General features: G+C 45.9%; 62 protein-coding genes, 1 pseudogene, 2 riboswitches and 1 other annotated feature (1 of these 66 cut by a window edge). Of the genes and pseudogenes, 42 read left to right on the top strand and 21 right to left on the bottom strand.

From position 1 onward, the window contains the following. A protein-coding gene (menC, locus tag MST20_RS19850) for an o-succinylbenzoate synthase (protein ID WP_243944382.1) crosses the window boundary here: on the top strand, positions 1–410 show its final stretch. It extends 700 nt beyond the left edge of the window; only the last 410 of its 1,110 coding nucleotides appear in the window; the start codon falls outside the window, past its left edge; the stop codon is at positions 408–410. A 161-nt stretch (positions 411–571) separates the two neighbouring features. Here menC and MST20_RS19845 read toward each other — a convergent pair whose 3' ends face one another. From MST20_RS19845 to MST20_RS19830, 4 genes are read right to left on the bottom strand one after another with little or no spacing between them, the layout of a single operon-like run. Continuing rightward, positions 572–763, bottom strand: a complete 192-nt coding sequence (locus tag MST20_RS19845; RefSeq protein ID WP_243944380.1) for a hypothetical protein — start codon at positions 761–763, stop codon at positions 572–574. A gap of 26 nt (positions 764–789) precedes the next feature. Next, positions 790–951: a DUF1540 domain-containing protein gene (locus tag MST20_RS19840; protein WP_020452689.1), complete on the bottom strand. Its 162-nt coding sequence runs from the start codon at positions 949–951 to the stop codon at positions 790–792. 44 nt (positions 952–995) lie between these two features. Beyond that, positions 996–2,039 (bottom strand): cytochrome d ubiquinol oxidase subunit II, encoded by a 1,044-nt coding sequence (locus MST20_RS19835; protein WP_178388306.1) that lies wholly within the window; start codon positions 2,037–2,039, stop codon positions 996–998. A 37-nt stretch (positions 2,040–2,076) separates the two neighbouring features. Then, positions 2,077–3,402 (bottom strand): cytochrome ubiquinol oxidase subunit I, encoded by a 1,326-nt coding sequence (locus MST20_RS19830; protein ID WP_023855818.1) that lies wholly within the window; start codon positions 3,400–3,402, stop codon positions 2,077–2,079. Positions 3,403–3,594: 192 nt separating this feature from the next. On the opposite strand from MST20_RS19830, the gene MST20_RS19825 reads away from it, so the two are divergent. Then, on the top strand, positions 3,595–3,840 hold the full coding sequence (locus tag MST20_RS19825) for a type B 50S ribosomal protein L31 (RefSeq protein WP_003184624.1): 246 nt from the start codon (positions 3,595–3,597) through the stop codon (positions 3,838–3,840). Between the two features lie 286 nt (positions 3,841–4,126). Here the strand turns inward: MST20_RS19825 and MST20_RS19820 are convergent, their stop codons facing one another. Beyond that, complete coding sequence (locus MST20_RS19820) at positions 4,127–5,119, bottom strand: metal ABC transporter solute-binding protein, Zn/Mn family (RefSeq protein ID WP_243944379.1); 993 nt, start codon at positions 5,117–5,119, stop codon at positions 4,127–4,129. A 98-nt stretch (positions 5,120–5,217) separates the two neighbouring features. Further along, entirely contained in the window at positions 5,218–6,399 is a 1,182-nt protein-coding gene (locus MST20_RS19815; protein ID WP_243944378.1) for a GTP-binding protein, read from the bottom strand. Positions 6,400–6,525: 126 nt separating this feature from the next. On the opposite strand from MST20_RS19815, the gene MST20_RS19810 reads away from it, so the two are divergent. Continuing rightward, positions 6,526–7,095: a beta-class carbonic anhydrase gene (locus MST20_RS19810; RefSeq protein WP_243944377.1), complete on the top strand. Its 570-nt coding sequence runs from the start codon at positions 6,526–6,528 to the stop codon at positions 7,093–7,095. On the opposite strand, the gene yidD is transcribed toward MST20_RS19810, so the two are convergent. Continuing rightward, a complete protein-coding gene (gene yidD, locus MST20_RS19805; RefSeq protein WP_075751863.1) occupies positions 7,092–7,319 on the bottom strand; it encodes a membrane protein insertion efficiency factor YidD in 228 nt (75 codons plus the stop codon). The two genes, MST20_RS19810 and yidD, sit on opposite strands and share 4 nt — an antisense overlap. A 137-nt stretch (positions 7,320–7,456) precedes the next feature. Here yidD and MST20_RS19800 point away from each other — a divergent pair, with 137 nt between their 5' ends. Both MST20_RS19800 and MST20_RS19795 read left to right on the top strand, forming a co-directional pair. After that, the gene (locus MST20_RS19800) at positions 7,457–7,930 is read left to right on the top strand and encodes an S-ribosylhomocysteine lyase (RefSeq protein WP_020452682.1); all 474 of its coding nucleotides are present in this window, start codon (positions 7,457–7,459) and stop codon (positions 7,928–7,930) included. Positions 7,931–8,061: 131 nt separating this feature from the next. Then, the gene (locus MST20_RS19795) at positions 8,062–8,505 is read left to right on the top strand and encodes a FixH family protein (protein WP_243944376.1); all 444 of its coding nucleotides are present in this window, start codon (positions 8,062–8,064) and stop codon (positions 8,503–8,505) included. On the opposite strand, the gene ytzI is transcribed toward MST20_RS19795, so the two are convergent. After that, the gene (ytzI, locus tag MST20_RS19790; RefSeq protein ID WP_020452680.1) at positions 8,499–8,642 is read right to left on the bottom strand and encodes a YtzI protein; all 144 of its coding nucleotides are present in this window, start codon (positions 8,640–8,642) and stop codon (positions 8,499–8,501) included. The two genes, MST20_RS19795 and ytzI, sit on opposite strands and share 7 nt — an antisense overlap. Positions 8,643–8,775: 133 nt before the next feature. Between ytzI and MST20_RS19785 the strand changes: the two genes are divergently transcribed. From MST20_RS19785 to ytkD, 4 genes are all read left to right on the top strand, one after another. Further along, positions 8,776–9,213, top strand: a complete 438-nt coding sequence (locus tag MST20_RS19785; protein WP_043926293.1) for a Dps family protein — start codon at positions 8,776–8,778, stop codon at positions 9,211–9,213. A 152-nt stretch (positions 9,214–9,365) separates the two neighbouring features. Beyond that, positions 9,366–9,770: a phage holin family protein gene (locus tag MST20_RS19780; RefSeq protein WP_020452679.1), complete on the top strand. Its 405-nt coding sequence runs from the start codon at positions 9,366–9,368 to the stop codon at positions 9,768–9,770. A gap of 47 nt (positions 9,771–9,817) precedes the next feature. Continuing rightward, positions 9,818–10,141, top strand: coding sequence for a hypothetical protein (locus MST20_RS19775; RefSeq protein ID WP_020452678.1), 324 nt, complete (start codon positions 9,818–9,820; stop codon positions 10,139–10,141). 180 nt (positions 10,142–10,321) lie between these two features. After that, a complete protein-coding gene (gene ytkD, locus MST20_RS19770) occupies positions 10,322–10,798 on the top strand; it encodes an RNA deprotection pyrophosphohydrolase (RefSeq protein WP_020452677.1) in 477 nt (158 codons plus the stop codon). A gap of 30 nt (positions 10,799–10,828) precedes the next feature. Here ytkD and MST20_RS19765 read toward each other — a convergent pair whose 3' ends face one another. The 3 genes from MST20_RS19765 to MST20_RS19755 are packed head-to-tail and all read right to left on the bottom strand — an operon-like array spanning position 10,829 to position 13,373. Beyond that, the gene (locus tag MST20_RS19765; RefSeq protein ID WP_065643608.1) at positions 10,829–11,653 is read right to left on the bottom strand and encodes an ABC transporter permease; all 825 of its coding nucleotides are present in this window, start codon (positions 11,651–11,653) and stop codon (positions 10,829–10,831) included. After that, complete coding sequence (locus MST20_RS19760) at positions 11,640–12,404, bottom strand: ABC transporter ATP-binding protein (RefSeq protein ID WP_065643609.1); 765 nt, start codon at positions 12,402–12,404, stop codon at positions 11,640–11,642. Before MST20_RS19760 ends, MST20_RS19765 begins: the two co-directional genes overlap by 14 nt. Before the next feature lie 12 nt (positions 12,405–12,416). Then, on the bottom strand, positions 12,417–13,373 hold the full coding sequence (locus MST20_RS19755; RefSeq protein ID WP_243944400.1) for an ABC transporter substrate-binding protein: 957 nt from the start codon (positions 13,371–13,373) through the stop codon (positions 12,417–12,419). 143 nt (positions 13,374–13,516) lie between these two features. On the opposite strand from MST20_RS19755, the gene MST20_RS19750 reads away from it, so the two are divergent. Further along, complete coding sequence (locus MST20_RS19750) at positions 13,517–14,341, top strand: alpha/beta hydrolase family protein (protein WP_065643611.1); 825 nt, start codon at positions 13,517–13,519, stop codon at positions 14,339–14,341. After that, positions 14,342–14,584 carry a DUF2584 domain-containing protein gene (locus MST20_RS19745; protein WP_009329422.1) on the top strand — a complete coding sequence of 81 codons (243 nt, stop codon included), beginning with the start codon at positions 14,342–14,344 and terminating at the stop codon, positions 14,582–14,584. It begins immediately after the preceding gene. A gap of 40 nt (positions 14,585–14,624) precedes the next feature. Here MST20_RS19745 and MST20_RS19740 read toward each other — a convergent pair whose 3' ends face one another. Further along, complete coding sequence (locus MST20_RS19740; protein ID WP_065643613.1) at positions 14,625–15,809, bottom strand: dicarboxylate/amino acid:cation symporter; 1,185 nt, start codon at positions 15,807–15,809, stop codon at positions 14,625–14,627. Positions 15,810–16,059: 250 nt separating this feature from the next. Continuing rightward, entirely contained in the window at positions 16,060–17,643 is a 1,584-nt protein-coding gene (gene pckA, locus MST20_RS19735; RefSeq protein WP_243944375.1) for a phosphoenolpyruvate carboxykinase (ATP), read from the bottom strand. Positions 17,644–17,837: 194 nt separating this feature from the next. After that, positions 17,838–17,975: riboswitch (SAM riboswitch) on the top strand. Between the two features lie 331 nt (positions 17,976–18,306). On the opposite strand from pckA, the gene metK reads away from it, so the two are divergent. Both metK and asnB read left to right on the top strand, forming a co-directional pair. Then, positions 18,307–19,509: a methionine adenosyltransferase gene (gene metK, locus MST20_RS19730; protein WP_145608101.1), complete on the top strand. Its 1,203-nt coding sequence runs from the start codon at positions 18,307–18,309 to the stop codon at positions 19,507–19,509. 144 nt (positions 19,510–19,653) lie between these two features. Then, positions 19,654–21,552: an asparagine synthase (glutamine-hydrolyzing) gene (asnB, locus tag MST20_RS19725; RefSeq protein ID WP_243944374.1), complete on the top strand. Its 1,899-nt coding sequence runs from the start codon at positions 19,654–19,656 to the stop codon at positions 21,550–21,552. Positions 21,553–21,593: 41 nt separating this feature from the next. Here the strand turns inward: asnB and MST20_RS19720 are convergent, their stop codons facing one another. From MST20_RS19720 to MST20_RS19710, 3 genes are all read right to left on the bottom strand, one after another. Further along, complete coding sequence (locus MST20_RS19720; protein ID WP_243944373.1) at positions 21,594–22,730, bottom strand: glycosyltransferase family 4 protein; 1,137 nt, start codon at positions 22,728–22,730, stop codon at positions 21,594–21,596. A 59-nt stretch (positions 22,731–22,789) separates the two neighbouring features. Continuing rightward, positions 22,790–23,314: a phosphatase PAP2 family protein gene (locus tag MST20_RS19715; RefSeq protein ID WP_243944371.1), complete on the bottom strand. Its 525-nt coding sequence runs from the start codon at positions 23,312–23,314 to the stop codon at positions 22,790–22,792. A 173-nt stretch (positions 23,315–23,487) separates the two neighbouring features. Further along, positions 23,488–24,006, bottom strand: a complete 519-nt coding sequence (locus MST20_RS19710; protein WP_243944369.1) for a gamma carbonic anhydrase — start codon at positions 24,004–24,006, stop codon at positions 23,488–23,490. 43 nt (positions 24,007–24,049) lie between these two features. On the opposite strand from MST20_RS19710, the gene MST20_RS19705 reads away from it, so the two are divergent. Beyond that, a complete protein-coding gene (locus tag MST20_RS19705) occupies positions 24,050–24,829 on the top strand; it encodes an alpha/beta hydrolase (protein WP_243944367.1) in 780 nt (259 codons plus the stop codon). A 14-nt stretch (positions 24,830–24,843) separates the two neighbouring features. Then, positions 24,844–25,946: pseudogene (locus MST20_RS19700) on the top strand (tetraprenyl-beta-curcumene synthase family protein). Here MST20_RS19700 and mnmM read toward each other — a convergent pair. Together mnmM and mnmL are read right to left on the bottom strand one after the other, a co-directional pair. Beyond that, positions 25,936–26,520 carry a tRNA 5-(aminomethyl)-2-thiouridylate-methyltransferase MnmM gene (gene mnmM / locus MST20_RS19695; RefSeq protein WP_165427849.1) on the bottom strand — a complete coding sequence of 195 codons (585 nt, stop codon included), beginning with the start codon at positions 26,518–26,520 and terminating at the stop codon, positions 25,936–25,938. The pseudogene MST20_RS19700 and the gene mnmM overlap by 11 nt on opposite strands. Beyond that, a complete protein-coding gene (mnmL, locus tag MST20_RS19690) occupies positions 26,517–27,485 on the bottom strand; it encodes a tRNA modification radical SAM protein MnmL/YtqA (RefSeq protein ID WP_243944365.1) in 969 nt (322 codons plus the stop codon). Before mnmL ends, mnmM begins: the two co-directional genes overlap by 4 nt. 153 nt (positions 27,486–27,638) lie before the next feature. Between mnmL and MST20_RS19685 the strand changes: the two genes are divergently transcribed. The 7 genes from MST20_RS19685 to MST20_RS19660 all read left to right on the top strand — a co-directional run bounded on the left by MST20_RS19685 (position 27,639) and on the right by MST20_RS19660 (position 32,489). Then, complete coding sequence (locus MST20_RS19685) at positions 27,639–27,911, top strand: YtzC family protein (protein WP_003184568.1); 273 nt, start codon at positions 27,639–27,641, stop codon at positions 27,909–27,911. 125 nt (positions 27,912–28,036) lie between these two features. Then, positions 28,037–28,165 (top strand): hypothetical protein, encoded by a 129-nt coding sequence (locus tag MST20_RS21225; RefSeq protein ID WP_256164402.1) that lies wholly within the window; start codon positions 28,037–28,039, stop codon positions 28,163–28,165. A 41-nt stretch (positions 28,166–28,206) separates the two neighbouring features. Then, positions 28,207–28,599: a GntR family transcriptional regulator gene (locus tag MST20_RS19680; protein ID WP_003184565.1), complete on the top strand. Its 393-nt coding sequence runs from the start codon at positions 28,207–28,209 to the stop codon at positions 28,597–28,599. Beyond that, on the top strand, positions 28,592–29,470 hold the full coding sequence (locus MST20_RS19675) for an ATP-binding cassette domain-containing protein (RefSeq protein WP_243944363.1): 879 nt from the start codon (positions 28,592–28,594) through the stop codon (positions 29,468–29,470). Before MST20_RS19680 ends, MST20_RS19675 begins: the two co-directional genes overlap by 8 nt. Further along, positions 29,464–30,444 (top strand): ABC transporter permease subunit, encoded by a 981-nt coding sequence (locus MST20_RS19670; RefSeq protein ID WP_243944361.1) that lies wholly within the window; start codon positions 29,464–29,466, stop codon positions 30,442–30,444. The genes MST20_RS19675 and MST20_RS19670 overlap by 7 nt, the downstream gene beginning before the upstream one ends. Positions 30,445–30,469: 25 nt before the next feature. Continuing rightward, the gene (locus tag MST20_RS19665) at positions 30,470–31,168 is read left to right on the top strand and encodes an ABC transporter ATP-binding protein (RefSeq protein ID WP_243944359.1); all 699 of its coding nucleotides are present in this window, start codon (positions 30,470–30,472) and stop codon (positions 31,166–31,168) included. Further along, positions 31,158–32,489 (top strand): ABC transporter permease, encoded by a 1,332-nt coding sequence (locus tag MST20_RS19660; RefSeq protein WP_243944357.1) that lies wholly within the window; start codon positions 31,158–31,160, stop codon positions 32,487–32,489. The genes MST20_RS19665 and MST20_RS19660 overlap by 11 nt, the downstream gene beginning before the upstream one ends. Before the next feature lie 28 nt (positions 32,490–32,517). On the opposite strand, the gene MST20_RS19655 is transcribed toward MST20_RS19660, so the two are convergent. Further along, entirely contained in the window at positions 32,518–33,198 is a 681-nt protein-coding gene (locus tag MST20_RS19655; RefSeq protein WP_243944355.1) for a sunset domain-containing protein, read from the bottom strand. A 130-nt stretch (positions 33,199–33,328) separates the two neighbouring features. Further along, positions 33,329–33,436, top strand: a riboswitch (SAM riboswitch). A 56-nt stretch (positions 33,437–33,492) separates the two neighbouring features. On the opposite strand from MST20_RS19655, the gene MST20_RS19650 reads away from it, so the two are divergent. From MST20_RS19650 to MST20_RS19630, 5 genes are all read left to right on the top strand, one after another. Beyond that, positions 33,493–34,317 carry a MetQ/NlpA family ABC transporter substrate-binding protein gene (locus MST20_RS19650; protein ID WP_243944353.1) on the top strand — a complete coding sequence of 275 codons (825 nt, stop codon included), beginning with the start codon at positions 33,493–33,495 and terminating at the stop codon, positions 34,315–34,317. 119 nt (positions 34,318–34,436) lie between these two features. Then, on the top strand, positions 34,437–35,618 hold the full coding sequence (locus tag MST20_RS19645) for an MDR family MFS transporter (protein ID WP_243944351.1): 1,182 nt from the start codon (positions 34,437–34,439) through the stop codon (positions 35,616–35,618). A 221-nt stretch (positions 35,619–35,839) separates the two neighbouring features. Continuing rightward, entirely contained in the window at positions 35,840–36,169 is a 330-nt protein-coding gene (locus MST20_RS19640; protein WP_016885609.1) for a DUF4257 domain-containing protein, read from the top strand. Positions 36,170–36,271: 102 nt separating this feature from the next. Continuing rightward, positions 36,272–36,478, top strand: a binding site (T-box leader). Positions 36,479–36,590: 112 nt separating this feature from the next. Next, entirely contained in the window at positions 36,591–39,005 is a 2,415-nt protein-coding gene (gene leuS, locus MST20_RS19635) for a leucine--tRNA ligase (protein ID WP_243944349.1), read from the top strand. A gap of 125 nt (positions 39,006–39,130) precedes the next feature. Next, a complete protein-coding gene (locus MST20_RS19630; RefSeq protein ID WP_243944347.1) occupies positions 39,131–39,538 on the top strand; it encodes a VOC family protein in 408 nt (135 codons plus the stop codon). Here MST20_RS19630 and MST20_RS19625 read toward each other — a convergent pair. Then, complete coding sequence (locus MST20_RS19625) at positions 39,535–40,443, bottom strand: LysR family transcriptional regulator (protein WP_243944345.1); 909 nt, start codon at positions 40,441–40,443, stop codon at positions 39,535–39,537. The two genes, MST20_RS19630 and MST20_RS19625, sit on opposite strands and share 4 nt — an antisense overlap. Positions 40,444–40,570: 127 nt before the next feature. Between MST20_RS19625 and MST20_RS19620 the strand changes: the two genes are divergently transcribed. From MST20_RS19620 to MST20_RS19600, 5 genes are all read left to right on the top strand, one after another. Continuing rightward, positions 40,571–41,821, top strand: coding sequence for an APC family permease (locus tag MST20_RS19620; protein WP_243944343.1), 1,251 nt, complete (start codon positions 40,571–40,573; stop codon positions 41,819–41,821). Between the two features lie 31 nt (positions 41,822–41,852). Further along, complete coding sequence (locus MST20_RS19615; RefSeq protein ID WP_243944341.1) at positions 41,853–42,740, top strand: dienelactone hydrolase family protein; 888 nt, start codon at positions 41,853–41,855, stop codon at positions 42,738–42,740. Between the two features lie 18 nt (positions 42,741–42,758). Beyond that, positions 42,759–43,523, top strand: coding sequence for an NAD-dependent epimerase/dehydratase family protein (locus tag MST20_RS19610; protein WP_243944339.1), 765 nt, complete (start codon positions 42,759–42,761; stop codon positions 43,521–43,523). Between the two features lie 141 nt (positions 43,524–43,664). Next, positions 43,665–44,543 carry a carbohydrate ABC transporter permease gene (locus tag MST20_RS19605; protein WP_243944337.1) on the top strand — a complete coding sequence of 293 codons (879 nt, stop codon included), beginning with the start codon at positions 43,665–43,667 and terminating at the stop codon, positions 44,541–44,543. A 16-nt stretch (positions 44,544–44,559) separates the two neighbouring features. Further along, positions 44,560–46,065: an extracellular solute-binding protein gene (locus MST20_RS19600; protein WP_243944335.1), complete on the top strand. Its 1,506-nt coding sequence runs from the start codon at positions 44,560–44,562 to the stop codon at positions 46,063–46,065. Between the two features lie 31 nt (positions 46,066–46,096). Here MST20_RS19600 and MST20_RS19595 read toward each other — a convergent pair whose 3' ends face one another. Then, positions 46,097–48,406, bottom strand: a complete 2,310-nt coding sequence (locus MST20_RS19595) for a helix-turn-helix domain-containing protein (protein ID WP_243944334.1) — start codon at positions 48,404–48,406, stop codon at positions 46,097–46,099. 215 nt (positions 48,407–48,621) lie between these two features. On the opposite strand from MST20_RS19595, the gene MST20_RS19590 reads away from it, so the two are divergent. From MST20_RS19590 to MST20_RS19550, 10 genes are all read left to right on the top strand, one after another. Beyond that, a complete protein-coding gene (locus MST20_RS19590; protein ID WP_020452644.1) occupies positions 48,622–49,587 on the top strand; it encodes an ABC transporter permease in 966 nt (321 codons plus the stop codon). 28 nt (positions 49,588–49,615) lie between these two features. Continuing rightward, positions 49,616–50,737, top strand: coding sequence for a glycoside hydrolase family 88/105 protein (locus tag MST20_RS19585; RefSeq protein WP_075751893.1), 1,122 nt, complete (start codon positions 49,616–49,618; stop codon positions 50,735–50,737). After that, complete coding sequence (locus tag MST20_RS19580) at positions 50,734–51,222, top strand: lipoprotein YteS (RefSeq protein WP_243944332.1); 489 nt, start codon at positions 50,734–50,736, stop codon at positions 51,220–51,222. Before MST20_RS19585 ends, MST20_RS19580 begins: the two co-directional genes overlap by 4 nt. 21 nt (positions 51,223–51,243) lie before the next feature. Continuing rightward, complete coding sequence (locus tag MST20_RS19575) at positions 51,244–52,521, top strand: Gfo/Idh/MocA family oxidoreductase (protein ID WP_165427831.1); 1,278 nt, start codon at positions 51,244–51,246, stop codon at positions 52,519–52,521. A gap of 13 nt (positions 52,522–52,534) precedes the next feature. Beyond that, entirely contained in the window at positions 52,535–53,182 is a 648-nt protein-coding gene (locus MST20_RS19570) for a YesL family protein (RefSeq protein WP_243944330.1), read from the top strand. A gap of 37 nt (positions 53,183–53,219) precedes the next feature. Then, positions 53,220–53,579 carry a DnaJ family domain-containing protein gene (locus MST20_RS19565; RefSeq protein WP_243944328.1) on the top strand — a complete coding sequence of 120 codons (360 nt, stop codon included), beginning with the start codon at positions 53,220–53,222 and terminating at the stop codon, positions 53,577–53,579. A 104-nt stretch (positions 53,580–53,683) separates the two neighbouring features. Beyond that, on the top strand, positions 53,684–54,802 hold the full coding sequence (locus tag MST20_RS19560; protein ID WP_205689324.1) for a response regulator aspartate phosphatase: 1,119 nt from the start codon (positions 53,684–53,686) through the stop codon (positions 54,800–54,802). Continuing rightward, complete coding sequence (locus tag MST20_RS21220; protein WP_256700609.1) at positions 54,799–54,933, top strand: hypothetical protein; 135 nt, start codon at positions 54,799–54,801, stop codon at positions 54,931–54,933. The genes MST20_RS19560 and MST20_RS21220 overlap by 4 nt, the downstream gene beginning before the upstream one ends. 82 nt (positions 54,934–55,015) lie before the next feature. After that, entirely contained in the window at positions 55,016–55,330 is a 315-nt protein-coding gene (locus MST20_RS19555) for a rhodanese-like domain-containing protein (RefSeq protein ID WP_165427829.1), read from the top strand. A 173-nt stretch (positions 55,331–55,503) separates the two neighbouring features. Continuing rightward, positions 55,504–55,686: a sporulation protein Cse60 gene (locus MST20_RS19550; protein ID WP_003184510.1), complete on the top strand. Its 183-nt coding sequence runs from the start codon at positions 55,504–55,506 to the stop codon at positions 55,684–55,686. Positions 55,687–55,834: the final 148 nt, after the last annotated feature.

The raw sequence follows: 55,834 nt of genomic DNA, 5'->3' as shown, positions 1-55,834 counted from the left end.
CATCAATTTGTCTTGACGAAAGCATCCGTTCTGCCGATGATGCGCGAAAGGCAATCGAGCTCGGCAGCTGCAAAATTATCAATATTAAGCCGTCCCGAGTCGGCGGTTTGACAGAAGCTCTGAAAATCCACGACATCTGCAAAGAACATCAAATGCCTGTCTGGTGCGGCGGCATGTTTGAAACCGGTATTTCAAGAGCACACAATCTTGCGCTGAGTTCTCTTCCGCAGTTTTTGATTCCCGGGGATCTTTCTTCATCCTCAAGGTATTGGGAAGAGGATATCGTAAAACCGGAAATCCGCATCGAAGGCGGCTATATTCAGGTTCCAAGCCGACCGGGAATGGGCTTTGAAGTGGATACTCACGTTTTAAGAAAGAATTCATCTAAAATAGACGTTTTCAAACAGTAAAGGCTGTTTTAAACGCTGATTTCCAGATTTTCAAGCTTTGTTAAATGGACGGCCGCTCATGTATATTAAAGCTGTACATTATTCCCTTCTCGTTTGGACCGGCTTTCAAGCCGGTTTTTTTAAAAATATGAAAAGAGCTGCCTTTATGACAGCCCTTTCCTTTAATCGCCCAAAAGCAAATCTTCGTGTACGATCTGTCCGATCAGCCGGTCCGCTTGATCAGGCAGCCCGTCAAGACAGCCGTATTCATAATCCCATAAGTTCATGAAGGAGCAGGCGGCTTTTTGAAATGCGGTTTCGTCCGCCTCGTGGATTTCCAGATAAAAAGCCTGTAGCAGCGACTCTTTATTCATGACTGTCCCTCCTTCATTCATCCGCTTTAATGATGTTCAGGTTTAAATGTTTTACAATCCGTTTCTTCACTATTAGAAGCTTTTTCACCTTCAGCATGACTGACGACATAAATGGCGTCGGCTGTGCACTTGTTTCCCTGTCCCCAATAAGTGCAGTTGCTGACTTCACACAGTATTTTTTGTTCCATATCATTTTGGCCCCCTTTAAAAGTTGTACACATTTAGCTTAACCTTATTCATGCTGTTTGATGTACCGCTTGTCCTTCATGAACAATTTCCAGAAATAATAAAAGCCGGGGAATAAAATAATAAAACCGACAATATAGGAGATGAACAGCGCCCTGAATGTCTCCGGCGCGGTGAAGCCTGATTGAATCGTGACATCAGGATAGACCATGTAAGGAAGGTGCGCTCTCCCGTACACATAGCTCGCCGTAAAATACTGCAGCGTAATGGCGATGACAGCGAGGCGAGGCTTTCCCTGCCGGTCGCTGTTATGTCTGTTTGGCAGAAATAGAGCCGCAAATGCGACGAGAAACAGCAAAAACGATAAAATCAGCCATGGAAGCCCGTCCATCATTTTCGTATAAAGCCAGCGGGCTTCCGTCCTCATGGTCATCATGATGCTGAATGACATAAGCAAAGCGAGCGGGCCGGTGATTAAAGCGTTTCGGCGGTAGACCTGGTACGCGTCTTTTTCTCCGGCTACATTTGAAAAATCAGCCAGCAGCAATGAAGACAGAAACAGCGTGCTGAAAATGGCAAAGCCCATAAAAGAATAGGCATGAGGGCTTAAAAACAAATTAACAAAATCCAATTGGTGGCTTCCGTCTACCTGATATACGAAGTTGCCGTGTGTCACGGGCAAGACGAGGATTAAAACAGCCGGAATGATAAAGCCGCTGATCCCTGAAACGTAAGTCAAAGCCCTTTCATAATCTTTTGCAGCGTGCGAAAAGACCAAAAATCCGCTTCGAATCGCCAAAAGCAATAAAATAATGCTGCCGGGAAGCAAAAGCACCGTTCCCAGCACAAAAGTGCCGCCCGGGAAAAAGCTGAAAAGGGCCACGACGATTCCGACGATGAAAACATTGGTCACTTCCCAAGTCGGAGAAAGGTAGCGGTTTGCAATATTGGTGGCTTTCAGCTGTTTTTTGTTCATATAGATCATCGACCAAAATCCCGCTCCAAAATCCATTGACGCCATCACGGCGTAGATAAAAATAAATCCCCAGACGATCGAAATAGCCAGCAGGGCATCTGTTGTTCCATCCAGTTGCATCATATGACTTCCCTTCTGTTTTTTTGTGCATTCAGCTGCTTTTTAAATCTTCTTCGACAGGGTGGCGTTTAAAGTAATATTGCAATACGAACACCACCGCTGCTCCTAAAATGATGTAGACGATAAAGAACAAAAGAAACAATATGCCGATCGAGCCGGAGGATGTCACTACTTCAGACGTTTTTTGCATATGGTAAATGACCCAAGGCTGCCTTCCGGTGCAAGCGAACACCCAGCCCAATTCGATTGCGAGCAAAGCGAGCGGGCCGCCGGTTATAAACACGGCCAGCATCCAGCGGGGAAAGCGGTCTTTTTTCATGACTTTTCTCCAAATAAAACCGACAGCGGCATAAACAATCAAAAGGCTGCCGATAAAAACCATGCCGTTAAACAAAGTATGAATGAACAGAGGAGGCCACTCATCCCTTGGAAAGTCATTCAGTCCTTTTACGACGGTGTCAAAGCGGTTGTCGGCTAAAAAGCTTAAAGCCCAAGGAATCTCAATCGCCCATTTGACCGATTGTGTCTTTTCATCAGTAAATCCGCCGATCGCAAGTGGGGCGTGGGACTGAGTTTCAAACAGCCCTTCTGCGCCCGCCAGTTTTTCAGGCTGGTAGCGATGAAGAAGCTGTGCGGATTCGTGTCCGCTCAGAGCCGTGACAAGAGAAAATGCTCCTCCGACAATCAGCCCGAGCAGCAGCGCTTTTCTATGAAGGGCGTAGACTTTTTCATCACCGCGGTTTCGAAGCATTTTGTAGGCGGCTATCGTCGCAATAATAAACGCGCCCGTCATAAAAGCGGAGACGACAACGTGTCCTGCTGTGGCCACAAAGCTTTTGTTGAAGAACGCCGTCCACGGCTGAACATCTGTAATCTCGCCGTTCACGATTTTGAAGCCTTCAGGCGTTCCCTGGAAAGCGTGCACATTTGTAATTAAGATGGCTGATGCGGCTGCTCCGATAACGATAAAAATGACAGCTGTAATTCTCATAAGGGGAGTCAGCCGATCGGCTGCGTACACATAAATGGACATAAATAAAGCCTCAATAAAAAAAGCGTAGATTTCAATTTGAAATGGGAGGGACATGACTTTTCCGATCACTTCCATGAATCCCGGCCAAAGCAAGGCGAGCTGCGTTCCGGCAATGGTTCCGGTCGGTATGGCGACCCCGAGCAACACGGCTTGTGCCTTCGTCCATCTTTTGGCCATAATGGCGTAATGGGGATCTTTCGTTCTTTGATAGATCAGCTCGGCCAGCAAAATCATTAAAGGAATTCCGACACCGAGCGAGGCAAAAATAATATGGAACCCCATCGTTGTTCCGAAAAGGCTTCTTGCAAAAATCAAGTCATTCATCCGGAAAACCACCTTTCATTTACACCATTTTGCTTTTTATTGTTTACCGCCTTTTTTAGATTATTCTTCCTTTGAGCGGTTAAAATGGATAAGGTGATCAAAACATGCCAAATGAACATTCATTTTTGACACAAGCATATGAAAGGTATATAATAAAACGTAATAATTACGTTTTGGTAGGAGGAATGGCATATGAAACCAAATATTCACCCGAAAACTTATCAAGTGATCTTTCAGGATGTAAACAGCGGGTACCGTTTTTTAAGCCGCTCAACTAAAACTTCCGATGAAACGGCCGAGTGGGAAGACGGCAAGACGTATCCCGTTATAAAAGTTGAGGTGAGCTCAGACACCCATCCGTTTTATACCGGAAGACAGAAATTCAATGAAAGAGGCGGAAGGGTCGAACAGTTCAAGAAAAGATTTAATATGGATTAAATGAAAAAGACCGGATGTTTCCGGTCTTTTCAGCGTGTCGACAAACCCTCGCATTCGTTGTCAGGCCTGCGCGTCGGTGCTCACGAATTACAACATTCGCTCCGCTCCGATGCTCGGCCTTCCTAGACTGCAAGGGTTTTCAATCACGCTGAAAGGATGACAAAATCCCAAAACAAAAAGTCGTTTTGGAATTCTGTCAACAATCTGAAAAGACCGGATGTTTCCGGTCTTTTTTTCGTCCATATAAAAAACAAGCGCATGAGGTCTCTCATGCGCTTGATCTTTGTTATTTATTTGATAAAGCTTTTTTCAAGACGGCCAGGTTTTCTTTCATGATGGTGGTATAATCTTTGCCGCTTTCAATGTCTTCTTTTGTTACAGATTCAAGGTTTTTCATTGTCAGGCTTTCGGCTCCGATTTCTTTTTTGATGATCTCGGAGATTTTGCTGCTGACATTGCTTTCAAAAATGACGTATTTAATATTATGTTCTTTCGCTGTTTTAACAATGTTTTCAAGCTGCTTTTGTGAAGGTTCCTCAGTAGGCGAAAGGCCGAGAACGCTTATTTGTTTAATGCCGTAGCGTTTTTCCCAGTAGCCGTAGGCGGCATGTGAGACGAGAATTTCTTTTTTATCCGCTTTATTGACGGTCTGTTTAAAGTCTTTGTCAAGCTGCTCCAAATCTTTTTTTAGAGATTCATAGTTTTTCGTAAACGTTTTTTCGTGTTCCGGTTCTAATTTTACGAGTTCGTCTTTAATGTTTTCGGCCATTTTTGCAGAAAGGACAGGATCGAGCCATACGTGCGGGTCATGATCTCCGTGGTCGTGATGATCGTGGCCTTCGGCTTCTCCGTGTTCATGTTCTTCTTCATGAGCATGCTCATCGTGTTCGCCTTCCTCTTCACGTGACAGAAGGTCAATGCCCTCTCCGGCTTTGACGATTTTGACGTCGCTGTTTTTTAATGTGTTTACAGCTTTGTCTGCGAATCCTTCTACACCGACTCCAGAGTAAATAAAGGCATCCGAGTCGGAAATTTCCGCCATCGTTTTTGAGCTAGGCTCGTAAGTGTGCGCTTCAACGTTTGGCGGGTAAACACTTTTGACGTTCACATATTCTCCGCCGATTTTTTTGGTGAAGTCTTCAAGCGGATAAATGGTTGTATAGATATCCAGCGTGTCTTTATTTTCTTTTTGTTCACCGGAAGTGCTGTTGCTTGAACAACCGGCTGCTAATCCGGCAGCAAGAATGAATGCAGATGCTAATCCGAATGTTTTTTTCATGGTATTTCTCCTCTCAATGTAAAACTGTAATGGTTCCGATTTAATGGTCCTGTATCATTGTATCGTAATAATTACGATTTGAAAAGAGGAAATGATAGTTAAATATATTCAGGGAGTGAATCATGGAAAGCCGACCAGTCTGAATTCATTTCTTCATCTGTAAGAAGGGTCTGATCCAGGGAGTGGATCACGTCTTCCTGATTCATGTCGATGCCGATAAAAACGATTTCCGTTTTCCGGTCTCCGTATGTTTCATCCCAGTTCGTCTTTAAATGGGGATCCTCTTCAAACGCGAGCTTTTGTTCTTCCTCGGGAGACGCTGCAATCCAGGGGCCTGCGCTTTGGATCATCAGAGAAGTGCCCGCCTGGGACAGAAGGCCTGCTGTGTCATTTCGAGAAGCAAGCCAGAAGAAGCCTTTTGCTCTGATAATATGAGGCGGCCAGTTTTCAAGCCAGCGCTTCAGTCTTTCAGGATGGAAAGGTCTTTGTTTTTGATAGACGAAGGAAGAAATTCCGAATTCCTCTGTTTCAGGTGTGTGCTCTTCATTCAGCTCTTTGATCCACCCCGCTGACTGACTTGCTTTTTCAAAATCGAACGATTTCGTATTCATGATGGCCGAAAGCGGCACTTTTGCGAATGTCGTAGAAATGATTCTGCAGTCCGGATTCAGTTTTCTAAGGGACCAGAAAAGCTTTTCTTGCTCTTCTTTATTGAGTAAATCAGTTTTATTCAAAATGAGGACATCGGCAAATTCGATTTGCTCAATTAAAAGGTCGGCCACTTCCCGGCTGTCTGTTTCATCTGCCGCCTGTTTCCGTTCCAAAAGGCTCTCGCCCGAAGCGAAGTCCTCAAAAAAACGGCTCCCGTCGACGACGGTGACCATTGTATCAAGTCTGCAATATTTGCCTAAATCAATATCCAGCTCCTCGTCTTTGTAAGTAAAGGTTTGGGCAACGGGAATCGGCTCGCTGATACCGGAAGATTCGATGAGAATATAATCGATTCCGCCGTTCTCCGCCAGCTTTTGGACTTCGATGAGCAGATCGTCTCTCAGCGTACAGCAAATGCAGCCGTTCTGCATTTCGACAAGCTTTTCATCCGTGCGGATAAGATCCCCTTTTTTCACCAGGGAGCCGTCGATATTTATTTCACTCATGTCATTGACGATCACGGCGATTTTCATGCCGTGCGCTTCATGGAGGGCATGCTGCAGCAGCGTCGTTTTCCCGGAACCGAGATAGCCGCTTAAAACAGTGACTGGAATCAGGTGTTGCGTCATGTTTTTCACTTCCTTTAAAACGTAATTATTTCGATTTATGCAAAGGGAATCTTACTTGACTTATGAAAAAAATACAAGAAATATGTTATATTTAGATATAAAAAGCGTTGAGAAAGGAAATGAGCCATGAAACTTTTGGACAACATTCTACAGTTCAATCACCAGTTTGTTGAGCGGCAGGACTATCAAAAATACCAAACAAGCAAGTTTCCCGATAAGAGAATGGTGATTCTGTCTTGCATGGACACAAGGCTTGTCGAGCTGCTTCCTCATGCCATGAATATGCGAAACGGGGACGTGAAGATCGTTAAGAGCGCGGGTGCACTCGTGGCTCATCCTTTCGGGAGTATTATGCGGAGCATTCTCGTTGCGGTATACGAACTGAACGCTGATGAAGTATGCGTGATCGGCCACCATGACTGCGGAATGAGCAAGCTGAGCTGCGACAGCTTTTTGGATAAAGTCGTTAAGCGAGGCATTCCAAAAGAACGGATTGAGACGCTTGAGTACTCCGGCGTCGATTTTGAACAATGGCTGAAAAGCTTTGATTCTGTAGAGGAGAGCGTCAGGGACAGTGTAAGCGTGATTCGAAACCATCCGTTGATGCCGGAGGAAGTACCTGTTCACGGACTTGTCATCGATCCGGAAACAGGCAGACTGGATCTTATTGTCAACGGATATCCGGAAGAGCGTTAATCCTTTTGCTTTTTTTCCGGAACGGGATCTATTCCGCCGGGATGGAACGGATGGCATTTCAGAATCCGCTTAATGGTGAGCCATCCGCCTTTAAATGCCCCGTGCTTTTCGATCGCTTCACGGCCGTAATTGGAGCATGTCGGATAAAAACGGCAGGTCGGCGGAAGAGCCGGTGATATCCATTTTTGATAAAAGCGGATGAGCAGCAGGAATAAGGTTTTCATGTTTTTCGCACCTTTTTTGTTTTGACCTTATTATAATATAAGCAAAAAACGCATAAAAAGGAAAAGCATTGACCTGAAAACTTATCGGTAAAGTATGATATAATACAAAAAGACCGATTAGAGGGGAGAGAGGAACCATGCCTTCAGTTGAAAGTTTTGAACTTGACCATAATGCAGTAAAAGCGCCTTACGTCAGACACTGCGGTGTCCATAAAGTGGGATCGGACGGCGTCGTCAACAAGTTTGACATCCGTTTTTGCCAGCCGAATAAACAGGCGATGAAACCTGATACGATTCATACTTTGGAGCATCTTCTTGCATTTACAATCCGCACGTATGCGGAAAAATATGACCACTTTGATATTATCGACATTTCGCCCATGGGCTGCCAAACAGGTTATTACCTAGTGGTGAGCGGTGAACCGAAAGTGGAAGAAATCGTTGATTTGCTTGAGGATACGTTCAAAGAAGCCGTTGAAGTGACTGAAATTCCGGCGGCTAACGAAAAACAGTGCGGCCAGGCAAAGCTTCACGATCTAGAGGGCGCAAAGCGCATGATGCGTTTTTGGCTTTCGCAAAATAAAGAAGATCTGCTCAAAGTGTTTGGATAAAACGTTTGAAATAAACCGGCTCAGAAGAGAGCCGGTTTTCATTTTTTGTTCACAAAGAAAATAATGCCATATATCCCTGAACTTTGCTACACTTTATATTGTAATACATATCATAGAAGAAGGGTGATAGGATGCGTTTGGGAAAATGGTTCATTCTTTTATGTTTAGCAGTCGGCCTTTCCGCCTGCAGCCAGGGGGACAAGCAGACGGCATCAGATGAGGAGCCCAAAGTGCTGACGGCCAAACTGGCGGCTCCTGAAGCGGCGGCCAAAAATGAAAAGGCTGTCATAAAAGCGACCGTGCGCTATGGGGACGAGCCTGTTGCAGATGCCGATGAGGTGGAGTTTGAATGCTGGAAGGCCGGGAGCAAGGAAAATAGCGAGCTCATCAAAGCGAAGAATGAAGGAAAAGGCGTATACAGCATTGAAAAAGCGTTTCCTGAAGACGGCCATTACAAAGTTCAAGTCCATGTCACGGCGAAAAAACAGCACACAATGCCGGTTGCAGACATTAAAGTAGGAAAAGCAACGGATGTGACTGATGAAAATGAAAAAGAAGAAGCCCATCATCACTGATGAGGCTGTTCTTCTTCCCGCGACGGAAGGGGATCGACTTCATGCTTGTAGTCATAAGCTTTTGATGTTGTGACAAGCGATACGGCCAGAACGGCGCCGGTAATCAGAATTCCTACAATAATCCAAAAGAGGATCATCACTTACCTCCGAATAGCTTTTTCCAACAGTTTACCATATCAGGCAAAGAAAATCATGATAAAGAGTAAAAGAAATGTTTCCTGCACAAGCTAAACGGGTAAATCAAAAGTAAACGAAAAGGAGGACGACCTTATGTCTGAAAAATTGAAAGCAACCGTCAACAAACAAGTCGCGAACTGGACCGTTCTATATGTGAAGCTACATAATTATCATTGGTATGTGAAAGGGAAAGATTTCTTTACGCTGCATGAAAAATTTGAGGAACTTTACACAGAAGCGGCAGAGCATATCGATGATTTGGCTGAACGCCTTTTGGCTATACAGGGTTCCCCGGTCGGAACGATGAAGGAATGCCTGGAAATGTCCGCGATTAAAGAAGCGGACGGAAGCGAGTCTTCTGAACAAATGGTGCAAAATATTTATAATGACTTTTTAACGGTGGCTGAGGAGCTGAAAAGCGGAATGGAGCTTGCCGATGAAGTCAATGATGAAACGACGGGAGATATGCTGCTCGCGATTCATCAATCGATCGAAAAACACAACTGGATGCTGAAAGCCTACTTAGGGTAAGGAAAAGCTCGGGCAATGCCTGAGCTTTTTTTATATTTTCGTTCTTTTTAAAGCCTTTTTTAGAAATTGTCAAACAATTCATCCAAGCCTTTCAAAGTCTTTTTTCATAGGATAAGCTATGAAAAGTCTTTTTTGAAAGGATGTTGAAGCATATGTTTAAGGACTTAAGCATCTTTTCGCTCTTTACAATCGGTTTATCAGCCATCGGATTTTTGTTTGGCCGAATCGAATATTTATTTATGATCTTAATAACGCTCATGGGAATTGAATTTGTCAGCAAAAGCTTGAACGAATGTGTGGAAGATCGATTTACAATGAAGAGGCTGTTTACAAGGCTGGCGAAAAAATTGGTGACGCTCTTTCTTATATCCGTTGCCCACCTTTTTGATCAGATGCTGCAAACAGGCAGTTCGATCCGCGATTTTTCTATCATGTTTTATATTTTATATGAAGCGTTTCAAATCATAAGCACGGCTCATTCGTTAGGAATCCCCGTGCCGCAGATGTTATTGGATATTTTAAATACCATAAAGGAAAAACTCCGGGGGAAGCCGTAACATTTTAACACAACTGGTCATACTAACACGAAAAAGGATGATTGGCTTTGGAAAAAAGGACATACTATGTTTCGGTGCAAGATGGAATGATTTCACAGAGCTCAGACGCTTCCCCGTGGGAATTTCAAATTTCAGCGACAGATGATGACATCATTATATTAAGGGAGTATTTTGATCAACTGTATTCAGAAGACTGGATTAACTTTTTCAGAGCTCACGTGCCGGCAGTCGAATACCATTATGACAGTGCAAATGACAAAATGGACGAACTGCGCAAAGACATTTACTCAATGCTTTACCGTCTCGGCAATGAAGAAACCAAGTCGTTTATCAGTGAAAACGGCCTTGCGGAACTCAATTCAGCAGATTAAACGAAGCACCCGCAAGCACGGAGTTACCCAGCCTTGCCGCCTTCTCACTCAGGAATGGACAATGAAGTTCCCGAGGGAACGATAAAATTACTGAGCTGAACTGGACAAAAACTCTACCGAAAGAATCAATATATGATATGATGAGTGGAAGAAGCAAGGAAACGGATAAGAGGGATTAGGATGTACGAATTTAAAGATTTTTACCGTAATACGGTTCAGCTTTCTTTTGAAAAGGAACCTTTTTCAAAAGAACCAAAGCATGTATGGGTGATCTGCCGTTACGAAGATCAATGGCTGTTGACAAATCATAAAGACAGGGGCCGTGAATTCCCAGGCGGCAAAGTCGAACCAAGCGAAAATGCAGAGGAAGCGGCTTTGCGGGAAGTGAAGGAAGAAACAGGCGCTGTCGTAAGAAAGCTGACCTATCTCGGACAATATAAAGTTCTTGGCAGAGAGAAAGTGATCGTCAAAAATATTTATTTTGCCGATATCGAAAAGATCGAAAAACAGCAGACATACTATGAGACAAATGGCCCTGTTTTGCTGAAGAGCCTCCCGAAAGATATCGCTAAAAACAGAAATTACAGTTTTATAATGAAAGATTCCGTCCTGACGATCAGTCTAGAAAAGCTGAAAAAGGCCGGCATCATCAAATAAAAAGCCCTGCATTTGCAGGGTTTTTTCATGTTATACTCTGCCTTTCATCCACTTTCTTTCCAACAGCTCGACACCTTGATACATCATCGTTGCGAAGACGGCGATGATCAGGAGGCTCAGCATGACAAGGTTGAAATTAAAGACTTGAAAGCCGTAGATGATCATATAGCCGAGGCCTTGAGCCGACACTAAAAATTCTCCTACGATGACACCGACCCAGCTCAAACCGACGTTGACCTTCAGTGTAGATATGACCGTCGGAATGGAAGCGGGCAGAATGACTTCTTTGAAAATCTCGCGTTTTGTTGCACCGAACGTCTTCATGACTTTTAAATAGTTTTCATCGATTTCTTGAAAGGACGTGTAGACGACGATTGTCGTAATGATAACGCTGATGATGGCGCCCATTGCAATAATACTCGTCAAGCTGGGGCCGATCGCCACGATGAGAATGGGGCCCAGCGCCACTTTCGGCATCGCATTTAAGACGACAAGATACGGATCCAATATTTTGGAGAGCCTCGGGAACCACCATAAGAGGGCGGCCAGAAAAGTTCCAAGCAATGTTCCGGCCAGAAAGCCGAGGATGGTTTCAAATACGGTGACACCGATATGCCCCGGCAATGATCCGTCTCCCATTTTTTCGAGGAAAAGCGCCCAGACGGCTGAAGGAGAGCTGAAGATCAGCGGATCGATCCATGCCAGACGGCTTGCGGTTTCCCACAGCGAAAAGAAAACGATGAAAATCGCGATTTGATAAAAGCAGATCCGCCTTTTTTCGGCCTGCTGCTCCTTTAAAAAATCCTCATGAAGGAAGTCAATTTTTGATTTCAGATGTTTGTTATTCAAGGTCATTGAGCTCCTTCCATATGTTCTGAAAGAGGGACTGAAATTCCGGTTCCTGCCTCGCTTCAAACGGTGTCAGCTTCCTGATCGGTTCAGGAACGGCAAATGTTTTATGGATGGTGCCCGGCTGCTTTGAAAATAGCAATATCCGATCGCTCATCGCGATCGCTTCACCGATATCATGGGTCACGAGCACCGCTGTTTTTTGATACGTCTTTAACGTGTTGAACACCAAATCTTCGAGGTTCAGTTTTGTTTGATAGTCAAGGGCTGAAAAAGGTTCATCAAGCAGGAGGATATCGGGGTCGACAGCGAGTGTGCGGGCAAGCGCCGCCCTTTGTCTCATACCGCCTGAGAGCTCTTTTGGATACTTTTTTTCAACATCGTAAAGCCCGAATTTTTTCAGCAGGCCGAGAGCGGTCTCCTTCGTTTCCGGTCCGAATTTTTTGGAAATATGCAAACCGATTAAGACGTTTTCCTCAATGGTTTTCCAGGGAAATAAATAATCCTGCTGGAGCATATAACCGATGTGCCGATCCTCTTCGTCAGGCGTGCGTCCTTCCACCAAGACGCTTCCTTCCGTGGGGGAAACGATGCCGGCGATGATCGATAAAAGTGTTGTTTTGCCGCATCCGCTTGGGCCGAGAAACGAAACAAATTCGCCTTTTTCGACTTCAATGCTGATGTTTTCCAGCGCTGCTGTTTTTTCCTTTAATGAAAAGTAAGTATGTGTGACATCCTGAACTTGCAAAAAAGACACTGCGGCCACCTCCTAGTGATTTTTTGTGACCTTTTCGGCGATCTTTGTATTGACCAGCTCTTGATGCGGGGTGCGCTTCGGCAGCTCGCCTGCTTCATCCATGATGGTTTGAAGCTGGTTCCATTCTTTTTCATCCAAAACAGGCTCAAGGGCAAAAGACCGTTGTTGTTTATACCGTTCGATTGAAGATTCAATGATTGAAAGCTCGGTATCTTTAAAATAGTCTTGAATGCTTTCGGCTGCTTCTTTTGCAGAGTGCGTCTCCACCCACTGTTGCGCTTTATAAACCGCGCGGGTGAACTTTTCGACCGCTTCTTCGTTTTTCGTTAAGTAGCTTTGTTTGGCCATAAAAGTGGTATATGGAATTCGGCCCGATTCTTTTCCGAAGGAGGCGACAATGCGGCCGATGCCTTCTCTTTCAAAAATGGAGGCCTGGGGTTCAAATAGTTGAACATAATCGCCTGTACCAGATGCAAAGCTGTTTGCGATATTCGCGAAATCAATCGTTTGGATCAGGTCCACATCTTTTTTGGGATCGATGCCTTTCTGTTTGAGGACAAATTCGCCCGCCATTTGCGGCATTCCGCCTTTGCGTTGGCCAAGGAACGTTTTGTTTTTCAAATCATTCCAGCTGAAATGCCCCGAATCGTTCCTGGAGACGAGGAATGTTCCGTCCGTCTGGGTAAGCTGTGCAAAATTAATCACCGGATCGCTTGCGCCCTGGGCATTCACGTATATTGACGTTTCCGAGCCGACAAGCGCAATATCGGCGCCGTTTGACAGAAGGGCAGTCATCGTTTTATCTCCGCCCCAGGTCGTTTTCAGTTCAACTTCAAGGTCTTCTTCTTTAAACAAACCTTCAGACATGGCGATATATAAAGGTGTATAGAAAACGGAACGGGTTACTTCCGCCAGACGGATCTTTTCGGGCTTTTGACCGCCGCATGAAGCGAGGATAAACAGCATCATAATGAAGGATAATATGGTAAAAAAGAAACGCTTCAAACCGATTTCCCTCCTTTGATTTCGGTTATTTTCGGCATAAAATAGTTTATGTTATATACTAAACAGGTGTGAGGGGCAGCTGCGGATTAAAAGAGGTGACGTGACGAATGTGGTTAGAAAAAAGAAGGTTTCCATCGCCAAACAAAAAGGTGCGTCTGTTTTCCGTCACATACCTTTCGCAAGGACTCAAGGTTAAGGGGCTCTTGGCGGAACCGGCCGCTCCCGGACATTATGACGGATTTTTGTATTTGCGTGGGGGAATTAAAAACGTCGGGATGGTCAGACCGGGTCGAATCGTCCAGTTCGCTTCACAGGGCTTTGTCGTTCTTGCTCCGTTTTACAGAGGCAATCAAGGAGGAGAAGGCGATGAAGACTTTGCGGGTGATGACCGGGAAGATGCTTTTGCCGCTTTTCGTCTTCTTCAGAAGCACGAGCTGGTAAAAGACGGACGCGTACACATTTTTGGCTTTTCCCGCGGCGGGATCATGGGGATCTTAACGGCAATCGAAATGAAAGAAGCGGCCGCTTCGTTTGTGTCTTGGGGCGGTGTCAGCGATATGGTCATGACCTATCGCGAACGCAAAGATTTGCGGCGGATGATGAAGCGGGTCATCGGCGGGACGCCTGAAAAGGTTCCTGAAGCGTACGAATGGAGGACGCCTTTTGATGAGCTGGAGAAGATTGAAGCGCCCGTGCTTTTGATCCACGGAGCAAACGATGAAAATGTCTCCATCGAGCATGCGCGGCGTCTAGAACGCGAACTCCTGCAAAGAAACAAGTCTGTGGATACGTGGTATTTCAGTCGATATACTCACTATTTTCCTCCGCGGGAAAACAGGCGGATTGTAAGAGAATTGTCTCAATGGATGAAAAGCCGGCCTTGGACAAGTTATGGTAAACTAAAGGAAAAGAGAAAAGGAGGGGGACTTTAGGTGGGAATGCCAGTTGAATTTAACACGATGATTGTGACTAAAGGAAAAGAAACACGGGTTGAGGAAAATGTGTTTACACTTGAGAAAGAAGGTTATCGGGTTTACCCTCTTCATGTGCCGCTTGAAGTCAGAAAGACTAAGCGGGGCGACATTACCGGCACCGCGCAGGCGGAGCGCCTTGAATGGTCAGACGGACGGACTCATTTAACATACAGGCTCGTATCATTAAATTCGACGAATTAAAAAAAGCCAAGGCGCGGATAGCGTCCTTGGCTTTTCTGTATTATGCAGGAACATCTTCCTCTTTTCCGATTCCTTTTTTGGAAGTCAGCCTGTGAATCAGCATGGTGAGAGCGCCGTCTCCTGTCACGTTCGTTGCTGTACCCAAGCTGTCCTGAGCAAGGTAAAGTGCGATCATCAATGATACGCTGGTTTCATTAAAGCCGAGCATCGACTGCAGCAGTCCGGCCGCGGCCATGACGGCACCCCCGGGGGCACCGGGCGCTGCGACCATTGTGACGCCAAGCATTAAAATGAACGGCATCATGATCGAAAAAGTCGGCGTTTGACCGTTTAGAATCATCACGCCCATTGCACAGCTCGTCAGTGTAATCGTGCTACCTGACAAATGAATATTGGCCAGGAGCGGAACGGCGAAGTCAGCCACTTTTTGGCTTGCGCCCGTTTTTCTGACTTGTCTCAACGTGACGGGAATCGTTGCCGCTGACGATTGTGTGCCAAGCGCGGTGAAGTATGCCGGCGCCACGATTTTCAACAGCGACAGCGGATTTCTGCCGTTTGCAGCGCCCGCAACGGAGTACTGAATCAAAAGGATGACGAGGTGAAGCACGATAATCATCACGAAAACTTTTGCAAATACGGATAAAATCGTCTGCACCTGACCGCCGAACGTCATATTGGTGAAAATACCGAAAATATGAACAGGCAGTAACGGAATAATAATATATGATATCAGCTTTTCAACGATCGTTTGAAATTCATCAAACGCGTTTTTCAATGTTTTTCCGGGCAGATAAGCGATTCCGATTCCCATGATGAAAGCGAAAATCAGTGCGCTCATCACGCTCATAAACGGCGTCATTTCAATGGTGAAAAATCCTGCTTGCAAAACTTCTTCCGGATTTTTAAATTCCTGCAGCTGATGGCCGGAAATGATCGCGGGGAGAAGATTTGATCCGACAAGGTACGCCAGGAGGCCGGCAAAAATGGTTGACGTGTAGGCGATACCTGCTGTAATGCCAAGGATTTTTCCGGCGCCGCGGCCGATTTGTCCGATGCCGGGAATAATAAAAGCGATAATAATAAAAGGAATGACGAATTTAATGAAGTTCCCAAAAATATCATTGAAAGTAGCGGCAGTTTTGACAAACCAAAGCGGGGCAAAGCTTCCGACGATAACACCAAGAACAATTGCCGTAATAATTCTTGGCAGTAATCCAAATTTCATAGATGTGTCCTCCTGATATATACAAATGTTTTTATCATATTATCATATGAAAGATTTCTTTTGTTAAAAATAAAAAAAGTCTGTATTTTCAAATAATAGAAATCGGGAATTGGAAGCGTTTCATCACAGGCGGTACTTGATTGTCATCTTGATCATTGCCCAGAAAATGGCATCGATCACTGGCAGGCGAAGCGGATTTTTAATAAACTGCAGCAGCGCAGAATACCTGCGCTGCTGCAAGCGGGCTGAGTTAAACGAGCGGTCCTCCGGCTTTTTCGATGCTTTCGGTATTAGAGAATTTTTTGAAATTCTTTTTGAATGCATTCGCCAAGTGGATCGCTTTTTCCTCGTATTCGTTTTCATCTGTCCAAGTTTTAGCCGGGTCAAGCACTTGATCAGGCACACCCGGAACATGGACCGGTGAATGAAGTCCGAAAATGCGGTCGGTCTTCATTTCGGCGTTATCCAGTTCTCCTTCTATCGCAGCCTGAACCATCGCTCTCGTATAAGCGAGGCTCATTCTTTCCCCTGTTCCGTATCCGCCGCCGGTCCAGCCTGTATTGACGAGAAAGACGCTGACGCCGTGCTCATCGATTTTTCTTCCGAGCATTTCAGCGTACACATGTGCCGGGAGCGGAAGGAACGGGGAACCGAAGCAGGTCGAGAAGGTGGCTTCAGGAGCGGTGATCCCGCGTTCGGTGCCGGCGAGCTTGCTTGTATATCCGCTCAGGAAATGATACATGGCTTGTTCTTTCGTTAACTTGCTGATCGGGGGAAGCACACCGAAAGCATCTGCCGTCAGAAATACAATGGTCTGCGGGTGTGCTGCGATGCTCGGCTTGACGATGTTGTCAATCGCGTCAATCGGGTAAGCCGCTCTCGTGTTTTCCGTATAGAATGCGTCGGAATAGTCCGGTTCTCCGGTTTTATCGTCAACCACAACATTTTCGAGAACGGAACCGAAGCGGATCGCATTGTAAATCTGCGGTTCTTTTTCTTTGCTTAAGTTAATGCACTTGGCGTAGCAGCCTCCTTCAATGTTGAAAACGCCTGTGCTGGACCAGCCGTGTTCGTCGTCACCGATCAGCTTCCGCTTCGGATCGGCGGAAAGCGTCGTTTTGCCTGTGCCTGACAATCCGAAGAAGAGAGCTGTTCCGCCTTCCTCGCCAATGTTTGCCGAACAGTGCATCGGTAAAATGTTTTGTTCAGGAAGAAGATAATTCATAATAGAAAAAATCGATTTTTTCATTTCTCCGGCATATTCGGTGCCCCCGATTAAAATCGTACGCTTCTCAAACGACACGATAATAAACGTTTCAGATCTGGTTCCGTCAATGAGCGGATCTGCTTTGAAATGCGGAGCGGAAAGAATCGTAAACGGCTGTTCTTCAGGTTTTTTATCATGTTCTTCAGGTCTGATGAACAACTGTCTTGCAAACAGGTTGTGCCAGGCGAACTCGTTAACAACTGTAATCGGAAGCCGGTATTTTTCGTCTGCTCCTGCAAACCCTTCAAATACATACAATTCATCGCGTTCCTTTAAATAGCTGAGCACTTTTGTGTACAGCCGGTCAAAGGCGGCTTCTGAAATCGGCTGGTTCACTGCGCCCCAATCGATTTTGTTCTTTGTGCTCGCTTCTTCCACAATGAACTTGTCTTTTGGCGAGCGGCCGGTGTATGTACCGGTTGTAGCCCGCACGGCTCCGGAAGATGTTAAGACTCCTTCTTTGCGTTCAAGGACTTTTTCAACTAAAAGGGGAACGGATAAGTTCAGCTGAACGTTTTCGCCCGTTAATAACGTTTGTAAGTCAGTTGTTAAATCTACAGAATTCATAAAAAACCTTCCTTTGCGTGTTATTTAATGTGTATAACATTAATGTAGAATTAGTATAACACATTTACTCTTATAGTCTATACCGTTTCTTCATTTTTCGTTCGGGTTTTTTCTCGAAAGACAAGTTTAAATTTATTTCGGCCGATATTGACATAACAAGCCATTTTAAGATAAGATATTTCATTGAGCGGATACTCTTATCCCGAGCTGGTGGAGGGACAGGCCCAATGAAACCCAGCAACCGGTTTCTCTTATTAATGGAAAAAAACAGTTTCTGAGACAACTACGGTGCTAACCTGATGCAAGGTGTTCAATACCTTGAGCGATAAGAGTGAAAGGCACGCAATACCAGACCCTTTCCTCAGCGAATAGGAAAAGGTTTTTTTATTGCATAAATCGAGATACAAAAATTGCTAAAAAAACTGCCTTCAGGAGGAAGGTACTGGGCGTTTTTCACAGGACGTGAAAGGTCTAGCCGGGCAGCCAGTCAGGAAAAATTCTGTTAAAGGGAATTATGACCTAGAATCTCGTCAAGAATAGCATATGGAAATTGTTTCAAAACGAGAGCGTATGAAGCCCGAGTATCGTCATATAATCAAGAGGGACGAGATCCGTATCATACTTAAGATCACGGCTGATCTTCATATACAGGAGGAAACATAAATGAGCAAAAACCGTCGGTTATTTACATCAGAGTCAGTTACGGAGGGACATCCGGACAAAATTTGCGACCAGATTTCGGATAGTATATTAGACGAAATTTTAAAGAAAGATCCGAATGCCCGCGTTGCCTGTGAAACATCTGTGACAACCGGATTGGTGCTGGTAAGCGGTGAAATCACGACGTCCACTTACGTCGATATTCCGAAAACAGTCCGCGAAACGATTAAAGAAATTGGCTACACACGTGCAAAATACGGTTTTGATGCCGAAACTTGCGCGGTCTTAACGTCTATAGATGAACAGTCTCCAGACATTGCAATGGGAGTCGATCAGGCGCTTGAAGCGCGTGAAGGAGCAATGAGCGACGCTGAAATTGAAGCGATCGGAGCCGGAGACCAAGGTTTAATGTTCGGTTTTGCCTGCAACGAAACAAAGGAGCTTATGCCTCTGCCGATTTCGCTTGCTCATAAATTGTCTCGCCGTTTGACAGAAGTCCGCAAAGAGGACATTCTGCCGTATCTGCGTCCGGACGGAAAGACACAGGTAACTGTTGAGTATGATGAGAACAACAAGCCGATTCGCATCGATACAATTGTCATTTCGACTCAGCATCACCCTGAGATTTCGCTTGAACAAATTCAGCGCAATCTGAAAGAGCACGTCATCAACCCGGTAGTGCCAAAAGAGCTGATCGATGAAAACACGAAGTACTTCATTAATCCTACGGGCCGTTTTGTTATCGGAGGACCGCAGGGAGATGCCGGTTTAACAGGACGCAAAATCATCGTTGACACCTATGGCGGATATGCCCGTCACGGCGGCGGAGCGTTTTCCGGTAAGGATGCGACAAAAGTTGACAGATCTGCAGCTTATGCCGCGAGATATGTGGCGAAAAATATCGTCGCCGCAGGCCTTGCTGATTCCTGTGAAGTGCAGCTTGCCTACGCGATCGGTGTCGCACAGCCGGTGTCCATTTCAATCGATACATTCGGTACAGGCAAAGCCAGTGAAGAAACATTGATCGAAGTGGTTCGCAAAAACTTTGATCTAAGACCTGCCGGCATTATTAAAATGCTCGATCTTCGCCGTCCGATTTACAAACAAACGGCAGCTTACGGACATTTCGGCCGCCTCGACCTCGATCTGCCTTGGGAGCGCACAGACAAAGCAGATCAGCTGAAGAAAGATGCATTAGGAGAATAACAACCGCATAGCCGCTTTCATAAGCGGCTTTGTTTTTCGATGGCAAAAAGCGGGCGGATGTGAAACGTTTTTCTTTAAACACTTGTCTAATCAAGAAGCAGACTTTGATTTCTGCACGAAATTTAAAAAATCGGAGGCAATACTATGTGTGGATTTGTAGGGGTATTCAATCATCGCCCATCATCCGAGACAGCAGCCCAGGAAGAACTGATTAAACAAATGAATGAAATGATTGTACACCGCGGTCCGGACGATGATGGGTACTATCATGATGAGCATGTAGGCTTCGGATTTAGAAGGCTCAGCATCATCGATGTGGAAAACGGAGGACAGCCTCTGTCTTATGAAGATGATTCCTATTGGATTATTTTTAATGGAGAAATCTATAACTATATAGAACTGAAAGACGAACTTATTTCAAAAGGATACGAGTTCAAAACCGATTCAGATACGGAAGTTTTGCTTGCGACTTACCGCCACTACAAACAGGAAGCCGCTTCCAAGCTGCGCGGAATGTTTGCTTTTTTAATCTGGGATAAAAAAGAACAGCTCCTATACGGAGCGCGCGATCCGTTCGGCATTAAGCCGCTCTATTTCACGAAAACGGACGGCCATGTTTATTTTGCGTCAGAAAGAAAGAGCCTGATGGCTGTTGATGCCGATTTGGAATTGAATGAAAAAGCGCTTCAGCAGTATACATCGTTCCAATTTGTACCGGAGCCTGAGACGCTTGACAAAAAGGTGCAAAAAGTAGAACCGGGCCATCAGTTTACTGTCCGCCCGGGCGAGGATATTCAATTTAAAACATACTGGAAAGTTCAATTCAAGCCTGTTCAGACCGAAGAAGACAAGCTTGTTCAGGAAGTAAGAGATGCGATCTTTGATTCCGTAAAAGTCCATATGCGAAGCGATGTGCCTGTAGGTTCCTTCCTTTCCGGAGGCATCGACTCTTCTTTTATCGTGTCGGTGGCGAAGCAATTCCATCCCAACTTAAAGACGTTCTCTGTCGGCTTTGAACATGAAGGCTTCAGCGAAGTTGACGTTGCGAAAGAAACCGCTGATAGGGTCGGCGTGGAAAACTTCAGCGCGATCATTTCCCCTGAGGAATATATGAACGAGCTTCCAAAGATCGTCTGGCATCTGGATGATCCGCTGGCAGACCCTGCTGCGATTCCTTTGTATTTTGTCGCGAAGGAAGCGAAGAAGCAAGTTACGGTTGTTTTGTCCGGAGAAGGAGCAGATGAGCTGTTCGGCGGTTACAATATTTACCGCGAACCGCTTTCATTAAAGCCGTTTGAGCGAATTCCGTCCCCGCTGAAAAAGATGCTTCTGCATGTAGCGTCAGCGATGCCGGAAGGAATGAAAGGGAAAAGCTTTTTAATGAGGGGCTGTACGCCTCTTGAAGAGAGATATATCGGTAACGCAAAGATTTTTGAAGAAGGCATGAAATCAAAACTGCTTCGCCAGTATGACAGCAACCTCTCTTACTGTGACGTGACAAAGCCGTATTTTGAAGAAAGCAAGTCCTACAGCGAAATCAACAAAATGCAGTATGTCGATATCCACACATGGATGCGCGGCGACATTTTGCTGAAGGCCGACAAAATGACGATGGCCAATTCACTGGAACTCCGCGTTCCGTTTTTGGACAAAGTCGTATTTGAAGCGGCTTCCAAAATTCCGGAAGAGCTGAAAACGAAAAACGGCACGACAAAATATCTGCTTAGAAAAGCGGCGGAAGGCATCGTTCCAGATCATGTCTTAAACCGCAAAAAGCTAGGCTTCCCTGTGCCGATCCGCCACTGGCTGAAAAACGAAATGCATGACTGGGCCGTGAACATCATTAAAGAGAGCGACACAGACGCGTATATCCATAAAGATTACGTGCTTCAGCTTCTTGAAGACCACTGCGCCAACAAAGCGGATAACAGCCGCAAAATCTGGACGGTTCTCATCTTTATGATCTGGCACAGCATATTCGTTGAAAAGCGCTTTGTACCGGAAGAACTGAACCATCAGCCAAAAGAAGTCATTATCGTTTAAGCCAAAAAAGAAGGTTTTCGTTAATCGAAAACCTTCTTTTTTTATGCCGGTTTTTCAGCTGATAAATCTGCAAGCACATGTTCACATTCGGAGAGGAGATTGTCAAAGATCACGTCCCACGACTGGGTAAGGGCATAGCTTCTCGCATCGTATGCCATCCGTTTTTTTAACGATTGGTTGGAGAGGACGCGCAATATATTTGCGGTGAACGCCTCCGGATTTCTAGGTTCGGAAAGAAAACCGTTTCTTCCGTTTTGTATAAAGTCTTTCAGGCCGCCGGAATCTGCCCCGATAACAGGCGTCCCGCAGGCAAGCGCTTCAAGCGCGGAATTTCCGAAGGTTTCCGTCGGAGAAGGAAAGACGAACAAATCTGAGCTCGCATAAATGCTTGCCAGCTCTTCTCCTTTGACATAGCCGGCAAAAGTCATATTGAGGGGGGCTCGCTTCTCAAGCTCTTTTTTTATCGGGCCGTCTCCCGCGATCAGCCAGTGGATGTCATCTTTCAAAGCGGGGTGACTTGCGATCTTGAGCAGCGTCTCCAAGTCTTTTTCAGGTGCAAGCCTTCCGACATAGCTGAGGATATAGGTTTCCTTTATGGCGTATCGCTTGCGGATGTGTTCGGTTTGATACGCCGGACTGAACAGCGAGCAGTCCACGCCGCGCTTCCAGATGGAGAGGTTCCTGAATTGTTTGGCTTTGAGCTGCATAAACGTTTCGCGCGAAGGGACGAAAACTTTTCGAAAATCTTTATGAAACCAGTGCATATATTTCCATAATAGTTTGGAAAACATTTGAAGATCATAATATGAAAGGTACTGGTCAAAATCGGTATGGTAAGAGCCTACGACGGGGATGTTCCATTTCTTCGCAAGCTTGAGCCCCGCCAGGCCGATATTAAAAGGAGTTGCGATGTGAATGAGATCGGGATTGAATTCGCGGAGTTCTGATTTCATTTTGATGAGATTAGGAAGAGCGATTCTGCACTCGGGGTATAAGAAGAACGGCATGCTCGTAAAACGGCTGATGCGGCTCGAAAATTGTGTTTCATGCGTGCTTTCCGGCGCAAATACTTTATAGGGCATCCCGTTTTTTTCAAGGTAATCCGTATACCTTTTCAGCGTTCTGGCGCAGCCGTTCACATCCGGTGTGAACGTATCCGTAAATATCGCAATTTTCATCGTTTCCCCTCCTGTTGGTAATGTGAAAATCAGTGACGTTTTTGGAAGAAACGGCCGGCTTAGAAGATCATCGCCGACAAAGTTCCGACTGAAATCCCAAGGGCCGTGCCTGCCAGAACATCCGAAGGATAATGAAGACCGAGATAGATTCTGGAGAGCCCCACACTGATGCCTATCGGAATTAATAAAAGCGCAAATATCGGAAAGAATATCATTAGCGGTGTAATGACAGAAAATGCTGCAGTCGTATGGCCGGATGGAAAAGAATGATCCTTGAGCGGATTTTGCAAAACCTGTGTTTCCTTTAGCGTTAAATACGGCCGCTTTCTCGGATACAGCTTTTTGATCAGCATGACTTGAAGGTGGCTGACCAAAAGGGCAAGGGCGCTGGCGATCCCCGCTGTACGAACACTTCCGGATCCGAACAGCAAGAGAGACAGGCAGGCGGAAATCGTGCAGAAAGCCCCTCCCAAATGTGTTGAGGAACGAAAGTAACGGTTGAGCGTTTTTTGGTGAAATAAGCTGTTCATACCGAGGAAAATCCGGCATTCAAAGTTGTAGATGCCGACCATCAGTTTATTCAAATGTCATAACCTCCTTTACATGAATGGCTGCTTCATGTTTATTGTAAAAAATGAATGTTTAGCAAATGATAAGTATTTGTAAAGATTTCGGAAAAGAAAAAGCCGCAGACGCGTGCGGCCGAAAAGGTTATTGCTTAAATTATCGGTGGAAAAATGGTAAAGTTGTAGCAAAGCTAATCTTTTTTTTGCAAGGATTTGTAGTATTGTCCTTTTTCAATATATTCTTTGCGAATTCTTTCCATTTCCTGTTTATCTTTGTCGGTTAACGGGCGGATGACTTTAGCGGGCCTGCCGAAGGCGAGGTGCCCGGCCGGGATCTTTTTGCCAGGCGGGACAAGACTGCCTGCCCCGATAAAAGCGCCTTCCCCGACTTCCGCTTCGTCAAGAATAACCGACCCCATTCCGATAAGGGCATGCTTTCGTATCACGGAGCTGTGCAGTGTAACCTGATGGCCTACCGTCACACCGTCTTCAATCACGAGAGGACGTTCAGGGCTTTGGTGCAGACAGGAAAGGTCTTGAATGTTCACGCCTTTTCCGATCCTGACCGGGGCGACATCGCCGCGGATAACAGAAGAGAACCAGATGCTTGATTGCTCTCCGATTGTTACATCTCCGGTGATGACCACGTTGTCGGCGATAAACGCCGTTTCATGAATAACGGGTTCCGTTTTTTTATAAGGGTAGATCATAGGTTTCATCCTTTCATTTATAAAATTGTGTGAGGTGGTCAGCATGTGGTGCATGGAAGCGGAAAGACCTGTTGCTTCAATCGTCATCATTCACGGTGCGTGTGAGCATCACGGGCGGTATAAATGGCTGTCCGAAATGTGGCGTTCATCCGGGTTTAATGTCGTGATAGGGGATTTGCCCGGACAGGGAACTTCGACAAGAGAAAGAGGACATATACGCTCGTTTCAAGAATATATTGATGAAGTGGACAAATGGGTCGCCAGGGCGAAAGCATTTGAACTGCCTGTGTTTATGCTCGGGCACAGCATGGGCGGCCTGATCGCGATCAAGTGGTTTAAGCAGCAGCAAAGCGGCATTGCCGGTCTCATTTTATCATCCCCTTGTCTCGGGCTGCAATTAAAGCCGAACAAATTTTTGGACTGGATTTCCAAAGGGCTCAACGTTTTGGCTCCGTCCATGCGGTTTGAATCCGGGATTACGCCTGATAAAGCGACGAGAAACAAAGAAGTCATCGAAATGGACATCAACGATTCATTATATATCACAAAAGTTTCTGTCAGATGGTATCAAGAAATGTTAAAAGCGTTGAAAAGCGCGATGGAGCCGACGGACGCTTTTCTCAACATCCCGCTCTTTGTCATGCAGGCGGGCACAGACTGGCTTGTCGACAAAAAAATGGTCGTCAAGTGGTTTAACGAGCTTGCTTCTCACAATAAGACGTACAGGGAGTGGGAGGGCTTATACCACGAAATTTTCAATGAGCCTGAGCGGGAAGACGTTTTTAAAGCGGCGAGAGCGTTTGCGGAACAGTATATGACATAATGGAGGTGCATTCTTTGGCAGTACCGGAGCATCCTTTTGGATTAATGGCTAAAGTATACAGAGAGGTTTTTCCTCTTGTTCATCAGGAATTGGACAAGTGGAAACGAAAAGCTGAAACGATTCAAAATCCCGAGCTGAAAACGCAGGCGAAAGCCAGCATCAGGGATAAAACCTTTCACTGTGAAGGCGGCGGCATTATGGCCCTCCTTTCAGGCGACAAAATCGAGCAGTCGATCCGGTTTATTACAGCGTATCAGACGATAAGCGACTATCTCGACAATCTATGCGACCGGAGCACCTCGCTTGATCCGGATGATTTCACCATGCTTCATCAGTCGATGAAAGACGCGCTGACCGTCGGGGCTGAATTGAAGAACTATTACCGGTTCAGGGAAGACCAGGATGATCAGGGCTATTTGCACGACTTAGTGAAAACGTGCCAAAGCGTGCTTGCGGAAATTGAGAACTATGATCTGATCAAGCAGCACCTGCTTGAGCTTTGCAGCTACTACTGCGATCTGCAAGTTCATAAACACGTTGTGGAGCATGAGCGTGTTCCCCGGCTCGAAGCGTGGTTTGAGAAATATAAATCGGCCTTGCCGAAAATGGAATGGTACGAGTTCTCAGCCTGTGCGGGTTCAACGCTCGGCATCTTCTGTCTCGTCTCGTATTCCGTCCGTTCCGATTTTACTGAATCGATGGCCGGAAAGATCCGCGACAGCTATTTTCCGTACATACAGGGACTGCATATCCTTCTCGATTATTTAATTGACCAGGAGGAAGACTTAATCGGCGGAGATTTGAATTTCTGCACGTATTACCCATCGCATTCAGATATGATGGATAGGCTCGAATATTTCATCGAAATGGCGGATGAACATTTGTGCGGGATTCCGCACGAAAACTTTCACCGTTTGATCAACAGAGGTCTTCTGGGTGTTTATTTATCAGACGATAAGGTCGCGGGTCAAAAGGAAATCGGCCGGCTGGCGAAGCGCCTCATTAAAGCAAGCGGAAAAACTTCCTACTTCTTCTATATCAACGGAAGGGCCTACCGCAAAATTCAAAAAATGCCGTGGATGAAAAGTTCATAAAGAAAGCTCAAATCATTTGCTGATTTGAGCTTTTTTTTCAATGGCGATAATAAACGGGGGATCATTCCGCTGGTTTAAATATTGATAGCAGAGGACGCGCGCTTTATCCTGGTCAAGATTCGAGCAAAATTCGAGAAGGTCTTCCTTCTCTCTTTTTCCTTCCGGATGGCCGTGATAGACGACAAGCACGATCAGCCCTTCGTCTTTCAGGATGTGCAGCAGCTGCTCGATGCTCGAAATGGTTGACTCGCTTCTTGTTGTCACCGCTTTGTCTCCGCCCGGCAGATATCCGAGATTGAAGACGGCTGCCGATACACGGCCGATCGCTTCAGACGGAAGCGATTCAATCAGCTGATCGTGGCTTTTTTGAATCAGGGTGACGTTGCCGCGGTGCTTTTCTCCAAGCCTTTCCGCAGTATGGGTCAGCGCTTCTTCCTGGATATCAAAGGCATAGACATGTCCGCTTTCACCGACAAGTTCTGCTAAAAAGTGAGTATCATGTCCGTTTCCCATTGTCGCATCAATGACGATGTCTCCTTCGCCTGCGGCTGATTTCAGCAGTTCTTTCGCATACGGGAGGATCTTCTTGAGCTTCATGTGGCCATGCCTTCTTTCTCTTTGTTGAACCATTTCCCCTGATAGCTGCCGCGCCTTTCCAGTTCTCCGTTGATGGCGTTTAAGACTTCCCATTTATTGACGCTCCACATTGGTCCGACCATCAATTCGATCGGTCCGTCACCCGTAATCCGGTGAATGATCATTTCCGGCGGAAGAATTTCAAGCTGATCGCAAACAAGCTGGACATAATCATCTTGAGAAAGGAATGTTAATTTGCCTTTTTCATACTGCTTCACCATTGGCGTTCCCTTTAACAGGTGGAGCAGATGGATTTTAATCCCCTGCACACCCAAGTCAGCGACCGCTTTTGCGGTTTCCATCATCATGCCGCGGTCTTCGAGAGGCAGCCCGTTAATGATGTGGGAGCAGACGCGGATACCGTGTTTCCTCAGCTTGTTCACGCTTTCCACATAGCAGTCGAAATCATGGGCGCGGTTGATCAAATCAGCCGTCCGTTCATGAACGGTCTGAAGGCCGAGTTCCACCCAGAGGTATGTGCGTTCATTAAGCTCGGCAAGATATTCGACAACATCGTCGGGAAGACAGTCCGGCCGGGTTGCGATAGAAAGGCCGACTACGCCGTCGAGGCCGAGGACCGTTTCGTATTTTTCGCGAAGAACGCTGACGGGAGCATGCGTGTTCGTAAATGCCTGAAAGTACGCCATGTATTTGCCGTCTTTCCATTTTTCATGCATTCTGTCGCGCACTTCATTAAATTGGGTCAGCAGATCGTCGGCTCGGTTTCCCGCAAAGTCTCCGCTTCCTGCGGCGCTGCAAAATGTGCATCCACCGTGTGCGACCGTGCCGTCGCGGTTCGGGCAGTCAAAGCCTCCGTCAAGGGCGACTTTAAACACTTTATGACCGAAATGGTTTCTTAAATGATAATTCCATGTATGATATCGTTTTTCACTGTTCGTATATGGAAAAGGGTTGTTCTGATGCAAACAAAAGGACCTCCTTTTAGTATCACGGCATCCTAAAATTGTAGCAAATAAACACGATAAGAACAAACCGATTCCCAATTATTTTCTTCAATGATCACGGCTGTGATGGTCAAACTAATCACGATGGATTTTTCCATTAAGGAGGGGTTTTCTTTGGCTACAAGACAATCCGTCGGAGAGCACATCCAAAGAAGCGAAGATGCTTATGATTATGCTTTATCTCAATTTGAAACTGCAAGCAGGCAGGAACATTACAATGAGACAGAGTACAGCGATGCGCAGCTGATGCTTGAAAACGCGGTTAACGAATTAAACAAGCTTTCGCTGTTTGCCAATGAGCAGCAAAGGGAGGAAATTCACCGCAAAAGGCTTCAGCTGCAAACCCTTCAAAACAATATGATTCTGCAGAGATCGTATGAAAGATGAACCCTTTTTGAAAGGGTTCATTTTTTTGAAAAAAGTGATTGACAAAAAAGGACGATGTATTTAATGTATTAGGTGTACTATATCGAGTAATACAATTAACACACACATGTAAAGGAGCAATACTCATGAGTGATAAACATAAAAAAGTAACGCCGATGGTGGTCGTGGCGTTTATCATTGCCTGTTCGTTCTTGTTTGTACTTGCGAAGCTGGGCTTTATAATTCAAGAAAATTTGGGATACGTATTTTTTTAAAAGTGAATGATCTGAGATTGAACGAGAAAGAAGGGAGATAGATGATTCAAATCGATCCGAGAAGCTCTACCCCGATCTATGAGCAGATCATCCAGCAGATGAAAGAGCTTTGCTTAAAAGGGATAATCAAGCCTGGAGATAAACTTCCTTCTGTCAGAGAGCTTGCAACCATTATCATTGCAAACCCGAATACTGTCAGCAAAGCCTATAAAGAACTTGAACGGGAAGGAATAATTGAAACGTTGAGGGGGAGAGGAACGTATATTTCAGAAAACGCGAAAGTTACGCTTGATGAAGGGAAGATTGCGATGATTAAAGAGCAGTTAAAGCAGCTGATCATCGATGCGCATTACGCTGGGATCGACACGAAAAAGCTGCAGGAGTGGATGGCGGAAATCGACGAAGAAGTGAGAGGAGGGGAAGTGAATGATTGAGCTCAAATCTGTATCAAAAACGATTGACGGAAAACAAATACTCAAAAACATCTCCTTTAAGCTGGAGGAAGGAGAGATTTTCGGACTGCTCGGCAGAAACGGCTCAGGGAAAACAACGCTTCTCCGCCTGATTCAGCAAATCCTGCTGCCTGATGAGGGAGACATCTACTTCGGCAGCGTCAAGGTGAAGGACCATCCGCTCGTCAAGCGCAATATCGTCTATATGCCCGTTCAAAACACCTATTTCGAAAAATACAATTACAAACAGCTCGTCAATATTTTGCGTAACATTTATCCTGACTTTGATGTTACATACGCGAATGAATTAATGAACCGTTACGATATACCCGAAACAAAAAAGTACAGGGAATTGTCTACAGGATTGAAAAAGCAAATGTCGCTGATCTTGTCATTTGCAATCCGGCCGGCGGTCATCCTGCTCGATGAACCGACAGACGGCATTGATGCCGTCACAAGACAAGACGTTCTCCAGCTGATGGTCGATGAAGTGGCTGAAAACAACACGACGATTCTCATCACATCCCACAGGCTTGAGGATATTGAAAGAATGTGCAACCGAATCGGTTTTCTCGAAGACAATACATTGTCGAACATTATGGATCTTGATGAACTGAAAGGCGATTTTATTAAAATCCAAATGGCATTTGAAGAAGATGTCAATTTAAAAATCAGGGAAAGGGAAATCCCTGTTTTGGATCACACCGGCGTCTTTTATACGGTGTTGATTCCGAAAAGAGACGATGTGAGCAAACAATTTCTTAAAAGTTTGTCTCCGAAAGTTTGGAACGAGCTTCCGGTCAGTCTAGAGGAAGTATTCATCGCGAAGTATGGAGGTAAGCGAAGATGGTAGACCGCGGACTTTTATATAAAGAGTGGAAACAGCATTTCTGGATTTTTTTAGTTGTATTTGCAGCGGTGATGCTGAGTGAACCGCTTTCGATTTTAAATGATTATTTTCAGTACCAAGGATGTCTTGCGGAACAGAAAAAATTTCCCGATATAGAGTGCGTTTTATATAAAGATTATGAAATAAGCGGGGTCATGAGAATGTTCTGGATTGGCGGAGTCGCGCTTGCGCTAAGCCAGATCGGGTTTGAACGGAGCAGAGGAACGCTTGATTTCACACTCGGGCTCCCTTATAGGCGAGGCATCATTTTCAATACGAAATATTTCTTTGGTATTACAATTCTTTTAGCAGCCCAGCTATTATCTTACTTGTTATCTTATGCCTTAGTTGTTTTGTATAAGGTTGACGTCGTCAACTTTCACGAGTATTTTATCGGATCGGTCATATTCTGCTTTATGGTCTACTCGCTTGTCATGGCGGCGGGCGCGATGACCGGCAATCCGCTGGCTCAGATGATCGTTGCTTTTTCAGCGTCGATTCTGCCGTATTTGCTGATCGGCCTTCCGGTGGCAAACTTGCAGATTATCATGAGTTTCTTTGGGGTTAATTCTGCTTTATTTTCTCAGGATTCATATTTTTTAAATTATATAACGCCGATTGTGTACCTCGACGGTTTCGGCGTCCATAACGGCGGCTTGGCCTTTACGCTGTTGATTCCGCTGGTCATGGGGATCTTGTTTTATATAATCGGGTATTTTTGCTTTATCAAACAGCAGCTTGAACGGAACGGACATTTTTTTCTCTGGAGAAAAATGGATCGTCCGATTCAGATTCTCGTGATTTTATTTGGCATCTGGGGATTCGGCGCAGCCACTTCTTCTAGCCTGTTCAGCTATATCTTCGGTATGTTGATCGGTTCGGCAGTCGGGTTTTTAATCAGTTACTTCTTGATTTTTAAAAAAATAAAACAGCTGTAACCCATTATGGAGAGGAGATTTACAAATGATCAGTGTAGAGCATATTCACCACTCGTTTAAAGTCGGTAAAAAGGGGAGGGAAAATGAAATTAAAGTGTTAAAGGATGTCTCGCTTACCGTCGAAAAAGGCGAAATCGCCTGCATTGTCGGACGGAGCGGTTCCGGAAAATCGACGCTGTTGAACTTGATTTCCGGATATATCGCCCCGACAGAAGGTAAGATCGTCATTGACGGCACGGATGTCACGAATTACGGCGAAAAAGAATGGGCGGCATTCAGGCTTGAACATTTCGGCTTCATCTTTCAAAGTTTTCAGCTGATTCCGAGCTTGACGACTTTCGAAAACATCGAACTGCCTCTGACTTTAAAAGGTGTTCAGCCGTCGGAGCGGAAGCAGCGCGTCAATGAGATGCTTCACCGCGTAGGCCTTGAAAACCACGCCGGCCACTATCCGAATGAGCTTTCAGGCGGACAGCAGCAGCGCGTCAGCATCGCCCGCGCTTTGATTTTGAATCCATCAATCATTTTAGCCGATGAACCAACCGGAAGCCTCGATTCCGAAACAGAGCAGGAAATCCTCGAATTCATTCGGCAGCTGAACAGGGAGCGCGGGATTACATTTGTCATCATCACGCACGATGACGAAGTGGCATCGATCGCCAATACGAAATTTCAGTTATCTGACGGCGTGTTAGAGAAAGGGGAAGAGACTGTTGAAGTTTAAGGATCAGTTGAAGTTTATTAGAAGAAATATGAAGAAAAACCGCCTGCGTGTATTCATGACCATTCTCGCAACAACGGTGGCCTGCGCATTCTTAATCGTGCTCGCATCGGTCGGATTCGGCCTGCAAAAATCGCTGACTGAACAGCTGATGAAAGAGCAAATCGTGACTGAGATAAATGTTGTCGGAAAAGAAGGGCAAAGCGATCAGAAAGTTCAAAAGAAAGACTTGAAAGAGTTTGAAAATCGCAAAGATGTGTCCGCGATTATCGAGCGCACGCAGGTGTTCGCACCTGCTGAAGCAAAGTTGGGCAACAGGACAAACAATCAAATGTCGAATATCACGATTACTGACATGGCCGCTGAACAAAAAGCCAATATCAAACTCGATCGCGGCCGCGTAGCGAAAACACCGAATGAAATCGTCGTCGGCTACCATTTCGGGAAGAATCTCTGGACGAAAAAAGAAGCCCAAGATTATGAAAAACAGATGGAAAATAATGCTGAGGAAGTAAAAGAACCAAAAGGATACGCAGAAGATATTCTCGGCAAAACAATTGAATTAAAGATCTCAAAAATGGATGAAAAAACAGGAGAAGAAGGGAAAGCGAAAACATATGATCTGAAAGTTGTCGGAGTGACGAAAAAGCCTTCTTATGAATGGGCAAGCGATTCGACAGTCTATGTCAGCAACGACATGCAAAAAGACATCACCGGTTTTCTGAAGGCGGACAAAGACAACGGCACGATCGAAAAAAAGCTTTCGGTTTACGCGGATAATTTTGAACATGTCGGACAGCTGACAACAGATTTGGAGGATGAAGGCTACTACGTCGATTCAATAACGAAAAAACTCGAAAGCATCAATCTTTTTTTCATGGCTTTTAAAATCGGGCTGATCTTTGTCGGAGTCATTGCCGTCTTGATTTCAGCGATCGGCATTTTCAACACGATGACAATGGCGGTTACAGAGCGGACACAGGAAATTGGCATTATGAAAGCAATCGGGGCAAGCCCGAACGTGATCCGGAAAATGTTCCTGCTGGAAAGTGCTTATATCGGCATTTTAGGATCTGTTTTAGGTATTATCATTTCATACGGTGTCAGCTTTTTAGTGAACAAGATTATACCGGTGATTTTATCATCGGTTTCAGAAGGAGAAGCGAGTGCTGCAGACCTCAGCATTACGTTCTCGTACATTCCGGTCAGTCTTGTCCTCATCGCGACCTTGATCAGTGCAGGTGTCGCCATTCTTTCCGGCCTGAATCCGGCCATTAAAGCGACAAGAACGAACGTGCTGACAGCATTAAGAAGAGAGCTGTAAAGAAAAAAGCCGGCATACAGCCGGCTTTTTAACGTTTCGGAGGTCTGTATCCCGCATCACGTGCCTCCTGTTCTGTGCAGAACCAACGGGCGACGTTTTTCGTGCGGTCATAATATGTACTTCCCGGTGTATGATAAATATGGTTGACGCTTCCTTTAATTTTGCACTCCTGTGTGCTTTCACCGCTGCTTTTCTTAGCGGCGGGCGCGCTGTGTGACGTTCCGGCCTGAGCGGCGGTGTTCTTTTCTTTTACAGTGGCTTCGGCACTGCCGCTTTTTTCTTCAGCCTTGGCCAGTTTTTCTGACAGCGATTTTGTTTTTTTCGTAAGCGAGTCTTTTTCTTTTGTCAGTTTTTCGTTTTCTTTTTTTAATGTGTCATTCTCCGTTTTGACTGCTTTCAGTTTTTCATTTGCTTGATTGAGCTGCTGCTTTAATGCGGTTTGCTCCTTTTGTACAGCGCTGTGTTCAGTTTTCAGTTCCTGAAGCTCGGTTGTCAGGTCCTCTGTTTTTGTCTCATCGACGGCATATGTTTCCTCATCGTAATAAGGAAGAGAGATGATCAGGAGGAGAAGTCCGCCTGCAAAACAAGGATAAAAGAGTTTTCTGGAAAATTTTTTGCCTGGAGAAAAGATTCTTCTGATAAAATGAAAGGCAAGATAGCAGATGGAAAAAAGGAAGGATAAAAACCCGATCAGCATGATAGATTCCATAATTCGTCTCCTTTCGTGTTTGATAACTATATTTTAGCTTAAAAAGAAAAAAATGTTTATACTAAAAAACTTCTTGCAAATCTAAATATTCAAACGTAAAATAGAGAAATCATTTAAAAACCGAATATGCAGCTTATAAAGAGAGATGGAGGGACTGGCCCGGCGAAATCTCAGCAACCTGCAGCAGAGCAAGGTGCTAAATCCAGCAGAATGTCAGGCGCATTCTGAAAGATAAGTTGAACAACTCTTTCAGGCGGCTGAAAGAGTTTTTTTATTTTGGAGGAGGAGATATACATGAACAAGTTATTAAAATGGACTTTTGCGCTGGGACTGGCCTTGAGCCTGGCGCTTCTGGCCGCGTGCGGAAACAATGCCGAAAGCGACGGTAAAACGATCAAAATAGGCGCTACTGCAGGACCGTATTACGATATGGTCAAAAAAGCGATTCAGCCTGAACTTGAGAAAAAAGGCTACAAAGTTGAAGTTGTCGAATTCACCGATTATGTACAGCCGAACACGGCATTAAGCGAAGGCGAACTCGACGCCAATTTGTTTCAGCATGAGGTTTTTATGAAATCATACAATCAAGAAAACAATAAACATCTTGCGGCGCTCATTTCTGTGCCGACCGCTCCGATGGGTCTCTATTCTGCCAAATATAACGACTTGAACGATGTCAAAAACGGGGCGGAAGTGGCTGTTCCAAACGATCCAGCCAATGCCGCCAGGGCATTTTTAACGCTTCAGGATCAGGGGCTGATTCGGCTGAAAAGCGATGTCGACACATTGAAAGCCTCTGTGCAGGATATTGAGGAAAATCCGAAAAAGCTGACATTTAAACAGCTTGAATCCGCCAATCTTCCAAGAGCTGTCGATGACCTGGATATCGCGGCTGTCCCGGGCAATTTCGCTCTCTCTGCCAATATGAAGCTGCAGGACGCGCTGGCGCTTGAGAACATGCCTGACCGCTACCGCAATCAAGTGGTAGTGGATGAAAAAAACAAGAACAAGCCATTCGCCAAAGATCTCAAAGAAGCGGTCAAATCCAAAGCTTTCGAAGATGCGATTGATCGGGAGTTCGCCGGTTTCGGAAAGCCGAAATGGATGACGCAATCATAAAAAATTCCCCCTTTAAAAAGGGGGTTTTTTATGTTGAAAATCGAAATCGTGTCAATTGAAAAAAATGGGCAAAACGAATAGAATCTAGAGGGAATGCTAAAGAGAAAGAAGGAAACGCTATGCCGCGCACATTATGGCTTTTGGTCATCGGAATGTTTATCAATGTCACAGGGGCATCTTTTTTATGGCCGTTGAATACCATTTATATCCATCAGCATTTGGGAAAGTCGCTGACAGCGGCCGGATTTGTGCTGATGCTGAACTCAGGGGCAAATGTGCTGGGCAACCTGTTCGGGGGATATCTATTCGATAAAATCGGCGGATTTAAAACGGTCGTTCTTGGAATTGTGATTACATTTGCGAGCCTTTCAGGCCTCGTCTTTTTTCACGATTGGTTCCAATACATTCTTTTCTTAACATTGGCCGGTTTTGGATCAGGGATCGTGTTTCCGGCATGCTATGCAATGGCCGGCTCGGTTTGGCCGGAAGGCGGCAGAAAGCCGTTCAATGCTGTATACGTGGCGCAAAATGCAGGGGTGGCAGTCGGTTCAGCGCTCGGCGGAATTGTCGCGTCTTTTTCATTTACGTATGTTTTTCTGGCGAATGCGATGCTGTATGCCGTCTTTTTCATGATTGCGATTTTCGGATTTAGGCGCATCCGCTCTGAAAAAGCCATGCAGTCTTCTGTTTTGGATCATGCCGATTCAGTCAGCGGGAAATCGAGATTTTCCGCGCTTTTGGTTATATGTACGGGCTATCTGCTCGGCTGGGTCGCTTATTCGCAATGGTCCTCGACCATCGCTTCACACACCCAGGAGCTGGGGATATCTCTTGGGCAGTACAGCGTGCTTTGGACAGTGAACGGTGCGCTCATTGTTTTCGGCCAGCCGCTGATCGGTTTTTTTGTGAAACGGTTTGCCGAATCGCTGAAAAACCAAATCGTGATCGGATTTGTCATTTTTATGATGGCATACGGAATTTTGTTTGGCGCTGAACGGTTTCCGGCGTTTCTTGCCGCGATGGTTGTGCTGACCATTGGCGAAATGCTTGTATGGCCGGCAGTGCCGACAATCGCAAACCGTCTCGCTCCGAGGGGGAAAGAAGGGTTTTATCAAGGGTTTGTCAACAGTATGGCGACTGGCGGAAGAATGATCGGGCCGCTTTTTGGCGGAATGCTGGTTGATTATTTTAATATGCAGCTTTTGCTCGCGGTTCTGCTCGTATTGCTGCTGATCGCAATAGGAACGGCGTTTTTATACGACAGGAAGGAAAAGCAGCTCTCCGCTCAATCAGATGCATGAGTGATATAGAAAAAATAGGTAATTGTAATTATGCGAAAATGAATCGAAGGAATCAAGATTATCAACCAAATCTTCACATATAATGGAAGAAACAAGCTTTTTTTCTTCTCAGACAGAACACATTTTCTGTATGGTAGTATCGAATATCATCGCAAGGGGTCTAGGGGGGGCTGCTCGATGGCCTGAAGTCGCTTGACTAAACTAAGGGCTTTAGGAAGGTGATGAAGATGCTGCATCAAGTTTTGGTTGCTTGTTTGATTGGAGGGATTATGGGGGTTCTCGGGCACGTTAAAAAAAGAGGACGCCTCGAGAAACCGAGAACAACGAAACGATTCATTTACCTTGGATTTTTTGAAGATATTCTTGTCGGAATGGTTGCTTCTATTTTGCTTGTTTTATCTGCGGAACCTGATTCTGGAATTCAGCTTGTCGTTTTATCGATCATTGCCGGCTACGGCGGTGAAGCTGTATTGAGAAGCTTTGACTTTGTCAGAGAACAGCAGGCAAATGTACAGAACTCCGAACGGCAAAACAAATCTCCACACGATTAAGATCCTCACTCTTACCCTTTTTTCAGCACATTCCCATTGTATACAAACCTGCTTGCACTTATGAACAGAATTCTATAAAATACAGATAAGATTACGGTTACGGCAAGAACAGTGAAGAGGAGCAGTAAGAAGCCCATTTTGTTTCAGAGAGTTGACGGCTGGTGAAAGTCAATCAAATGAGCTTCCGAACTCGCCTCAGAGTTGCAGCAGTGATGAGCTGCTGCCGCGTATCTGCGTTACAGATATCAAGTGAGTGTGCCGCATGCACACTAACAAGGGTGGTACCGCGGGAAATCTCTCGTCCCTTCTTAGGGATGGGAGAGTTTTTTTGATTTTAGAATAATCTGAATATAACGCTGCCAGTCCCGTCCATACTTGAAGACAAAGGAGCCGTACTCATATTCAAAGGAGGTTTTTACAATTGAGTTTTGACCATCAAACAATCGAGAAAAAGTGGCAGGACTATTGGCTGAAAAATAAAACGTTTGCCACGCGTGAAGATAAATCGAAACCGAAATTTTATGCATTGGACATGTTTCCGTATCCGTCAGGCGCAGGCCTTCACGTCGGACACCCTGAAGGCTATACGGCGACCGACATTTTGTCCCGCATGAAACGGATGCAAGGGTACAATGTCCTCCATCCGATGGGCTGGGATGCATTCGGGCTTCCTGCGGAACAATATGCGCTGGATACGGGAAACGATCCTGCCGTCTTTACCGAGCAGAACATTGCCAACTTCCGCCGTCAGATCAGAGCGCTCGGCTTTTCGTATGACTGGGACAGAGAAGTCAATACAACAGATCCGGACTACTATAAATGGACGCAGTGGATTTTCTTAAAGCTTTACGAAAAAGGTCTCGCTTATGTAGATGAAGTCCCTGTAAACTGGTGTCCTGCGCTTGGAACCGTTCTTGCCAATGAAGAAGTCATCGACGGCAAAAGCGAACGCGGCGGCCATCCTGTAGAACGCCGTCCAATGAAGCAGTGGATGCTGAAGATTACCGCTTATGCCGACCGCCTGCTTGAAGATCTGGAAGAACTCGACTGGCCGGAAAGCATTAAAGAGATGCAGCGCAACTGGATCGGCCGTTCCGAAGGGGCGCATGTTCATTTTGCGGTCGACGGCACAGACGAAACGTTTACGGTTTTCACAACGCGGCCTGACACATTATTCGGTGCGACATATGCCGTTTTGGCTCCGGAGCACGATCTGGTTCAAAAAATCACGACGCCTGAACAGAAAGACGCAGTCGACGCCTATATCGAAGAAGTTCAATCAAAGAGCGACTTGGAGCGGACAGACCTTGCGAAAACAAAAACAGGCGTCTTCACAGGTGCTTATGCGGTCAATCCGGCAAACGGAGAAAAAATTCCGGTCTGGATTGCGGACTATGTCTTGGCTACATACGGGACCGGGGCGGTCATGGCGGTTCCTGCCCATGATGAGCGGGACCACGAATTCGCATCTGCATTCGGGCTGCCGATCAAAGAAGTCGTCAAAGGCGGAGATGTTGAGAAAGAAGCATATACAGGCGACGGCGAACACATCCATTCAGACTTTCTGAACGGCCTTGATAAAGCGGCTGCGATCGAAAAAATGATCCAGTGGCTTGATGAAAACGGAAAGGGCGAGAAAAAGATAACATACCGCCTCCGCGATTGGTTGTTCAGCCGTCAGCGCTACTGGGGCGAGCCGATCCCGGTCATCCATTGGGAAGACGGCACATCGACTCCGGTTCCTGAAGAAGAGCTGCCGCTGATCTTGCCGAAAACGTCGGAAATCAAACCGAGCGGAACGGGTGAGTCTCCTCTTGCGAACATTAAAGAATGGGTGGAAGTGACAGATCCTCAAACAGGCAAAAAGGGAAGACGCGAAACGAATACGATGCCGCAATGGGCGGGAAGCTGCTGGTACTTCCTGCGCTACATCGATCCGAAAAACCCGAACGAACTGGCTTCCCCTGAAAAATTAAAGGAATGGCTTCCTGTCGATATGTATATCGGAGGGGCGGAACACGCGGTTCTTCACTTATTGTATGCGCGCTTCTGGCATAAATTCCTTTATGACATCGGGGTCGTTCCGACGAAAGAGCCGTTCAAACAGCTTTATAACCAAGGAATGATTCTTGGTGAAAACAACGAAAAAATGAGCAAATCGAAAGGCAATGTCGTCAATCCGGACGAAATAGTGGAGACGCATGGCGCGGACACGCTCCGGCTGTACGAAATGTTCATGGGGCCTTTGGATGCATCGATCGCCTGGTCAACGACAGGACTTGACGGCGCCCGCCGCTTCCTTGACCGCGTATGGCGTCTGTTCATCGATGACAATGGCGGGTTAAACGAGAAGATCGTTGAAGGAGCCGGCGAAACGCTTGAGCGCGTCTACCATGAAACGGTCATGAAAGTGACAGACCATTTCGAAGGTCTACGCTTCAATACAGGTATTTCTCAGCTGATGGTCTTCATCAATGAAGCATATAAAGCTGATCAGCTTCCGAAAGAATACATGGAAGGCTTCGTGAAATTGCTGTCTCCTGTCGCGCCTCACTTGGCTGAAGAGCTGTGGAGCCGACTTGGACATGAGGAAACGATCACATATGAAGCATGGCCTGTCTATGATGAAGCAAAGCTCGTTGATGACGAAGTCGAAATCGTCGTTCAGCTGAACGGAAAGGTGAAAGCGAAGCTGAACGTTCCAGCCGACGCCGACAAAGAACAGCTTGAAGAGCTGGCGAAAAACAATGAAAAAGTAAAAGAACAGCTCGAAGGAAAAACGATCAGAAAAGTGATCGCTGTACCTGGAAAGCTTGTCAATATTGTCGCAAATTAATGGCGAAAGCCCCTTCAATCCGAAGGGGCTTTTTTGTCATTCCGCCGAAAGGATGAAAATATTTCAGTCGTTCGCTTCGTTTCAAATGATCCATGACCGCTTAAAATGGAAAAAAGGAGATGATGATGATGCATTTTTCCGATTTTTCCGCCGTACAGGTCAGAATTGCCCGGCCTACAGACCGTTTTGACGAAATCGTTACGTTTTACGAAAAGGGGCTGGGCCTGAAAAAGCTTGGCGGTTTTTCCGGACATCAAGGGTATCGTGGCGTCATGTTCGGCCTGCCGAATGTCCAATATCACCTTGAATTCACCTCCCATATCGGAGGCAGCCCTTGCCCGGCACCGACCAAAGACAATCTGCTCGTCTTTTATATTCCTGATCAGAAGGAAATCAAGAGTATTTTAAAAAGGCTCGCTGACATGGGCCATCACGAAGTGCCGCCAGAAAATCCGTATTGGAACGACAAAGGGGCAACGGTGGAAGATCCGGACGGCTGGCGGATCGTGCTGATGAATACCGAAGGCATTTAGATATAGGAACGTTCTGCCTGTGCCCAGTCTCTTGCTTTCGTGCGGACGATATCTGTAAAGGCCGCCATTGCAGGAGAAAGCCATTTGTTTTTATGATACGCCATTTGAGTGGAAAACAGGGCGTCGCGGACCAGCGTGCCCTGAAGCTTTCCTTCTTCGATATCAGTGCGCGTTGTGATCAAAGGAAGAAGGGATACGCCTAAACCGCACATCACGCACTGTTTAATCGCTTCGACACTCCAAAACTCCATCGTATGGTCGGCAATGACTCCCCTTTGACGTAAATACTCCTCAAAAAAATCACGGTAGCTGCAGCCGTGCTCCGTATATAAAAACGTTTCATTTGCGGTAAAAGTCAAATCATCAAGGGCCTTTTGTCCTGCCGGGTGTTCCTTGGGAAAGATGAACACCATCGGCTCATTGACCAGCTTTTCAACATGAAGGTCGTTTTCTTTCCGATCGTTGTCCAAAAGAAAAGCGACATCGATTTTTCCCTGCTTCAATTCGTCTCTCAGCTGCCAGCACGTGGAAGACTTTAATGTGACCGTGACCTGCGGATATTTGTTAGTAAATTCGTGAAGAATGGCAGGCAATCTGTAAACCGTTAAAGATTCCGAGGCGCCGATGATCAAGTTTCCCGACGGCTCCTGGTCGTTTTCCGGAATGTGCCTCGCTTTTTCATACAGTTCGACCATTTCTGCGGCATAAGGGAGAAGGTGTTTTCCCGCTTCCGTCAGCATCATTTTTTTCCCCAGCCTGTAGAACAGCGGCTTTCTTAATTCTTGTTCGATTGCTTGAACGTGCGAAGTCACAGTGGACTGCGCATATCCCAAATAATCGGCAGCACGGGTAAAACCGCCGATATCGACGATGGTTTTGAATGTTTTCAAATGTCGGATCTCCATCTCGTCATCCCCCTTTTTTATCTTATATCGAAAAATTCGAAGTTACAGATCGATAATATCTATTTTACTGATGAATTAAACAAGATTACAATCATTTTAAACGACTTTGCGAAAGGATTGTATCAGTATGAGAGAAAAAAAGCTTGGCCCTTTATTATTAAGCGGGCTGATGACGGGACCCATTTTAGGATCCGGAATCATTCTGCTGCCGCCGATGATTCATCAGACAGCGGGGGACTATGCGATTTTTGCATGGCTGTTGATGTTGGGAATCGGTTTTTTATTTGCCTGGATTTTTGCCAGATTGAGCGTCGAGTATCCGAATGATGCCGGGATTGCCTATGCGGCTGAAAAAGCGTTCGGTTCCCGTGTTAAAAAGTTGGCAGTCTTTTATTTTATCATGGCTGCGAGCTTCGGCCCCGCCGCCGTATTAATGACGGTCGGCGAATATATTCATTCTCTTGCGGCCGGTACGGCGTTCCCTGCCGAACTGTACGGCTTCATTTTTTTTATCTTTTGTATGGCAGTCCTTTGCTTTAATCTTTCATTTGTCGGCATGGTTGCACTCATTTTTTCCACTGCCGCGGCCCTCATCCTGTTTGGAAGCAGCGCGGCTTCTGTGCCTTACTTCCGTGAGGGGCCGCTCGTAGACGGAAACTTTCAGTTTGCTGATTTTGGCCGCGGATTGCTGCTGCTGTTCTGGGCATTGGTCGGATGGGAAATCGTCGGCAACTACAGCATGGAAGTGAAAAACCGCGGGAAAACGATTCCCCGGGCCGTCGTGATCAGCAGCCTGACGGTAACGATCATATATGTGGCGACTGCGGCAGCTGTTCAATGGATTGATCCGAGATTCTTTGCAAACGGACAATTGAAGCTGGCGATGATGCTGACGCCGTTGTTCGGATCTTTTGCATTGCCGGTGATCGCAGTGCTCACCGCTGTCCTCTGCATGTGCGCTTATTTTCAGGTGACAGGCGGAGCAGCCAGGCTGGTGGCATCGCAGGCCGGCGGGCTGTTTGCCTGCAGATCAAGGGGAAATCAGCCGATGGCTGCGCTGGGGCTTATGTTTTTCATCCATACCGTCGTTTTCGTCTGCCTGATGTTTCACTTTCTTAATGTTGAGACGCTGGTCCTGATCGCAAACGCCTTTTTCATCTGCAACTCGCTGTGCGGTCTTGCCGCTGCTTACAAGCTGCTATCCGGCCGCGTTTACAAAATAGGCTGCCTCTTTCTCATAGGGTGCTTCTCACTGCTTCTTTTGTTTTCATCACCCTGGGTCTTACTGTTTATCATGCTTGCCAGCGCCTTGGTTGTGGTGAACTTCCGTCAACTTATCATCTGGAAAAAGGTAAAACGCCCTTTCAAATCGTATTAATGAACCAAACGAAAAAAGAAAGGGGAACACGATGCGCAGTCAACTTTTCAAACTGCTCGGCGATTTGCCGGGGAAAAAAAGCATTGATGTAAGCACTCTTAAAATTGAAGAAAAGTCATCTTTTATTCTCGAAACGCTTTTGCTTGATTTAAACGGAATTGAAGCGGTGCCGGCCTATTTTGCAAAACCGAAACAGATGAACGGCAAGCGGCCGGCCGTGCTTTACTGTCATTCACACGGAGGACGTTACGAAAGGGGAAAGGAGGAGCTGATTGAAGGAGCGGATTACTTGGAAATGCCGCCGTTCGCCGAGGAATTGACGGCCTTGGGATTTTCCGTGCTTGCGATTGACCATTGGGCTTTCGGAGACAGGCGCGGCAAAACGGAGAGTGAGATATTTAAAGAAATGCTTTGGACAGGGCGGGTGATGTGGGGAATGATGGTCTTCGACAGCATCAGAGCCATCGATTACCTGAGCATGCGGGAGGACACAGACGAAAGCCGCATCGCTTCACTCGGCATGTCGATGGGAGGTCTGATGGCCTGGTGGACTGCTGCATTGGATGAACGGGTCAGCGTATGCGTTGATATATGCGCGCAGGTGGACAGCGAAACATTAATTAAGACGCAAAATTTGGACCGTCACAACCTCTATTCGTATGTTCCAGGGCTGGTCAAGCACTTTTCAACCGCTCAAATCGAAAGCCTGATCGCTCCAAGGCCTCATTTAAGCCTCGTCGGAACCGCAGATAAGCTCACGCCAGTTCAAGGGATTGACCTTATTGAAGAAAAGCTGTCTGATGTGTATAAAGAAAAAGGCGCCGGTGAACGCTATGAAGTGTTTCGCTCTCATTCAGGGCACTTCGAGACAGCCGGAATGAGGCATAAAGCGATCGGTTTCTTAAAAACATGGCTGTAAACCAGGAGGTGAATCACTGTGAAAAAGGTGACGATCATCGGAGGGAACGGCACGGTCGGTCGCGTATTAGCGGGCGGATTGGCAGGCGAAGGATATGAGGTGACAGTGCTGGATGTAAAAGAACCTGATGAAAAGCCGGCTGTCCGCTTTGTCCGGGTGGATGCGACAGATTACAATGAAGTCGTGAAAAGCATTCCTCTGAATACGGATGCGGTGATCAACCTTTTGGCTGTCAAGCCGACTGGCGATTTGCTTGATCGGCGGGAGTTTGAGAAAATGACGGATATCTTTTTTAAAGCGACATATACGATTTTGCGGGCGGCGGCGGAGCTCGGCGTGCCGAAGGTGGTTTTTGCAAGCAGCAACCATGTGACAGATGTGTATGAAAAGGACGGCGATTCTCTGCTGGGGAGGCAGATCAACACGGATGACTACCCGCAGTCGAAAAGCTTGTACGGCTTGCTAAAATTGGCGTCCGAAAATCTCGGCTACCTTTTCTCGCACCAATTAGACGCCAAGGTTTCCGTGATCAATCTGCGGATCGGGACAGCCGCTGAAAATGAGCAAGAAACGCTGCGCGCAAAACCGAGGAGCCAAAAAACGCTGTTATCCCACCCCGACCTCATCGGGATTTTTAAAGCAGCAATCGAATCCGGCAAAACATATGGTACATATTATGCTGTCAGCGACAATAAGGGGCGGCCGTGGTCGATCGATTCCGCCATTCGGGAACTGGGGTTCAAACCGAAAGTCAGCGCCTCAGACATCCTTGATGAAGACTGACGTATCATCTTCTAAGGTGATGATCTTTTTCTCCGCTTTTCTGATCCTGCTTAAAAAATGATTATAGACGCTCTCCTTTCTGTTTGCTACATTTTAGACACGATATCGTAATATTTTGACAGCGCTTACAAGGAGGGGGAAATGACGATCAGGCATTCTGCTGGAAGCCGTATGTTTGACATATTGAATTATTCATTTTTAACAGGGTTCGGATTGGTTTGTGTGCTGCCGTTCATCCATGTTATTGCAGCCTCTTTCGCGACAGTTGAAGAGGTTATTTCAAAAAAGTTTATCTTAATACCGACGACTTTTTCGCTGGATGCGTACAGGTATATTTTTTCAACTGACATTGTGTACAGAAGCTTAATCATTTCTATTCTTGTCACAGCCGCAGGAACAGCGGTCAGCATGTTTCTATCCTCTTTAATGGCATACGGGTTGTCGAGAAGGGAGCTGATGGGAAGGCGCGTCCTCATGTTCTTGGTCGTGTTCACGATGCTGTTCAGCGGAGGGATGATCCCGACCTTTCTCGTGGTAAAATCGCTCGGATTGCTCGATACCTATTGGTCTCTGATTCTTCCGACGGCTATCAATGCGTTTAACTTGATCATTTTAAAGAACTTTTTTCAAAACATACCATCAAGCCTCGAGGAATCCGCCAAAATCGACGGCTGCAATGACATCGGCATTTTCTTCCGCATCATTCTTCCGTTGTCTTTGCCGGCGATTGCGACAATTTCGCTGTTTTACGCCGTCACCTATTGGAATACGTACATGCAGGCGATTCTGTATTTGAGCGATGCGACAAAATGGCCGATACAAGTTTTGCTTCGCCAGATTGTCATCGTATCAAGCGGTATGCAAGGGGATATGACGGAGATGGGAGCAGCCGCAGCGCCGCCGGAACAAACGATCAAAATGGCGGTCATTGTCGTTGCAACCATACCGGTGCTGCTCGTGTATCCGTTTATTCAAAAGCACTTTGCAAAAGGCGCTCTTTTAGGGTCAATTAAAGGATAAAAACGGAGGGGACAATATGGGGAAAAAATGGCTGATCGCGATTTTTGCGTTCGCGCTTTTAGCCGGCGGACTGCTTGGCTGTTCGAACAGCGGAGCTGATCAGGCTTCTACAAAGGATGAGAAAGTCGATCTGAACTCGCCTTTGGACTTGAGCTGGATGGTAATCCTTTATCATCAGCAGCCGCCGAAAGATACGGCGATTAAAAAAATCGAGGAGCTCACCAATACAAAGCTCGACTTAATGTGGGTGCCTGATGCGGTAAAAGAAGACCGCTTAAACTCAGCGCTCGCCGCCGGAAACCTGCCGAAAGTCGTCACCATTCAGGACATTAAAAATTCATCTGTCATGAATGCGTTCAGATCGGGGATGTTTTGGGAGGTCGGACCTTATTTAAAGGATTATCCGAATTTAAGCAAGATGAACAAGCTGATCAATAAAAACGCTTCGATCGACGGAAAGCTTTACGGCATTTACAGGGAGCGCCCGTTATCAAGACAGGGGGTTGTCATCCGTAAAGACTGGCTTGACAACCTTGGGCTCGAAATGCCGAAGACGGTTGATGAACTTTACGAAACAGCGAAGGCATTTACAGAAAAAGATCCTGACCAAAACGGAAAGAACGATACGATCGGCTTTGCCGACAGAAACGATTTGATCTACGGCGCCTTTAAAACATTGGGGTCCTATATGGGCATGCCGACTGACTGGGAAGAAAAAGACGGCAAGTTCACGCCTGACTTCATGACAAAAGAGTACATGGACACGATGAAATATATGAAAAAACTGTATGATGAAGGGCTGATCAACAAAGACTTCCCGGTGACGAGCAAAACGCAGCAGCAGGAGATGTTTTCACAAGGGAAAGCCGGCATTTATGTCGGAAATATGGTCGATGCCGTCAATTTAAGAGACCAGTCTGTCGATGATAAAATGGAGCTTGAGATCATCAATCGGATCAAAGGGCCGGATGGAAAGGAACGCGTCTGGGCATCAGGCGGGCATAACGGAATCTTTGCCTTCCCGAAAACAAGCGTCAAAACAGAAAAAGAACTGAAGAGGATTCTGGCCTTTTTCGACCGGATCGCCGAAGAGGATGTTTACAGCCTGATGACATACGGGATTGAAGGCGTTCACTATAATAAAGAAGGGAATAAACAATTCAAACGGATCGACGAGAAACTGAAAGACTGGCAGGCGGAAATCCAGCCGCTCGTCTCTCTCGTCGGCATTGATAAACAATATTTGAAAAATACGGGGGATCCGCTCCGCACAAAATATGAAGAGCTGACAGAGGACAATAATGAGATCATCGTCTCAAATCCGGCCGAAAGCTTGTACTCACCGGCCGCATCTGAAAGAGGCGATGAACTGCAAAAGATCATTGATGATGCCACATATCAATTCATCCTCGGCAAAACGGATGAAAGCCAGTTCGAGAAAGCGGTTGAAAAATGGCGGTCGAACGGCGGAGATCAAGTCATAGAAGAATATGAGGAGTCATTTAAAAAAGCGGAAAAATAGAAGACAATCCCGGGAAGCCGGGATTGTCTTTTTATGCCGAATGATTTTTCAGCTCGCGGTATTTGCCGGGCGTGATTCCTTCCAGCTTTTTAAATGAGCGGATGAAATTCTGCGGATTTTTGTATTTCAGTTTTTCGGAAATTTCTTTTACGGACAGCGTCGTTTCCGTCAGCCAGTTTTTCGCGATATGATGCCTGTAGGATGACAAGTATTCGCTGAACGATATTTTCATTTCTTTCCTGAAGATGCTGCTTAAATAGTTGGGGTTGTAATGAAGCCTGCCTGCGATCGATTCGAGCGTCAAGTCCGTGTCGAATTCCTGCTGGATAATATGGACGATTTTTTCTGAGATGTTTTTGTATTGCGATTCTTCTCTGATGCTGAGTGTATCGATCATTTTGACGATGATCTGCGCGTTCAGCCAGCTTTCGATCTCCTCGATCGTCGTCAGCTCAAAGACGTCGTCGTACAGCATCGTATTTTCGTTCGGTTCAAAAATCTCGATTCCGAGCAAATGCATAAATTCAATCAAGTTGTTCAACAGCCTTGCAATCGCTACCTGGCAGTGATGCGGATTCATGTTTTCAGAACAAATCGATTCAAGGAGAAGATGAAGCTGTTCGGCCGCTTGTTTACGGTTGCACGTTTTAATGGCTTCAAACAGTTCATTTTGGATCTGCTTTGGAAACTGGGTTAAAAACGCTTTGTTGCGGTCAAGATGCTCATAGAAAATCACCGCGTGTTTTCCTGATTTCAGACGGTATGTCAACGCTTCAAGCCCTTCCAAGTAAGCGCGCTTCGACATTGCAAGACTTGTAAACGGCTGGCTGATGCCGATGCTGACGAACAATCCAAGCTCTTCATGAATTTTATCCCTGATGGCTGATGCGGTATGTTCCAGGTCCTCCTGAAACCTGTCCAGCGGCTGTCCGCGGTTCAGGATGATGATGGTCTGCGTTTTATCAATGACAACCGGAGGGAGGCGCTTATTCTTGGGCACAGATCGTTCGACAAGACTGTTGATCGCAAACAGCAGGACATCAAGATCCTTTTTTTCATATGACGTGTCTTTCAATGTATCAATTTGTAAGGCAAAAACGGACAGGTGGCTCCAATCTTCAGGGAAGCCGAGCCCTGTAAAACGGTCTTTGATTTCTTCTTCGCTCAGTTTGCCGAGCAAAAGCCTTGTTAAAAAATACTGCTTCAGCTGGGTGACCTGCTGTTCGACGCGCACCTTCAGATCATGGTTTTTATTTTTCATCTCTTTAATATTCCGTTCAATCAGTTCAAATTCGTTTTTCGGATTCTCTTGGCCTGAATCAGCCCCTGCAGAAAAGCCTGAGACGGATTCGTACAAAACCTTGATCGGCCTGTAAAAATGACGTGAACCAAACCAGGAAAATAAATATGAAAGCGCTAACAAAATAACGCAGGTCGTAAACGTGAACCAGCCGATTGATGCCGTCTGCTGATAAAGTTCCGGAATGGTCGTTAATGAAATGTATATCCAATTATTGTAATCTGATTTCTGGTATGTAATGTTATAGGCGGTGTCGCTGACTGTTGTATCAAACTGGCCGTTTTTGTCCTGGTGCCGGTGGATCGTTTTGAAATAATCCTCTTGTTTGATCGATTGCCCAATCATTGACGGGTCTGAGTGAAGGATGATCCGTCCGTTGTCATCAAGCACCATCATGCTGTTTGTTTTTGAATGATGAGGCATGCGCTTGACAAGTGAACAAGAAGGAATGCTTGCGATCGCAAGGCCTCTGTTTTCCATGCTGTTCAGAGGAAGCTGTTTGACCAGATTGACGTTGTACAGGCAGTTGCCCGAAGCCCCTTCTTTTGTGGCGACAAGATCGTTGTTTTTTTCAAGCACCCAGCTGGAACGGCTTTTTAAAGCGTTGTAAAGCGAGATCGTGATGGCTTGTTTTCCCTGATCTAAAGGATATAAACCGGAATTGTTGATATACCACTTTTTTTCTTGGCTGATCAGCGTGATATCCGACAGATCGGTATCGAATGTCTGCAGTTCGTTTAATTCCTTGTTGATTTGGTTATACAGCTGAAAGCGTTCTGGTGTAATGGTGCGGCTGAGTGTCTGAATTAAAGGATAGGAACGGACGTAATTGGTGAAGGAATGGTCAACCGTTTTTAAAATATGCTCGATATTTAGCTGTGTCTGGCCAACGGTTTGGAGCTTTTCGTTTGTAACGTTTTGTTCAATGGTTTCCGCTGATCTCTGATAGGAAAAAAAGCCGACGATGATGACTGGAATGGTGCTGAGAACGAGAAAGAAGGTCACCAGCTTATAGTAAAACTTATATTGTTTTCTCTTCATAAATTCCCCCCCAACAAATCTTCGTTTGAGATGTTCATATATAATTAATTCGACTTTTGTGTGAATTTGTCAATAATCATTTTCTAACCATCGTTTCATTTTATTAGGTTTTTCCGGCTGCCGGGCGAGGTGCGGCCGATGTGATGATATGATTGTAGATTTATTTTTTCATGGTGGGATAAAGTGAAAGCAAACATCACGAAGGGAGGCCGTTTATGAAAGCAGCTGATGTCCAGACCGGAAAAAATCCGGCCCATATTGTTGAAAAAAAACGAAAGACGCGTTTTTGGGAAAAGCTTCTCCAGCAAAAATATTTATATTTGATGATTCTGCCGGGACTGATTTATTTTTTGCTTTTTAAGTATGTGCCGATGTGGGGGATTGTCATAGCGTTTCAGGATTACCAGCCGTTTCTCGGCATAACGGGGAGCGAATGGGTGGGTTTTAAGCATTTTGAAAGGCTGTTTACCGAACCGACATTTTTTATGCTTCTGAAGAATACATTGATTTTGTTTTTCCTCAACCTTGTTGTATTCTTTCCGATACCGATTATTTTGGCGCTTTTATTGAATGAAGTCAGAGTCGCATTGTTCAAAAAGTTTGTCCAGACGCTGATCTATATTCCGCATTTTATGTCATGGGTCATTGTCGTATCGCTTTCATTCGTCCTGTTGACGGTTGACGGAGGATTGATCAATGAGATTATCGCCTACTTCGGCGGAGAAAAGATCAACTTTTTGCTGAATGAAAGCTGGTTCAGACCGATGTACATTCTCCAGGTCATCTGGAGGGAAGCCGGCTGGTCAACGATCATTTATTTGGCGGCGATTACCGCTGTCGATCCGCAGCTTTACGAAGCGGCGAAAATGGACGGGGCCAATCGCCTGAGGAGGATGTGGCATGTCACACTACCTGCGATCAGAAGCGTCATCGTTGTTTTGCTGATCTTGAAAATCGGCGATACGCTCGAGCTCGGCTTTGAGCATGTGTATCTGCTTTTGAATGCAACGAACCGCGAAGTGGCCGAGATCTTTGATACGTATGTATACACGGCCGGATTAAAGCAGGGGCAGTTCAGCTACAGTACAGCCGTCGGTTTATTTAAAGCAGCTGTCGGTCTCATTCTTGTCATATTTGCAAACAGGATGGCGAAGAAATTTGGAGAAGAAGGAATATATTAATATTTTTTGATGAAAGGAATTGAATGACATGAATCAATCTCTCATCACAAAAACGCCTCTTTACATTGCCGAAGAAGCGGCCAAAACAATAATGAAAGCGTATACACCAAAGGAGCTGCCGCCGGCCGGACGCTGGCACTACCATCAGGGCGTATTTCTGTGCGGACTGATTCGCCTCTGGGAAGAAACGGGGAAAGAAGCATACTTCAAATATGTAAAAGAATACGCCGATGAGCTCATTGACGGCTGCGGGAATTTTTATTTCAGGAGGGATGAACTGGACGCCATACAAGCCGGACTTATCCTTTATCCTTTGTATGATGAAACGGGCGATGAACGCTACCGTAAAGCCGCCAAAAAGCTGAAGGGCCTTTTTGATACGCTGAATCAAACAGAAGAAGGCGGGTTTTGGCATAAAGATAAATATCCTTACCAAATGTGGCTTGACGGGTTGTACATGGGAGGGCCTTTCGCACTCAAGTATGCAAGAGCGTTCAATGAGCCTGAACTGTACGATATGGTCATCCTCGAGGAAAAACTGATGAGAAAACATACGAAAGACTGCAGGACGGGATTATATTATCATGCGTGGGATGAAAAGAGGGAAATGCCCTGGGCCGACCCTGTTTCAGGCTGTTCTCCCGAATTTTGGGGAAGGTCAATCGGCTGGTACGCGCTTGCACTGAGCGATATGATCGAACTGCTCCCGCAGGGGCATGACACAAGACAGGAGTGGACCCGGGCGCTTCAAGAGATGGTCAAAAGCATTGCCGATTTTCAAGATGAACGCACAGGGTTATGGCACCAGGTTGTCGATAAAGGCGGACTTCCGGATAATTGGCTTGAAAGCTCCTGCTCGTGTTTGTATATGTACGCGATGACGAAAGGAGCTCGCATGGGCTATATCGATTCATCATATATTGATAGAGCCGCAAAGGCTTTCAAAGGACTCGTCGAAGAGAAAATCGAGCTGAGCGCAAAAGAAGGCTTGCTTTTAAAAGATATTTGCGTCGGAACTTCTGCAGGGACATACGATTATTATGTCGGGCGGGAAAAAAGCACCAACGATCTTCACGGTGTCGGCGCATTGATCATGGCTCTTGTAGAACTCGAAAAGACCGGCCGCTTTTCCCGCGAGGCAGCGAAGTGAAGAACTTCGCTTTCTCCGTCCTTCTATTTGCAGCAGTGCTTCTTTTTTCCTCATGCGGAAAGGATGGTAGCCGGGGAACAGACGTATTGATCTTTTCGGATGCACCGGCTGAAATAAAGGAAAACGTCCAGCGCGCTGCCGGAAAAGAACAGCTCAACATCACCGTTTTCCCGGCTGCACCGGAAAAACTTCTAGTTGAAATTGCGGCGAAAGAAGGAGATCTGTTTATCGTTCCAGAAGACATGTTTAAACCTTTTTACGATCCCGAAGGACTTCAGCCATTGAATGTTGCCTCGGAAGAAAAAGAGCCGTACAGCGCTCCGGGTAAAAACGGGGACGTACAGCTGTATGCGGCTGTCATTGAAAAAGGAGAAAAACGTTTGAACGGCTATACGTTTCAGCTGAATACAGACATGGCAGCTTTCATACCGGTCTATGCGAAGAAAACCCCTGAAGCGACGGAACTCATCGAAGCGCTTCGCTGAAAATGAAAGGGGGAGGAACCGATGAAAACATATGCGATATGCGGTCTGAGCGGCCGCGCTTTTAACATGTTTATCGAGCCTCTAGTGGGAAAATACGGGGAAGAACACCGCATTGCTGCACTCCTTGACAGCGATCCGCTAAGGGAAGAAGTCTGCAAAGACAGGTTTCCGGCGCTTCGTCCTGTCCCGTTTTTCGAGGAGAAAGCGTTTACCGAAATGCTTGACAAAATCAAGCCGGACGCCATTATTGTAGCAAGCCGTGATGATACGCATGTCCGCTATATATTGGGCGCTTTACAGGCGGATATCGATGTGGTCACTGAAAAGCCGATGGTGACAACGGCACGGGATGCGGCAGCCGTGTTAAAAGCCGAAGCCGAGAGCAAAGGAAAAGTGACTGTAACGTTTAATTACCGCTGCAATCCGTACCACCGCAAGATCAAAGAGCTGATACTTGAAGGAAAGCTCGGCACGATTACGTCGGTTGACTTGAACTGGTACATCGATACGTATCACGGCGCAAGCTATTTTAAACGTTGGAACAGGATGAGAGCATACTCCGGCGGGCTTTCCGTCCATAAGTCAACCCATCATTTCGACCTTGTCAATTGGTGGCTTGATCAAACGCCTCGCGAGGTTTTTGCCTATGGCGGCCTGTACTACTACGGGCCCGGCGGCGAAATGAATCCTGAAAAAGGGGAAAAACGCTATTGCGGAACATGCCATGTCAAGAAGAAGTGCCGCTATTATATGAGGTGGCAGGCAGGCGACCCGCAGGACGATCATGTCAAGACCAACGAAAGCCGGCATCTACTCTATACCGATTACAGGCCTGACGCGTGTATTTTCGATGAAGAAATCGATATCGAGGATACGTATGCAGCCGTTTTGAAATACGACAAAGGGGCGCTGCTGAATTACTCCGTTCATTTTTCAGCCCCGTATGAAGGCTACCGGCTTGCAATCAACGGGACAAAGGGAAGGCTTGAAACGCAGGAATATCATGCGCCGGCAAGGGTTCCATTTGAAGTTCCCGAACAGACCATCGATTATTATCCGCTGTTTGAATCGAAAGAAACGATTCGCGTCGTCAGGCAGCCCGGCGGGCATGGCGGAGGAGATCCGCTGCTTTTGGAAGAGCTGTTTGGCGGAGGAGACCCGTTGAGGAATTACGACATTCTGGCCGGTGCCGAAGCAGGCGCCTATTCAATTGCAGCCGGCGAGGCATTATGGCGCTCCATCAAAGAAAAAAAGCCGATAGGAATCAGTGAACTTCTGTATACCCGGCAATATACATAAAGGGGGGGGATTCATGGAACAAAGTGTTTCCATGGGAAGGGTGCTGAGCTTTTGTGATTGGGTGCTGAAGTTTTTTTACGCCAATCTGCTGTGGTTTGTTTTTACGATGCTCGGCCTTGGCGTCTTCGGGTTTATGCCGGCGACGACTGCATTGTTTTCCGTGATGAGAAAATGGATTATGGGCAAAACCGATATTCCGATATTTAAAACGTTTTGGCAGGCGTACCGCGGCGAGTTTTTTCGTTCCAACGTTATCGGTCTTATTCTGGCGGCGGTTGGCATCATCATTTATGTTGACCTTGCTTTTATTTATCCGGAGCATTTCCTATTGCACGTTCTCCGGTTCGTCATTATGATTTTTGGGTTTTTGTTTTTGATTATGCTGTTTTATATGTTCCCGCTGCTCGCCCATTTCGATTGGAAGAAGCGGATGTATTTTAAGTTTTCGCTGATTCTGGGCATATCGTATTTACAGTATACATTAACGATGATGGCGGTCACTGCCGTGCTTTATATCGCTTTTGCCTTTCTGCCAGGAATCGTTCCTTTTTTCAGCGCCAGCCTGCTCAGCTATGCGGTCATGTGGCTGGCATATCAAGTATTGAAAAAAGCGGAAGCCGCAGAACAGAGGGAAACCGTCATCACGACAAGATACACCTGACCCTTTGCTTCAGGTGTGATGAGAGGAGATGGCTCATATGAGTGAAGAATTTGAAAAACGATATCTTCACTGGATTGATCAAGCCGTAAAGGAGAGCGAAAAGAAAGACGACTTCAAGTCCCTCCCCGGTTTTGGAAGACCGCTCAGCAAAGAGGCGCTCGAGGGGGATGCGCTTTCGTCAACTCTAAAAAACGCCCGTTATCTGCCGGAGTGGCTGAAGCTGCAAAAGGAAATTAAACAAGAGATTGAAAAAGCGATCAAATCGCATCAGCGCGAATCGCTGATCGATGCCATCAACCTAAAAATTAAAAAATACAACCTCACCTGTCCGAACCAATTCCAAAAAGGCCTTGTTTCAGCCAAAAACCTCGAAAGGCAGCTCAAATATTGGAGCTGACGCCATTCCTTGCACTTATTCATAAAAATAATTGCCAATAACAATTATCTTCTGTAAAATAAAGTTAATAAATTTAATTTTTATGTTTTTAAAAAGAAGAAAGGATGAATGAAGAAGTGGAAGCGAAAGCGGCATACGAAAAAGCGGCCGGGCTCTTGAATCAGTGGTACACCATGATCAAGCGCCATGAAGCGCTCCAGGCTGTATCTTTGAGATACGAGATCCGAAACCTGCTTTCTAAAATGGAGAAAAACAGAGATTTGGAGCTCTATTTTCAGCTTTTGGACTACCGCTGCAAATTGATGATGGAGCAGTTTGCAGAATCAGCCGAGCTCTTCCGGAAGATTAAAAGGCAGAAGGAAACGGTTAAGAACGCGGATGATATCATTCAGTACTATTTTTTCTTTTTTTCAGGCATGTATGAGTTTTATGAGAAAAACTATCTTGAAGCGATCAGCTGTTACAAAAAAGCGGAAATGAAGCTGCATAAACTGACCGATGAAATTGAAAAAGCGGAATTTTACTATAAAATCGCGACCGCCTACTACCAAATAGATGATCATTTCAGATCGTTGAACTACTCCGAAAAAGCGCTCTCACTTTTCAGCAAGCATAAAGAATACATAGACAAAACGATCGGGTGCGAAATGATTCTCGGATCGGTTCAGTTTGAACTGTTCCGCATCAAACAAGCCGAGGAACACTACGGCCGGGCGCTTGATCAGGCCGTTTCCCTCCAAAACCGGCGAATCATCGGGCTGATCTATCATAATATGGGTCTGAACTACGCCAAATGCAGCATGCCGCTTTTGGCGGAAGAGCACTTTAGAAAAGCCCTTTCAATCGGTGTCCATGAGCAATCGGTCTTTGGCATTAACACCCTTTTTGAGCTGTCTCACCTCATGTACAAAAACGGTTCTCCCGAAGAAGCGAGACGTCTCTGCAAAGAGGGATTTACCAGAGCGGCCGAACAAGGAGAAGATGAATATGCGGCGAAATTCAGGCTGATTTTCGCCCTGTATGACGCGGGCCATCCGCTCGATATTGAACTTTCGCTTGAATACATGAGCGATAAACGACTATGGCCGCATGTTGCCGAACTGACAAAAGATATAGCCGATTACTACATGAAGTCCGGCGACCATGAAAAAAGCGCGCTTTACTTGGAAAAATCGCAGCATGCCAAGAATCAAATATATAAAATGAAGGAGGAGCTCATATGAAAAAATCCATCTGTTTTTTCGCCGTCATGCTTGTTTGTCTGATAGGAGGAAGCTTCACAGCCGATTCTGCAGCACAGGACGGATCATTTCAGCCATTAGGCAAATCTGTGTTTCCTGACAGCGGACGATAGAGAAAATCTGCTGAAATAGAAATTGCCTCCCGACTTTTGCTATAATAGTCTCACCTAAAGGCAATTGAAGGGAGCAGTAACGATGACGATAAAAGAGATTTCGCCTGATGAGCTGAAAGACAGGCTTGCAAAAGGAGAAACACTGAACATTATTGACGTCAGAGAAGATGAAGAGGTGGCTGAAGGAATGATCCCTGAAGCCGTTCACATTAAAATGGGGGATATTCCTGAAAAACTCGATGTCTTTCAAAAGGAGCAGCCTTATATTTTTGTCTGCCGATCAGGCAAGCGCAGCGAAAATGTCTGCCTCTATTTGCAGGATAAAGGCTTTGATGTCACCAATATGGTCGGCGGCATGCTCGAATGGACCGGAAACACAAAGCCGAAAACAAAATAGCGGGTCCGGCTTCTTATCTGTACAGATAAGAAGCTTTTTATTGCAATGGATTATGACATGTCAGGAAACGTTCGGAGCGTCCTGCCGGCGACATTCAAGGTTCTTTCGCTCAGGATTTTAAGCATAACTTCGGCTGTGTGCGAATACCTTTCATTATAGAAAGGAGAGAGCGTATGCTGAAGGTGGCCGTATTTGATGAAGAACACGAAAAAGATTTGCAGCATGAGATCAATGAATTCTTAAAAAAGCTGTCGGAAGACCAGCTGGTCGATATAAAATATGACGTATCAGCCGCATGCGATCCTCAAGGCGAACAGCTTTACTGTTTTTCAGCGTTAATTTTATACAGGACATAAAAAAACAGCTCTTCAAAGGAAGAGCTGTCAGCTTGTCGACAAAGCCATAAAAAGTGGCTTGATCGACAAGCTTTTTTTGTTAAAATGTGAGTGAAATCTAGTTTTTGGAGGTTTTTCCATGTTGTCTAAGCACTCTAAAGATCAGCGC

The organism is Bacillus sp. B19-2 (assembly GCF_022832475.1).
Lineage (GTDB): Bacteria > Bacillota > Bacilli > Bacillales > Bacillaceae > Bacillus > Bacillus paralicheniformis.
This window is presented reverse-complemented; position numbering and strand designations above follow the sequence as displayed.

Coding starts and splice junctions, on each gene's coding strand:
- MST20_RS19845 (WP_243944380.1), bottom strand. CDS start 763: ATGAATAAAGAGTCGCTGCTACAGGCTTTTTATCTGGAAATCCACGAG.
- MST20_RS19840 (WP_020452689.1), bottom strand. CDS start 951: ATGGAACAAAAAATACTGTGTGAAGTCAGCAACTGCACTTATTGGGGA.
- MST20_RS19830 (WP_023855818.1), bottom strand. CDS start 3,402: ATGAATGACTTGATTTTTGCAAGAAGCCTTTTCGGAACAACGATGGGG.
- MST20_RS19825 (WP_003184624.1), top strand. CDS start 3,595: ATGAAACCAAATATTCACCCGAAAACTTATCAAGTGATCTTTCAGGAT.
- MST20_RS19820 (WP_243944379.1), bottom strand. CDS start 5,119: ATGAAAAAAACATTCGGATTAGCATCTGCATTCATTCTTGCTGCCGGA.
- MST20_RS19815 (WP_243944378.1), bottom strand. CDS start 6,399: ATGACGCAACACCTGATTCCAGTCACTGTTTTAAGCGGCTATCTCGGT.
- MST20_RS19810 (WP_243944377.1), top strand. CDS start 6,526: ATGAAACTTTTGGACAACATTCTACAGTTCAATCACCAGTTTGTTGAG.
- yidD (WP_075751863.1), bottom strand. CDS start 7,319: ATGAAAACCTTATTCCTGCTGCTCATCCGCTTTTATCAAAAATGGATA.
- MST20_RS19800 (WP_020452682.1), top strand. CDS start 7,457: ATGCCTTCAGTTGAAAGTTTTGAACTTGACCATAATGCAGTAAAAGCG.
- MST20_RS19795 (WP_243944376.1), top strand. CDS start 8,062: ATGCGTTTGGGAAAATGGTTCATTCTTTTATGTTTAGCAGTCGGCCTT.
- ytzI (WP_020452680.1), bottom strand. CDS start 8,642: ATGATCCTCTTTTGGATTATTGTAGGAATTCTGATTACCGGCGCCGTT.
- MST20_RS19785 (WP_043926293.1), top strand. CDS start 8,776: ATGTCTGAAAAATTGAAAGCAACCGTCAACAAACAAGTCGCGAACTGG.
- MST20_RS19780 (WP_020452679.1), top strand. CDS start 9,366: ATGTTTAAGGACTTAAGCATCTTTTCGCTCTTTACAATCGGTTTATCA.
- ytkD (WP_020452677.1), top strand. CDS start 10,322: ATGTACGAATTTAAAGATTTTTACCGTAATACGGTTCAGCTTTCTTTT.
- MST20_RS19765 (WP_065643608.1), bottom strand. CDS start 11,653: ATGACCTTGAATAACAAACATCTGAAATCAAAAATTGACTTCCTTCAT.
- MST20_RS19755 (WP_243944400.1), bottom strand. CDS start 13,373: ATGATGCTGTTTATCCTCGCTTCATGCGGCGGTCAAAAGCCCGAAAAG.
- MST20_RS19750 (WP_065643611.1), top strand. CDS start 13,517: ATGTGGTTAGAAAAAAGAAGGTTTCCATCGCCAAACAAAAAGGTGCGT.
- MST20_RS19740 (WP_065643613.1), bottom strand. CDS start 15,809: ATGAAATTTGGATTACTGCCAAGAATTATTACGGCAATTGTTCTTGGT.
- pckA (WP_243944375.1), bottom strand. CDS start 17,643: ATGAATTCTGTAGATTTAACAACTGACTTACAAACGTTATTAACGGGC.
- metK (WP_145608101.1), top strand. CDS start 18,307: ATGAGCAAAAACCGTCGGTTATTTACATCAGAGTCAGTTACGGAGGGA.
- asnB (WP_243944374.1), top strand. CDS start 19,654: ATGTGTGGATTTGTAGGGGTATTCAATCATCGCCCATCATCCGAGACA.
- MST20_RS19720 (WP_243944373.1), bottom strand. CDS start 22,730: ATGAAAATTGCGATATTTACGGATACGTTCACACCGGATGTGAACGGC.
- MST20_RS19710 (WP_243944369.1), bottom strand. CDS start 24,006: ATGATCTACCCTTATAAAAAAACGGAACCCGTTATTCATGAAACGGCG.
- MST20_RS19705 (WP_243944367.1), top strand. CDS start 24,050: ATGTGGTGCATGGAAGCGGAAAGACCTGTTGCTTCAATCGTCATCATT.
- mnmM (WP_165427849.1), bottom strand. CDS start 26,520: ATGAAGCTCAAGAAGATCCTCCCGTATGCGAAAGAACTGCTGAAATCA.
- MST20_RS21225 (WP_256164402.1), top strand. CDS start 28,037: ATGAGTGATAAACATAAAAAAGTAACGCCGATGGTGGTCGTGGCGTTT.
- MST20_RS19680 (WP_003184565.1), top strand. CDS start 28,207: ATGATTCAAATCGATCCGAGAAGCTCTACCCCGATCTATGAGCAGATC.
- MST20_RS19675 (WP_243944363.1), top strand. CDS start 28,592: ATGATTGAGCTCAAATCTGTATCAAAAACGATTGACGGAAAACAAATA.
- MST20_RS19670 (WP_243944361.1), top strand. CDS start 29,464: ATGGTAGACCGCGGACTTTTATATAAAGAGTGGAAACAGCATTTCTGG.
- MST20_RS19665 (WP_243944359.1), top strand. CDS start 30,470: ATGATCAGTGTAGAGCATATTCACCACTCGTTTAAAGTCGGTAAAAAG.
- MST20_RS19655 (WP_243944355.1), bottom strand. CDS start 33,198: ATGGAATCTATCATGCTGATCGGGTTTTTATCCTTCCTTTTTTCCATC.
- MST20_RS19650 (WP_243944353.1), top strand. CDS start 33,493: ATGAACAAGTTATTAAAATGGACTTTTGCGCTGGGACTGGCCTTGAGC.
- MST20_RS19645 (WP_243944351.1), top strand. CDS start 34,437: ATGCCGCGCACATTATGGCTTTTGGTCATCGGAATGTTTATCAATGTC.
- MST20_RS19640 (WP_016885609.1), top strand. CDS start 35,840: ATGAAGATGCTGCATCAAGTTTTGGTTGCTTGTTTGATTGGAGGGATT.
- MST20_RS19630 (WP_243944347.1), top strand. CDS start 39,131: ATGATGCATTTTTCCGATTTTTCCGCCGTACAGGTCAGAATTGCCCGG.
- MST20_RS19625 (WP_243944345.1), bottom strand. CDS start 40,443: ATGGAGATCCGACATTTGAAAACATTCAAAACCATCGTCGATATCGGC.
- MST20_RS19620 (WP_243944343.1), top strand. CDS start 40,571: ATGAGAGAAAAAAAGCTTGGCCCTTTATTATTAAGCGGGCTGATGACG.
- MST20_RS19615 (WP_243944341.1), top strand. CDS start 41,853: ATGCGCAGTCAACTTTTCAAACTGCTCGGCGATTTGCCGGGGAAAAAA.
- MST20_RS19605 (WP_243944337.1), top strand. CDS start 43,665: ATGACGATCAGGCATTCTGCTGGAAGCCGTATGTTTGACATATTGAAT.
- MST20_RS19600 (WP_243944335.1), top strand. CDS start 44,560: ATGGGGAAAAAATGGCTGATCGCGATTTTTGCGTTCGCGCTTTTAGCC.
- MST20_RS19595 (WP_243944334.1), bottom strand. CDS start 48,406: ATGAAGAGAAAACAATATAAGTTTTACTATAAGCTGGTGACCTTCTTT.
- MST20_RS19590 (WP_020452644.1), top strand. CDS start 48,622: ATGAAAGCAGCTGATGTCCAGACCGGAAAAAATCCGGCCCATATTGTT.
- MST20_RS19585 (WP_075751893.1), top strand. CDS start 49,616: ATGAATCAATCTCTCATCACAAAAACGCCTCTTTACATTGCCGAAGAA.
- MST20_RS19575 (WP_165427831.1), top strand. CDS start 51,244: ATGAAAACATATGCGATATGCGGTCTGAGCGGCCGCGCTTTTAACATG.
- MST20_RS19570 (WP_243944330.1), top strand. CDS start 52,535: ATGGAACAAAGTGTTTCCATGGGAAGGGTGCTGAGCTTTTGTGATTGG.
- MST20_RS19565 (WP_243944328.1), top strand. CDS start 53,220: ATGAGTGAAGAATTTGAAAAACGATATCTTCACTGGATTGATCAAGCC.
- MST20_RS19560 (WP_205689324.1), top strand. CDS start 53,684: ATGAATGAAGAAGTGGAAGCGAAAGCGGCATACGAAAAAGCGGCCGGG.
- MST20_RS21220 (WP_256700609.1), top strand. CDS start 54,799: ATGAAAAAATCCATCTGTTTTTTCGCCGTCATGCTTGTTTGTCTGATA.
- MST20_RS19555 (WP_165427829.1), top strand. CDS start 55,016: ATGACGATAAAAGAGATTTCGCCTGATGAGCTGAAAGACAGGCTTGCA.
- MST20_RS19550 (WP_003184510.1), top strand. CDS start 55,504: ATGCTGAAGGTGGCCGTATTTGATGAAGAACACGAAAAAGATTTGCAG.